Raw genomic sequence first — 40,849 nt, 5'->3', positions numbered from 1 at the left:
ATGTTTTCACCTAAAGTCATCTACGAGGTAATAATATCACCTCTATTTAGGTGGCCAAAATTAGTGTGCCACTACACCTTGATATGCTGCTGCGACTGAATCACCTAAAGCGAACGCTAATTCACCACGACCCGCTTGCAATAAATTGAGGTTTTCTACTGAGGCTTTAGTTGCTTGAACTGAGGTTTTAGAACCTTCGATTCCTGTGCCGTAGAGTTGCGACAGCGCAACGCCAATAGGGTAATACACACCACTGGTGCCGCCTGTGAGAATGTTGATAAAGGCGGGGGCAGCAGCCATAGCGGCAGCACTGAGTGTGAGAGTCACTGCTGCGCCGACGGCGACAAAACGTTTTTTGATTTTCATTATGAAATATCCTTATTTTTTATAGTGTTATGTAGGGTCTTTCGAGCGGTAAATACCGTAATCAGCTCAATATAACTACATAAAACCTGGAAAAGGTCAATTAGGCTATAGTCGATAGCTGCTACTTTTGTATCACAAAACTGAGATCTGAGACTGTTTTGAGTAAGGTTGTATTGTGAGGTAAAACTTGGTTGGTTCAATGCAGCGGGCAATAAAAAGGGCTAACCTAAGTTAACCCTATTTGTGTTATTAGAGGACAAACCTCCTAATAACAAGACACTATTTAGTGTTATCTAAGAAACCTTTAGTTGCGTTTTTCGCATGTTTTGCTGCTCTTTTCTCTTTAGGAGACATCAGCGGTTGTTTCTTCGATTCTTTACGGTTTTTTTGCTCTTTACTCATATAAAACTCCATGTACTCTTTGGTTATTCATCAGGCTAATCATGTAAGCCGTACTTAATTGAACCTATTCCATGACGTCCTGATTGAAGCGAAATTTTTATCTCGAATTACAACATTTTAAATTACAAATATCTAAAATTATTGATAATTATCTGTGAATTTATTTGCCTCAATGAGCGATTACAGCAAAATAATCTTATCACCGAATTCCGTACCATGATCCATCTATCACTTAGAATAATTAATGCTAATGCTAGCGTTAACCTGTATAAGAAATATGCGAACAAGGACACAGTACCTCTATTTTCGTCATTGTTTGTGGTTTTAGTGGGCCCTAATTGGAGGCTTAACTAAGTACCATATGCCTAACGTCGGCTCGATTTACCTAACATGCCACCTAATATACCGCGCAAAATTTGTTTACCTAATTGGCTTCCAACCGTGCGTGCCGCTTGTTTTGACAAGGTTTCAGCTAACCCTTGACGGCGCTTATTACCAAAAATAAGTTCACTGAACCAACCTTGTTCTTCGGCTTTTTGATCCGTTTGAACATCACTTGCTATGGATGTGGTGTCGCTGGTGGCGTTACCAACTCGCCTTTGGTTAAGGCGTTCGTAGGCCGATTCGCGGTTGATTAACTGATCGTATTTACCTCCAATCGGGCTTTGGGCACGGACTTGTTGTAACTCCTCACTTGTGGCGGGTCCCATGCGGCAACGTGGCGGTGCGATGAGCGCGCGCTCGACCATAGTTGGTACGCCTTTGTCGGCTAACATAGACACTAAGGCTTCGCCTACAGCGAGCTGGGATATGACGTCGCTAACAACCAGTTTGGGGTTAGGCACAAAGGTTTCGGCGGCGGTTTTAACGGCCTTTTGATCCCTTGGCGTGTAAGCTCGCAGGGCATGTTGAATACGATTACCTAATTGTCCGAGAATTTCGCTTGGGACATCATCAGGAAATTGCGAGCAAAAATAAACGCCTACGCCTTTTGAGCGAATTAGGCGCATGATCTGTTCGACGCGTTTTAATAGACTCGGTGGGCAACCCTCAAAGAGTAAATGCGCCTCATCGATAAAAAACACTAGCTTAGGTTTTTCGGGATCGCCGACTTCGGGCAGATTCTCAAATAATTCTGAGAGTAGCCATAGTAAAAAACTTGAATATAAACGGGGAGTTAAAATCAGTTTGTTCGCTGCTAATAAATTGATAATGCCGCGCCCTTGTAAATTAGTGCGCATTAAATCTTCAAGCTGTAACGCGGGTTCACCAAAAAAGTCTTTGCCACCATCGCGCTCTAATCCTAGTACCGAGCGTTGAATTGCTGCGAGGGATTGGGCGCTGATTAAACCATATTTGGCGGAGATTTCTTTGCGTTCCTCGGCAACTAAGGCCAACATGGCCCGCAGATCATCTAAGTCGAGCAGCAATAATCCTTGGTCGTCCGCTAGTTGAAAGACTATGTCTAAAATACCGCTCTGGGTGTCATTCAATTCTAAAATTCGGCCGAGTAAGGTTGGGCCCATTTCGCTGATGGTGGTACGTAGTGGGTGGCCTTGAACGCCCGCTAAATCCCATAACACTACAGGATTGGCTTCGTTGTGATAATCCTCAATGCCAATTTGAGTTGCCCTTTGTAATAGCTTTTCACTTGGAGTGCCGGCCATAGCTAGACCCGAGATATCGCCTTTAACGTCTGTGATAAAAACTGGCACGCCTTGGCGTGAAAAACCTTCGGCAATACTCATCAGCGACACGGTTTTGCCTGTCCCTGTGGCACCGGCAATTAACCCATGGCGATTGGCATACTTAAGATTTAAGTGAACCTGTTGTTCACCTTTTCCTATTAATAGCGTATTCAAAGGCATTCCTTAATGTTAACGGTAGGGCTTATATTGGAATCGTTGCAGCATCCTTATTTTAGCCACTGTGTATTTAATCCACTTTAGTGTCGTCGTTCATGCGTATAAAAATTCATCATTGAGTGTTGGCCTTAGCGTAATTTATGTCAACATGGGGCCTGAATAAGCTTGATATCACTTAGCAAAAATGTGTGATTGGCAATATGGGCGTTACCTATGAATGAGGTGTGTTATTTGGGTCATTCACTGAGGCGTGCTTGATGGTGAAATTCCCTTTGATTATGCTGCTCTTGTTCTTTACTGTGCTGACATCTGCCTGCACCGAATGAGTCAATCTTATGAGCCTATGCGAGATAAACAGCGCTGTGTTGCTGAGGCGGATAAAAGCCGTTATCAGTATGCAAAAGTAAAAGCAGTAGAAGAAAATCAACGGCTGAAAATGGCCAAAGAACAAGCCACTCAAAAATCGTTAATGTAGAAAGGATATCTATGAAAGGTGCGGGCGGAACACAGGGCGGGACGGGACAATTTTTTATGGGTCTTGCCATGATGTGTGGCGGATTTTATTTATTGTTCAATGCAATACAGGTGAGCTCTAGTTTTGGACTGGGCTATGGCTTATATCGAGTGAATGCCTTTGGGCAAGGCATGTCGATTACCACAGGCATGGTGATGCTACCGTTTATTATCGGCATTGTGATGGTGTTTTTTGACGCTAAGAGTAAGTTAGCTTGGCTGTTGAGTTTAGGTTCGCTTACGGCCTTGGTTGTAGGGGTTATCAGCTCGATTCAATTCCACTTTAAATCCATGTCGGCCTTTGAACTTATCGTGATCCTCGTTTTGGCCTTTGGTGGTTTAGGGTTGTTTTTACGCTCACTAAAAGACGCGCCCACAAGCGATACACAAGCGAAATAATCACTAGACACTTAATCACTAGACTCTTAACCGCTAGGCGCTAGAGTGCAAATACGAAATCAGAGTTGTGCATCTAAGCGACTTTAATAGCGGTTTAATGAAAGTTTTAACTACAGAGTGAAGGAATGAGATGCGCTGGCGTGACACTGACAGAAGCTCCAATATCGAAGACAGACGCGGCCAGCAAATGGCATCTGCGGGTGTGCCGAGTGCCTTGTTACTCAGGTTCTTGCCCTTTTTGCTGAGAACTAAACTTGGTCGCGTGGTGTTGCTCATCGGCGGCATTTATATTGCTTTTCAGTATTTTACCGGTGGTCTTTCACTCGACCCGAATACTCAAACTCATCTTAGCCAATCCCAATCTAGCTCAACGACCGTGGTACAGGATGAAAATGCCCAGTTTGTGGCGGCCATTTTAGGCACCACAGAAACCGTTTGGGGCCAGTTACTCAAGGGGCAATATCGAGAGCCTAAGTTAGTGCTTTATCGCAATATGACCTCCACTGGCTGCGGTATGGGACAGGCGCAGTCTGGGCCTTTCTACTGCCCCGCCGATAGCAAGGTGTATATCGATCTTAGCTTTCTTGATGAGCTTAAAACCTTAGGCGCGCCCGGTGATTTTGCCTTTGCCTATGTGATTGCCCACGAAGTAGGCCACCATGTGCAAAACCTGCTGGGCACGAGCACTAAGGTGCGCCAAGCCCAACAATCTGGCAGTAAAGTGCAGGCGAATCAATTGAGTGTCGCGCTTGAATTACAGGCGGATTGCTACGCTGGTATTTGGGGGCATTATGTCAATCAACAACTTAACTTACTTGAAGCGGGCGATTTAGCGGAAGGTATTGCCGCCGCCAGTGCTGTGGGTGACGATCGTCTGCAAAAGATGGCGGGTCGCGCCGTACAGCCCGATGCTTTTACCCACGGCAGTTCGGCGCAGCGGGTGAAATGGTTTAAGACAGGGTTTGATTCGGGTAATCTCGCCAGTTGTAATACCTTTGCGGCGAAGTGATTTTGTTTGATATCTCAAATGCATACCGAATATAAGTGCAAGGATAATTGAGTGGCCTTTAACGACACCTTTAGATTGAGCAGCCACGCGGTTATCACTAATGCGCAGGGACAAGTGCTGTTGCTTAAAGCCAATTATGGTAATTTTGCTTGGGGTTTGCCCGGTGGCGCACTCGAGCCTGGTGAAACGATTCACGAGGCCTTGGTGCGCGAATGCCAAGAGGAATTGGGGTTAAGTGTGTGGGTTAACTATTTGAGCGGCGTGTATTATCACAGCGCCTATCAATCCCAAGCCTTTATCTTTCGTTGTGAATTGCGACTGCCTGATGGGCCTGAGGTGGCAAAAAATGGGGCAGAAGGTGAGCCATTGCCGATCCAATTAAGTCACGAACATTCAGAGTTTGCCTTCCACGATATTGACACCCTTAGCGCGGTTCAGCAGCAAAGAATTAAAGATTGCCTCAATTTCAACGGGATTGTCATGAGCGCAAAGTTTTAATGCTTTGCCAGTAAACCGCCAGCCGTTAATCGGCTTGAGTTTGCGCGAGTAAGGTTTCTAAGCAGTGTTCCTTGATCCCGTAATAGGCTTTAATGTCAGCTATTTGCGCGAGGATTGCGGCGCTGTCTTTCTGATTGTGTTGTGGCTTTTTAACGGCCAAAATCATCTTATTTTTATTGGTATGTTCTAGGCTGATAAATTCAAACACCTTAGTCGCATAACCATTGGCTTCCAAAAATAGTGCACGTAATGAATCCGTTACCATTTCAGCCTGTTGGCCCATGTGCACCCCATATTGCAGCATAGGTTTGAACAACTCTGGGCTGTGCATCTGCGGGCGAATTTGTTTATGGCAGCAAGGCGAACACATGATGATGTCGGCATTGGCGCGAATGCCATAATGAATCGCATAGTCAGTGGCGATATCGCAGGCGTGCAGCGCGATCATCACATCGGTTTGCTTAGGCGCGTGGGTTCTCACATCGCCGCAGACAAACGACAATCCTTGATGATCCAGCGTTGCTGCCGTTTCATTACATAAATCGGCCAAGGCTTGGCGTAATTCCACCCCAGTCACCTGAGCATCATTGTGAAGGCTGTGGCGCAGATAGTCATGGATTGCAAAGGTGAGATAGCCTTTGCCAGACCCAAAATCGACCACATTGATCGGTTGGTCATTCTTGTGGGGTGATGCTTCGAGTGCTTGGCTGAAAACCTCAATAAATTTATTGATTTGCTTCCATTTACGCGACATCGCAGGGATAAGATTATGTTGGCTGTCCGTCACACCTAGCTTGGTCAGGAAAGGCCGTTCGATATCCACAAAACGCTTTTTCTCACGGTCATGTTCTAACGGTGCCGCGACGGCTTGTTTAACGTTATGTGTGCTGATTTGGACTTTGCCTTTTTTGCTGATCTCAAGCTGAACTTCCGCCTGCGCCATGGCTAAGTGGGCGCTCTTAAAATCGCTACCGAGTAACAGTTTTATGCTGGCTAACCCTTCGTCATAACTCAGGTTTTTAGTGATGTGATTCGTCTGGTGTTGATACACAAACGACAGCATAGGTTCATTCTGCAAACTGATCGGCCGAATCGTAATGCGCTGCAGGCTTTTATCTGCACCTCGGTACTTACTCAACAATAGTTTGATCAGACTATTCTTCGCCAAGCTGTCAGCCAAAAGCTGGTAAAAATCATCAAAAGAATTAAGCGCTGAATGGGACATTATTGTTTCCGAAAAAGTAACCAAGAAAAACAGGGTGAGTATTCTAACCGCGATCCGCCGCTACCTAAAGTTATTCTCATCGAGAAGGAGGGTTCAGTTTCGATGCATTACTATCTATTTCAGGTAGTCGTGTTAAGCACAGCCACTCCTGTTACAGTCCCAACTCTTGTTTGAATTATTTAATCAAAGTCAAAGTCGTGGGGCTTCACCCCACACCCGACCAAGGAGGACTGCTCGTCCTATCCTCCTTGGATGCTCCATGACGCCCCCAACGGAGTTGAAAGCCCCTTGTGCTCATTGCCAAATTTGCTATCGCTTCCGAAGGATGCGTCCCTGCACCTGCGAAAGCTAGCTCGCCATCCATGGCGAGACTCACGCAATTTGTCTATTCGCCCTGCGGCAACTCCGAGGGTATGGCGTATTCTTTTGATTTTTGAGTTGTCTGTTTGTCATTAAAAGCATTAAAAAGTTGTGAGTGTCCTGTTTCACCCTTCAATAAACTTTCATAAGCACGAAATTCACCGATTTTCATTCGCGCTTGCCCCGCAAAATTTAACAATGGGTTTCTTGATAAACTAAGTATTGAACGTGATGCGATAGCGGTGATAACTTACTGCCATATATTAAATAATTATACCCTTAAGGCTCAAGCTCAAGCGTATTTCTATTTGGGTTTAACGAGAAGTTAGGGTAAAGCGCTGTTAGCCCTCTTGGAGGAACATGAGCACTCTCCTAGTTTACATTGATCAGAATATTATCGGGCTGCAGCAGCAAGGCTTAATTGAGCTATCTAAGAGAGATGACATTATTTGGGTTTACTCAAAAGAGCATTTCGCAGAAATGAGACGTTCCGATCATCCAGAAAAATATTTAGACATACTTAATGATATTGGCGCTAAATTCTTGGATCTTATTCTGGATGAAAACTGGAAAATTACAGGTGAAGCAAAGTTGTTCGAGCTGGGAACTCCACACCAGTATTACGAAAACTATATTGAGGCAATGGGAGACGTTCATTTTGACGAATCAATTTTTGACCCATTCCAAGTATGGGTTAACGGTGGAGGAGATGAAGGTCCACTTAGAGATTTATCTGCTAATGTTGCAAAGCAAATTCACCAACTAATGGCTGGATTGCCCTTCGATACTAGCGAAATTACTGAAAAGGCAGAATCTATAAAACCCAAATTCGACTCAATCATTGATGAAATGATTTCGATTGGGAATGATATTCAAAAAACAAGATCAGCTTTTGGTGATGAGAAAGGTACTATTGGTTCCATTTCAGGTAAAAAACAAATAGAGAAAATCTGGGAACTAATATCTCCCGCAATGGGTGAAGCAAATATTAGCTGCGATCAATTTTTTGGTTTTGATTCTATTGATAAGCAAGGTTATGAATCGTGGCCGATGTACCTTGGAATAGTTGGATGTAACGCTGTGCTGGATATATTGGGATTTCAAGCTGAAAAGAAATGTAGGAAAATTAGCAAAATTCACAATGTTAAGAGCGATGCTGGTCACATAGGGATGGGAGCATATTGCTCAGCGATTCTATCTGAGGATAAGCGTTTAATTAGACGAGCAAAAGCTATATATGAATATAAAAATATAGGTACGGCGGCAATATTAGTCGAACGAATAACTAACAAGTCACAGCAGCCAAATGCTGACGTGTCGGAGGATTGAATTTTTATCGATTGTCTAATGGACGTTGCTCCCAATTTTAATTCACTTTAGTTCGAAAAAAGACTGACGACTGCAAAGACCGGACAGGCATCTTTTTCACTGTAGCTACAGTGTCGGCTATTTTTTGAATCCAAGCTTCAATAGATATGTCTGTTGAGATTGCCGCCCAGTCTTGTTATCGCAATCCGCTTTGATTCAGTTATAAAAGCGGGAATAAAGATAAGGGGGGCCACTTTTCGCCTTCTATCTTTGCTGACTAGCAGAGTTACGCAAAGGTTAATAGGATTAAGCACTGTCATGGAAGTGACCGTTGACGGCATGGATGCCGTCGTCGAGCCTATAGGGATATATTCACGGCGAGTCACTGAAATGACATTGTTTAATCCTTATTGAAGGTGATGAAGAACCTTGCTTTGCATCTAAAAGGTTTAATAAGCCATCTATTCCTAAATTTTCATTATCTAGCAAAGTGTTAGTCAGCCAAGCTACTCATATCTGCGTAAGCGAGATTAGGCATTGCGGCACTCTTGCAAGCCAGTGCAATGCAAGATACAGCAACATATCATTCGTCTTGTGGATCAAACGCGCAGGCTGGTTTTCTTCTGTTATAATGCCCCCTCGATTTTTTGGAGGCGAGAATGGACGTATCTTCTTTACTAGACGGCCTGAATGACAAGCAGCGCGAGGCTGTCGCGGCACCGCAATCTAGCATGTTAGTGTTGGCGGGCGCGGGCAGTGGTAAAACTCGGGTGTTGACCCACCGCATTGCGTGGCTGATGCAGGTTGAACAGCAGAGTCCTTACTCGATTCTTGCGGTGACATTTACCAATAAAGCTGCGGCCGAGATGCGCGAGCGAGTTGAAAAAGTCGCTGGCACCAATATGGGCCGCATGTGGATTGGCACTTTCCACGGTTTGGCGCATCGTTTGTTACGCACTCACTTCCAAGATGCGGGTTTACCGCAAAGCTTCCAAATCCTCGATTCTGACGATCAAGTACGCTTGATCAAACGTATTCTAAAAAGCCTTAATTTGGATGAGAAACAATATCCTCCACGCCAAGCTCAGGGTTATATCAATGGTAAAAAAGACCAAGGATTACGCCCTAAACATATCGATGCGGGCGGTTTTCCGCTTGAGCAAAATCTGTTAAAAATCTATCAGGTTTATCAAGAGTCTTGCGACCGCGCTGGTTTAGTCGATTTTGCCGAAATCCTATTACGTGCCCATGAGTTATGGCTCAATAAACCGCACTTATTGGCCCATTATCAAGACAGATTCAAGCATATTTTGGTGGACGAGTTCCAAGATACCAACGCGATCCAATATGCGTGGATCCGCGTGCTTGCCGGTCAAACTGCCAATGTGATGATAGTGGGTGATGACGACCAATCGATTTACGGCTGGCGTGGTGCTCAGGTTGAAAACCTACATAGATTCTTAAAAGATTTCCCGAGTGCGACCACGATTCGCCTCGAGCAAAACTATCGTTCTAAGGGCAATATTCTTAAAGCGTCCAACGCCTTAATCGCCAATAACCCAGAACGTATGGGCAAAGAGTTGTGGACGGATGAAGCCGATGGAGATCCGATTTCGCTCTATTGCGCCTTTAATGAAATGGACGAGGCGCGCTTTATCGTCGGTCGAATTAATGATTGGCACGAAAAGGGCGGCAACCTCAGTGATTGTGCGATTTTATATCGTTCTAACGCTCAATCGCGGGTATTGGAAGAAGCCTTGTTACACAAAGGCTTAGCTTATCGCATCTACGGCGGTTTACGCTTCTTCGAACGCCAAGAAATTAAAGATGCTATGGGTTACCTGCGGCTGATTAATAACAAAGACGACGATGCGGCGTTCGAGCGTGTGGTGAATACGCCGCCCCGTGGTATTGGCGATCGCACTTTGGATATTTTGCGCTCCACGGCGCGCCAGCATGAGTTAACCTTGTGGCAGGCGAGTGTGCGTTTGCTCGACGAGAAAGTGCTCGCGGGTCGCGCAGCAAATTCTGTGCGTGGTTTCATGGACTTAATCATGACGATGCGTGAAGACACTCAAGATATGGTGCTGTATCGCATGGCCGATACAGTGATCCAAGCGTCGGGCCTTAAGGCAATGTATGAAGCCGAAAAGGGTGAAAAAGCCCACGCTAGAATCGAAAACTTAGAAGAACTCGTCACGGCGGCGCGTACTTTTGAGCTACCAGAAGAGCTGGAGGACATGGGCGAACTTAACGGTTTCCTATCCCACGCGGCGCTCGAAGCGGGCGAGGGCCAAGCCGATGCCTTTACCGATGCGGTGCAGCTAATGACGCTGCATTCTGCCAAAGGGTTAGAGTTCACTATGGTGTTTATGGCGGGTGTCGAAGAAGGGATTTTCCCGAGTAAAATGGCGCTCGAAGAGGGCGATAGACTCGATGAAGAACGCCGTCTCTGCTATGTGGGCATGACCCGCGCCATGGAAAAACTCTACATAACCTATGCGGAATCGCGGCGCATTTATGGCCGCGAAGATTACGCTCGGCCGTCGCGTTTTATCAAAGAGATCCCGCCGCAATATGTGGATGAAATCCGTCTTAAGGCGCAGGTTTCAACGCCGATGGCGAATAATCGTTTCAGCGCACAAAAATCGGCTGCCACAAACGATACGGGCTTTAACGTCGGCCAACGAGTCAATCACCCTAAATTTGGTGAAGGTAAAGTGACCAACTTTGAGGGCAGCGGTGCCCAAGGGCGAGTACAAGTGAGCTTTACTGACTTTGGCAGCAAGTGGTTAGTGGTGGCTTACGCTCGGTTAGAGGCGCTTTAATGCCAGCCCTGAACGCGATAAATGTCAGCTTTTTATGACACGATTTCAGGGCGTAAATTCGCATCGGGAGAAGCATGGGTATATGATGCTAATCCAGAAACCGAGTGGAAACTTGAGGGTATTGGGAGTACCTAGTTAATGAATTTAAAGCAGAAGTGGGATGTGTATTCCCGTCTTACTCGAATCGACCGTCCCATAGGTACGCTATTGTTGATGTGGCCATGCTTGATGGCGTTGATGTTAGCGGCGGGTGGTATGCCCGATCTTAAGGTATTGATCATCTTTATTATTGGCGTGGTGATCATGCGTGCCTGTGGCTGCATTATTAACGACTATGCCGATCGCGATCTCGACTCTTTTGTGGAACGTACTAAATCTCGGCCGCTGGCCAGTGGTGAAATCAGCACTAAAGAAGCCTTGATACTGTTCGTCGTTTTAGGTTTGTCTGCTTTTGGTTTAGTCTTATTACTCAATGGATTAGTGGTTAAATTATCCGTTGTTGGTATTATCCTCACGATCATTTATCCCTTCACTAAACGCATCACCAATATGCCGCAGATGTTTCTAGGCGTGGTGTGGAGTTGGTCTATCCCTATGGCTTACGCCGCGCAGACGGGTGAAGTACCTATCGAGGCTTGGTGGTTATTTGCGGCCAATTGGTTTTGGACTGTCGCCTACGATACCATGTATGCCATGGTCGATAGGGATGATGATTTAAAGGTGGGCATTAAATCCACTGCAATTTTGTTCGGTAAATATGACCGCCAAATCATAGGTTTATTTCAGCTTGCTGCGCTGGCTTGTTTTATCGCCGCCGGTTGGAGCGCCGATCGTGGTTTACTCTATGGCCTAGGTTTACTGACTTTTGTCGGCTTTAGTACTTACCAGCAAATGCTGATCTTTGACCGCGAACGAGCCCCTTGTTTTAAAGCGTTTCTCAATAACAATTGGGCTGGACTCGCATTATTTGTTGGGCTGGGCGCCGATTATTTAGTTTAGTGAGCATTATTTTTGCTGTGGTAGATCCTGATGGATCATCCACTGATTCTGTGGCGCTAATATTTGTTCTAAATCAATCTGGTGGATGTTGTCTTGGGAGATGACCTTGATAACTGGGCTCACTCTGTGGGGATAAGGCGCACCTTCGAGTGCGCGTATTGCGAGATCGATGGCAATCCGAGCCTGCAATACTGGTGAGTCGCTGACCGTCGCGAGTAACTGTTTTTTCTGCACTAATTCTATGGTCTGTGCATTCGAGTAGAACGCGATGACCTTTCCCGTTTTATTCCTACGCCCGTCTAAATAGCGCGCCGCGAAAGTGGCGGCAACTGCATTGGCGATCACATAATCTACACTTTGTTTAGTAAGCACTTTTCGCACTAAATCAGCTTGAATAAATAACTCCGTAGTACCAAACCCTCCTTCAATTGTGTCGAACTCTTGTTTGGTTGCCGCCCGCCTAAATCCTTGTTCCGCCGCCATAACCCAAGAGGCGTCCTTAGGACCTGGAAACCAAGCAACTTTAAGTTTCGCAGGCGCTTTATCGACAGGGTCTCGTTGCTGCGATGCAATATACTCAATCGCCGCCGCAGACATATCTTCAAAGCTGACTAAGGAGCGACTCGTGAGTTTGTCGGTCGCGATACCATTCACTAAATCAATAACAGGAATGCCCGCAGCAGAGAGTTGTTCGATATCCGCAATCAGTCCATCTGCCGTATTGGCAGCAATAATATAGGCTTGAGCTTTGAGGGCTTGGCAATCATAGAGTTGTTGTTTTTGTTGCTCAATATTGTCATATCCTCCAGCATCATAAATGCCGAGAGTTACACCTTGGCGCTCGGCTTCCTGCGATAACCCAAAGGCGACACCCCACCAATATTGGTCTTTACCATGGGGAAGTAAGGCGCAGATCCGCCATGCTTTATTGGCTTGAGTGAGTGGTGTGTATGCCGTTTTTTTGCCGTCAGCAATCACATCGGCGGGATACCAAGTTGCCTGCACTGCAAAGGCGAAACTATAGAGGATTAAGGTGAGGCAAATCCTGAGAGAGTAAGCGAAGAATGCAGTAAAGTGCATAGTATCATCATGTTAAGTTAACAATAGATTAAGCATAGATGAATGATCCATAGTTGCTAAGTCGATGCTAAATAAAGCTGATTTATTCTTAATAACCAGTGCCATGAAGTGTTATGGCACTTTTATGATGGGCTGCAGAGTGGTTGAAATTGTAGGGGGCGTATTACATTAGCAGGCTTTACGCTTTGACTTGTTCACTGAATGCTTAAGTTTACATTTCACGCTTCAGGCTTAATTGCTACTGCTGGTTTTCGCCATAGTGCTTAGTCTATAGTCATTGGCTAATAGTGGTTTTTTATGATCAATTTCATGCTTAGGTAACAAGGAATCGTTATGTTTATTCCGTCAGGATTTGCACGGGTTAGCCCGTATATGATGATCGCTGATGCCGATAGTTTAGTGGTTTTTTTACAGCAAGCCTTTGATGCTAAAGCGCTACATATTTCCCGTCGGGCTGATGGCAAAATAGCTAATGCACAGATGCAAATCGGCGACTGTTTATTTATGTTGAGTGAGGCGAGTGAAGCTTTTCCGCCTATGCCCGCATCCTATTATTTATATGTGGAAAATGCCGATAAAACGGTGGCTCAGGCACTCTTCGCTGCGGGTGAATTAGTGATGGAAGTGGCGAATATGCCCTATGGCGATCGCCAAGGTGGAGTGCGGGATCCCGTGGGCAATCTGTGGTGGATCTCCCAGCGTTTAACCGCGGGGCCATATCAGGATTGAGCATCAAGTGATAACAAGTCAAAGGAGGTGATGTATGCCGTGCCAGTTAACCCGATTATTTGGAATCGAATTACCGATTATTCAAGCGCCGATGGCGGGTGTTCAGGGCAGTGCCTTAGCTATAGCTGTGTCGCAAGCGGGGGCGTTGGGATCTTTGCCCTGCGCCATGTTATCCCTCGAAGCCTTAGATACCGCCTTGACACATATTCGCACCCAGACGGCTAAGCCCATCAATGTAAACTTCTTTTGTCATTATGAACCTGAACCGCAAGCAGCGAAACAAGCCGCATGGCTTAATCAACTCGCGCCTTATTTTTCTGAGTTGGGTGTCAATCCTGATAGCCAAACCGTGGGGGCACAACGCGCGCCATATACCAGCACCCAGGCTGCAGTGTTAGCTAAATTTAAACCTGAGGTGGTGAGTTTTCATTTTGGCTTACCGAATGAAGATTTGTTGCTGGAGATAAAGTCTTGGGGTTCAAAAATCATTTCGACAGCGACAACTGTAGAAGAAGCACTATGGCTAGAAGCGCGTGGTGCGGATGCCATTATTGCGCAGGGTTTAGAGGCCGGAGGTCACAGGGGGCATTTTTTATCCGATGATTTAACCGAGCAGTTAGGCACTTTTAGTCTATTGCCGCAAATCATTGCCGCCGTTGATATTCCTGTTATTGCAGCGGGTGGCATAGTCGATGCAAAGACAGTGCGCGCTGCTATGGCGATGGGCGCTTCGGCGGTGCAAGTGGGGACGGCATACTTACTCTGTCCCGAATGCACCACCAGTGATATTCACCGTGCCGCCCTGCAAAGTGAGGCCGCGCAGCATACGGCTCTGACTAACTTATTCACCGGTCGACCCGCCCGTGGAATTATGAATCGTTTTATGGCAGAACTTGGCCCCATCAATAATGCCGCCCCTGATTTTCCGCTCGCCTCAAGTGCCGTCGCAGTATTGCGAAGTGCCGCTGAACAACAAGGATTTGGTGATTTTAGCCCACTTTGGTGTGGCCAAAATGCAACAGGCTGTCAGGCGATTCCCGCCGCAGAGCTGACGAGGCAATTGGCGTTAGGTTTGATGGTCTAAGATATTGTTGGATAGGTTATTAATACTCATTGTTATGCTCATCAAGGCTTACATTTAATATGGCTAAATTAGTGGCTTGTTAGTTTATACTCGTCGTTTAAGGTTGGTTGTTGGTGAGACTACCGCTTCTTTGAAATTATGTTTTTTCTGTACAAATGGCTGCAAATCACTAGCCCTATAGTCGTGGGTGCGAGTGATCTATAGATTTAAGGAAAACAATATGTTGTTACGTAAAATCATTGTTATGTGCCTTGCCGTTATGAGTTTTGCTACGTTTGCGGGCAATAAAACCTATCAAGATATCGCACTTAAAACCTATCCAGAGCAGCAGCAAGTGACTTTAGCCAGTGTTGCGGGTGACAAGCCGATATACCTAAAGTTTTGGGCAACCTGGTGCCAACCTTGTATGGAGCAAATGCCGCATTTTGAAACCCTGCAGAAGAAATATCAGGACAAGATTAATATCGTCGCGGTGAACATCAATATTAATGAAGAGGAGCCTAAGATTGCTGACGTTATCGCGCGTTTCGGGCTCACTATGCCCGTGTGGTTGGATAATGAAGGCGAGCTGGGTGTGGCTTTAGGTTTGGTCGGTACACCCTATAGTGTATTAATCAATCGTGCTGGTGATGTGGTTTACACTAGCCATGAGTCTGATGCCAATTTAGATAAATTTATCGATATGTTGGCGAATGGCCAAGAGTTGACTGCGCAGACAACGGAGGCACCCAGTGCCGAACAAACAGCTAAGTTACTGAAATCTTGGGAACAAGGTGAGCATTTACTTTTTTTCACCGCAACATGGTGTGATTGGTATTTGGCTGATAGCCGCCCAGAAATGTCTAAAGAGTGTATTGCCGTTCAAAAAGGTTTAAATAATCTCGCGCAAAAAGTGCCTAATAAATCGTGGCACGGTGTGGTCAATCACTTGTGGACAGACAATAAAGCGCTCGAAGATTTTAAGCAGCTTTATCAAACTCAAGTCGATTTTAGTATCGATGAATTAGGTGTGTTATTTAATCATTTTAAAATCCGCAATATTCCTACTTTACTGTGGGTTAAGGATGGTAAAGTTATTCAGCGTATTTCCGATTTTAGCCAGCCAGAGAAAGTAGTTGAGCAGCTTTCGGCTCAATAAGCTCATTCCAAATGTTAGGCCTTTGATAGATATCTAAAGGCCTTTTGTCTTCAAAGATTGAATAGATACACAGCTCAATATTCGGTGTTAAAGTCATTGCCCATGGGAAGCACTGCGCAATAAACTGATTCGTAGAACGAGTTGGTTAAGCGTTAACCTTGTCTGGTAATGCAGAGTGTTTTCCATTTTATCGTTGAATTTTATTGTGGGGGGTTTTAGCACTATGACGCCGATTTTCAGTAATGCCGCTATTGGCCGTAGTTTGTTGGTTTTGCTCTTGTGTGCTGGCGTATTCTTTTTTATCGATTTTTTAGTGCCCGCCTTAGCTGCATTGATTGTGTGTTTTTCAAGTTGGCCTCTCTATCAAAAACTATTGGCAAAATGCGGTGGTCGCTCGGCGTTGGCGGCAACCATTGCCCTGTGTTGTATTGTGCTCGGGCTGATTATTCCGCTGGTGTTTGTATTTTCCTATGCGTTACAAGAGATTAGAACTTGGGTTGATTGGTTGGTGTTCACTAACCAACATGGTTCGCCCGTGCCCTTGTGGATCAAAGACTTGCCTTGGATGGGCGAATGGTTAACCCTGCAATGGCAGCAGTTTATTGGTGAACCCCATGAATTAGGCCAAATTATCAGTGCCATTAGTGGCCAGAATTTGAGTGGCATTTCCCGTTGGGTGCTGCAATTGGGTTGGAATACTTTAGGGTTGTTGTTGACCTTACTTTTTATGCTGATCACTTTGTTTTTCCTCTATAAAGATGGTCCGCAAGTGGCTAAACAGTTGGATATCGTGGGTGAGCGAGTGCTGCCTGCTCGCTGGCATAGTTTTTCCCGTGTGGTGCCTGCAACAGTCAGTTCTACCGTGATAGGTATGACGCTTATCGCAATTGGTGAGGGCATAGTGCTGGGGATTGCCTATTGGATTGCGGGAGTACCTTCGGCCGTGGCTTTTGGGGTGTTAACCGCCTTTATGGCCTTGGTTCCTGGCGGCGCGCCAACCATGTTTACCTTGATTTCACTCTACCTTGTCGGCACTGGCGATATGACGGCGGGGGTCGGCTTGTTTCTTTGGGGCAGCATAGAGTTGTTTATTGTCGATAAAACCTTAAGGCCTAATCTTGTCGGTGGGCCGATTAAATTGCCTTTCTTACCGACTTTTTTCGGTTTGATCGGCGGCGTAAAAACCATGGGTTTTGTCGGTTTGTTTGTTGGTCCAGTATTGATGGCCCTGCTGGTGGCTATTTGGCGTGAGTGGTTAAGGGAAGAGCCCGAAACGATAATGGGTAAACAGGAGGATAAATAGTCGCTAAAGCTTCATTTCTCTAAGGTATTTTTGCGCTCATCGGTGTAAAACCACCAAGGTTTAGGATCTTCACCTGCCATAAAACGGGTGATGGAGATAAACACATCGAGCATACAGGGGTCGTGTCTCTGGCCCGTTTTGTCGCACAGCGTTTGATACAGCTCGTAGGGGTTTCTATCTAACAACTGCTCAGGCTTATCTATGCCAAGCAAACGTAAATCCGCCGCACAGGCTTTGCCAATATTGGGTAAATCAGTCAATTGCTTAACCTCGGCACGCACGACTTTTGCTGGATTCATTTTTATCTCTTGGGGTGTAGTCATACTTGATAGATTAGTCTATTGGCCCACAGTTAACCGCGTTAACCTGTTAAGATATTTCGCCTTCCTTGGCAAAATTGGTGTAGCACTTCTAACGCTTTATTAAGGTTACAGTTTTTCTATATCAACATTTAAGCTATTAAGATGTTCAAGCAAAGCTGGATTGACATTATTATCCACTTTTCCGCCTAAGTACTTACCAAAGAAACGTTCAGTCGCAATTATCGAGGCGAGCTTGTTGGCACGTTTGATAAATCCATGACCTTCATCTTTGGCGAGTAAGTATTCAACGGGTAACGATTTTTGGTACATTTTTTTCGCAATATTATCTGATTCAACTTGAGTCACTCGCGGATCATTCGCTCCTTGGATAAGCATCAGCGGTGCTTTTATGTTATCGACAAAATTAATTGGGGAGCGGTTCTCCATATCTTGTTTTTGTTCAGGAATTAACGGGTCTCCCACTGATTCAAACCATTGACCTAAATAGGGGCGCCAGTAATCGGGGAAAGACGCCATTAGCGTGACTAAGCTTGACGGCCCCACATAGGCGATCACGGCTTGGTAAAGATCTGGGGTAAAAGTCGCGCCGGATAAAGCCGCATAACCACCGTAAGATGCGCCAAAGATCCCCAAGCGATTTTTATCCGCAATCCCTTGTTCGACCAAGTAATTTGCACCATCAGTCAGGTCATCTTGCATACTGCCAGTGCCCCAATTGTTATTGCCTAAGTTGAGGAAGTGTTTGCCAAATCCTGTCGATGCGCGAAAGTTTGGCTGTAACACGGCATAACCACGATTTGCATAGAACTGAGCAATCGCATGGAAGTAACCCGAGTCTAGCGCCCAGTAGTCCCGAGCCCAAGGGCCGCCATGGGGCAGAATGATGGTGGGTAAATTGCGCTGGTTTCCCTTTGGTAATGTCAAATAAGCCTGAATTTTTACACCATCCCTTGCGGTATAGACTAGGGATTGTCTGGGTGATAGCAGTTCTGCTTGTATGCTTGGAGGAATATCCGCGAGTAAGTGGATATCACCATTAATGGCATTGTATTGGTAATCTAAGCTCGATGCCCTATCGCTCGCGACGTTGATCTGCCAGAGATTATTTTTCTCGTTACGTTCGGTAATGGTTATTTCAACATCTTGATTAAAATGCCTATTGATCACATCCCAGTGCTTAGCAAACTCAGTATCAAGTGGATAGGTTCTTAAGCGACCGCCGTAATAGGAAATGGCTAAAGGTTCACCAGCATCGTTAAACAATACCTGATAAACATCCGCTTCATCCTTAGGATCTTTATGTAAGGTTTCATATTTTCCCGTCATAAGATCAACTTTGAGCAGTTGTTGTTTATCCCGCTCACCGATGTTGGCACTGATATAGGCGAGTTTTTTCGCATCGTTTACTTTTAAGATATCAATGCTTTCACCCTTAGCTGTGTGGATTATTTTACGCCAAGTGCCATCAATGAGTGCGTAGAGGCTATAGCTGTTATCTAGATTAGTGCTACTGCCAATAACGGGATGCCCTTGTTTATTAAACTTCATTTGCACCAAGTTTAAGTTGTTTTCAAAAATAGGCGTTAGCTTGCCATCATGGGTGTTGAGCCAATAGATATCCATCCGACTCGATTCATCGTGGTTCGCCATCACAACCAGCTGCTCAGGGTTATCCTTGGGCTGTTCCATGACGCTGTATTTCACCTTGTCATTGTGCGTCAGTTGCTGCTCTTTTGGCTCTATTTTGCCTTGGGAAGTTTCAAAGCTGAGTTTAAAAATTTGGGTGTTTTCATTTCCCCCTTTATCTTTCATAAAAAAGAGTTCGTTACTGTTGGATGACCATTCAAATTCTTTAATAGGTTCAATGGACTGCGTTAAGAGTGTCGCACTTGCAAGATCGCTTTTATCCGCCATTACATAAATATTGCTCGCACCTTGGTATTCCTTTGTGAAGGCTAACCATTTACCGTCGGCGGACATTTTTAAATGGTGAATATTTTGCTCATTGAAAAAATCTTCGATGGGAATGAGCGGCACTTGGGCTTGCTGGCTGTTAAGCCTATCCGTATTGGCTTTTTGCTCAGTGGTTGAGGCTGAACAGCTTGCGAGTAGCATAGCGGCAATAGCAGCACTGCATAACTGGCTTGTGAAGGAGGATAATCGCATTGTTGTAACCTCGAGTTGTTAGAAGTGACATCATGTTAATACGAAAATTAATTATCGTAAAACAATAAAATTATATTTCTTTGCAATATATTTTACCGAACGAGTATACTAGCCAAGGTTAAAGAGCACTGGGATTGGATTAAATTTAGGATTGAGTGATGAATAAAAACATAGAAAAGTTAATAAAAATCAGTGCATTTTTACGGTGGGTGATTTTGTTGGCCGCTACGATTGTGGTGGTGTATCTGGGTTATAGCTACTTAGTCCATGATGAGATACGTTTTGGATCGAATAATGGATTGTTCCAAGCGCTATGGGTATCGCCTGATGCGAGTCAAACCCTGTTGCTGTTAATGTTAAGTCCATTGTTTATCACGTTTTTACTGGGGGTTTATTGGCTGCAAAAATTATTAGCCTACTATCAAGACGGCTTGTTTTTTAGCGACGAAAGTATGCATTGTTATCTGTGGTTGGTTTGGCTTAAGGTTGCCGCCTTAGTGATAGAGATACTGCAAACCTTAGGCGTAGGTTACTATCACAAGTCGCTTTTTGAGGATACTCGTATCGACTTGGCGCTCGATTTTGGCAATATCACCACGATTTTATTGATGTTGCTGATTGTTTATTTGCTTAAAGCTGCCCGAGATTTTGAGGCAGAAAACAAAGAGTTTGTGTAATTTTGGACATTATCGTTAATTTAGACGTCATGATGGCGATACGGAAGGTGAGTTCTAAGGAGCTTGCCAAAGCGGTTGGCATTACCGAAGCGAATTTATCCCTGCTAAAACGCGGCAAGGTGAAAGGCGTGCGTTTTGAAACACTGGCGAGTATTTGTGAGTACCTGTCGTGCCAGCCTGGGGATATTTTAGAATATCGTAAGAGTGATACATTGGACTGAGTTCTGCCGTTTTAGCCTTGTTCAACACATCCTAGGACGCACTTAGTTAAGTGCTATCCTAGGCCTGCCGTGGTTAGGCTTTAACCAGTGTAGTCAGATCCGCTGGGCGGTAGTAAACCGATTTTAGTACCTTACCTTGGCGAACCACTTTACCTGCCATTTCAACATCTTTAGCGCATTTGGCTATGATGAAATCACCTTGCTGACTACCGACAATTTCAACACCTTGCTTGGCATAGAAGGCAATGGTCTCGGCCAGTTCTTGCTCGTTACGGCACACTTTACTCATATTGCTCGAGTGGACTTCATCCCAGCAGCTAATAAAGTCGATTTCACGGTTTTGAGCCACACAAAGCAATAAGTCAATCAGGTAACTGATTTCGAGTCTGTCGGTCATGGCTTGTGCGCCTAAATGCACTAAACGCCCCATTAACACATACACAGAATCGACGATGGCATCGGCTTGCTCGATACGGCTATCTGCTTCGGCTAGTTCAGTTAACTCTTCAATAATCAATGAAGTATGTAAGGTATCGGCCTTGTCATCTAAAGAATCAATATCATTAACGGGCAAGTCGAAGGTGCTACGAAACTCACTGATATCACGATATAAGTGGTCATAAATAGGTTGAGTTAAGCGGGTGAGTTTCATCTGATTTGCCTTGAAATAAAGAATTTGGCGGCAATTTTAAAGAAATGCGTCGCAGAATACAAAGATGGGGTAGAGATAAAAATACCCGCAGCCAAATAGGCGGCAGCGGGTTTCGGTAAATTTTGGCGGATGACCGAACGGAGAAATATATTGTGAGTCTGTGTTACTTGGTGATTATTGGCCGTATTTTGCAATCAGTTGATCAAGATAAGGGCCAACGTCTTTATCAGTCCAATCGAGATATCCCCGCACAAAACCGACAAGATTACCTTTAGCATCAAAAATATAACTGGCGGGTACGACATTCGCGGGAATGATTTGTTCTATGTTTTGCTCCGGGTCAAGCCAAGTGGCATAGCCGCTAAAGCCATGTTGGTTAAGAAAAGGGCGTACATCTTTAGATTCTTCATCGATAGAGATTGGAATGATGGCGATATTCTTCCCTTGATACTGCTGCTTAAGCTTGTGGAGTTCTGGAATTTCCCTTAAACAGGGGGCGCACCAGGTTGCCCAAAGATTAACTAAAACCAATTTGCCTTGGTGCTGTTTTAGGGTTTGGGTTTGTCCTGATTCATCAATAAAGGGAACTTCTGGTACGCCGCGTGCGTGCTGCATTTCTATAAAACCAGTCATCACAAGGGGCTTAGGGAGGGGCTCTCCTGTACTGTAGAGTTTATTGTCTAGTGAGTGGGCTGAGCTGCTATTAGAAAACAGACCCAAACACACGAGTAGAACAAAGGGAAAATAGTGTAATTTCATCTGGTTATCCTTTACTTTTAAATAGTCGTTTGTGTTTTTCTACGGGTTACCAATGCGAGACACAACCCAACACCAAGCACTAATAACAGCAGTGGCCCAAACCAAAGTGCGAAGGTGGAGGCTTTAAATTCAGGTTGATAACGGATTTTTTGACCATAGCGTTGCACCATAAAATCGATAATCTCATCTTGGTTTTGCCCCTGTTCCAGCATCGAGAATATTTGTGCTTTGAGCTCGTGGGCGATTGGCGCCTGTGATTCAAATAGGCTTTGATTCGTCGCCATAGGGCAACGCAGGACTTTACTGATATCTATTGCCTGTTGCTGGTAGGAAAGGCTTGATATGGGCTGAGCTTGCGCAACGGATAAGCATGGGATCCCTATCCCACATAAGGTGATAGGGAGCAGTAAGACTAAAAAGCGCAATATTGGATTCATTAGGCAAGTGTCTCCTGTGGTTTGTGATGGGATAGGTTACCTAAGGTTGTTAAATCAGCTTGGTAGCTAAAATGGCGAGTAGGCCAAGCGGCAATCGCCCCACCTAGCATCATTAATAGCGCACCAAGCCAGATCCAACTCGCAAGGGGTTTATAGCTGATACGGATAAGGTATTCGCTGTCACTTAATTGCAGCCCCATAGACACATAAATATCCCGCCAGAATCCATGATCGATACCCGCGTGGGACATTTCCATCCCATTGCTTTTAAAGGTTTGCCGTTGCGGCCTAACGTAACCGAGGATCACTTCATCATTCGCACCATCGCGGATACTTATATTGGCTTGGATTGCCGTAAAGCTGTTGGTTTCAACATTCTCTGTGCTTTCATACACTAAGACATAACTCGCCAAAGGCTTACCTTGGCCAGGGCCCATTCTGAGGAGGGCTTCCTGTTCAAAAAAGGAGACGGATGTTGCACCAATAATAGTGATAGCCACTCCAAAGTGGGCGAATAGCATGGCTATAAACCCTTGTTTTGATGATTTAACGGGAGGATTTAAGCCGTGCTCGCTGTGGTTTTGGGTTAATTGCCGGGCATATATTCGTCTACCTAATCCCGAGGCCGCCAATATCGTGAGCAATAAACACACCAGCAACCAAAGTGCTGCGGCAGTGCCAAGGAGTAAAAATAAGCTACTGCCCGAGGCGGCTTGTAAGCTTACCCAGCCTACGACGGCTAATATCACTAGGCTAGGAATGAGCAGGAAAGTAATACGAGTCTTTGAGGCATTTTGCCATTGCACTATTTGCCATTGCACTATTTGCCATTGCGCTATTTGCCATTGCACTAAGGGCGCAATGCCCATTAACAGGACAAGCAAGAAAGTGAGGGGGACAAATATAGCGTTGAAATAAGGGGCACCCACTGAAAGTGTACCTAAATCGAGTAGCTCATAGATCAAAGGGTAAAATGTACCGAGTAATACGGAAAACGCTGCTACGACTAAGATAACGATCCCGAGCAGTAACAGCGTTTCCTTACTGAAAGGCGCGAAAGCCACATCCTGTTTTAAATGGTGGGCTTTGAGTGCAAAAATGAGTAACGCAGCCCCAACAAAAATCACTAATAAGCAGAGGATTGACATGCCACGGGTCGGATCGGCGGCAAAGGCATGTACCGATTGCACTATGCCGGAACGCACCAAAAAGCTGCCGAGTAAGCTGAGTGAGAATGCCAATAAGCACAGCAGTAAAGTCGTGAGTTTAAAGCCATGAGTACGTTGAGTGAGAATGAGGGAATGCACTAATGCTGTTGCCACAAGCCAAGGAATAAAGGAGGCATTTTCTACCGGATCCCAAAACCACCAACCACCCCAACCCAGTTCGTTATAGGCCCACCAAGATCCAAAGGCATTGCCGCCCGTTAGAAACACCCACGCTAATAATACCCAAGGTCGTAAATAGTTAATTTGACGAGTATTAAAACTACCACCGAGCAGTGATGCTAACGCTGCGGCAAAGCAAACAGTGAGCCCGACATAACCCAAAAACAGCATAGGTGGATGCAGTATTAAGCCAATGTCCTGCAATATGGGGTTAAGGTCGCGCCCTTCAATCGGAATGTTAGGTAGTAAGCGGGCAAAGGGATTAGAGGTAAAGAGTAAAAATAAGTTAAAACCAAGGATCACTAATGCCAAAATAGCCAACAGTCTCGCAAAATACAGGGCGTCTTGGTATTTATCGCTGGCATTATCTTGAGTGCAATCCGCCATCTTTATGCGATAACTGATGATCGCGCCCCAAAGGGCAATCGCAAATATCCAAAACAGCATTGACCCTTCGTGGCTGCCCCAAACGGCGGCCACTTTATAACCCAATGCTAATTGGCTATTAGAGTGGTTTGCGACATAAACAACAGAAAAATCATCAGTCATAAAGCAATAAATTAAGCAAAGAAGTGAAACAAATACTGAGGTAAATATGGCTCTAAAGAGTATCGGGCTTAATCCCACTAGATAGGCATTATTCTGCTTAACACCGATTAAGGTCAGTGCTGCAGAAAATAATGCCAATACGCTACTGATGATCAGTAATATATGTCCAATTTCTGGAAGCATAGTTGTCATTTATTATGCCTTAGAATAATGTGGTCTCGGTAATATAGTTTTTTACAGTTGGCTATTTTACCCGTGTGGTTTTTATATGCTGATTTTTATTCAATTCGCTCAGAAACTTGAGTTGTTTTCTTGTGATTTTAAATTTACATATAAGACCTTATTGGAAAAGTCAGTTTAATCACAAGGTTTAATCACTGTTGACTTTAAGATTAGTCGAGTTTTGCATTTGATAATGTGATCTTATCCGTTATTAATTCATTCCTTTTTACGCTTGATGTTTTTTGAAAAGTAAAATGCATTTTTAGTTTTTTTTATAACTGAAATGTTCTTTTTAACTTCTAAAAAATAAATGACGTTAATTTTGTAAGTTATTGTATTTAAATTGTTTTAATTGATTTTATTCATCTTGATTTATCAGCGGGAATTTAGTGTGCTCTAGCTCTGATTTTTAATGGTTTTTTGCCTCCACCATGCTGTAACTGGTCAATTGTTTATGTCGTTCAGTGAGCAGTTAGGTTCAGTGGAAAATATAAAACTAATGATAATTAGGAGTAAATGATGAAACGATGGAAATCCAAAATAGCACTCAGCGTGCTGTTTTGTTTAGGTACTATCGTCAGTGTGGCCGGAATAGCATCCGATGCTAAACCGGGCGAGGTAAAGCCTGGCTATGGTAATAAACAACAGAGTGCGGAAGCTCAGGGAATTATGGCTAATCCCGATCTAACACTAGAGTCCCGTGGTGTAAGAACACTGCAGGATTATATTGTTCAGGAAAAAGAGTTGTTTGATTTTCTTTTTGAAAATCATCCGGTATTTAAATATGCCGAGCAAGGTCGTTTAAAAGGAACCTATAAGGTCAGTGACCGTGGTGAAGAATACTTACACGGTGGTGATAGCCAAAAATATAGCCAACATCAAGAGGGCAATCGCCCTATGGCATTGCAATATCGCCTCGGTGCCAAGTCGATTTTGGATTTCCCAAATAAGTTTGTTGGTCCTGAAAAATGTGGTGAGTGCCACGGTCCACAATATGAAAAGTGGAAACGTTCACGCCATTCAAAAACCTTACGTTTTCCGGGGAGTCATCCCGAAGTCGATAACGATTTAAACAAAACCATGTATGGCACTAAGGATACTTCTATCCTGCCAGACGGCATTACCCCTGATGCAATTTATGCGACGGTGGGAACACCAAGAACCAAATACGGCTTTATCGATAGCTACTTAGTACGCGGTACTTTCCATGTGAAAGACGGTTTACTCAAAGATGGTACTGGCACTATGGTCGCCGGTGGTAACCAATTCTCCCGTGGTTGGGCTGAATGGTTAACCCCTGAAATGGCGAAGAAAATTCAGAAAGTTATTCCTGAATTTCCAACTAAAATGGAAGATTTTGGCGCGAGTGGTTCACACCAGTGGGGTATGAGCTCCTATGGTGCTAAATACGAGAAGGAATTCTTATTCCAACCTGCGAGTTCCTATTGCGAGATGTGCCATACCTTTAAGTTTGATTTTAAAACTAAAGATGAGTTTTTTGCCGCCCTTGGTAATCCTAAAGAGCTCCAAAAACATACAGTGTCACTCGGTATTACCTGTGAAGAGTGTCATGGCGCAGGTGGTCATTTAGACGGCGGTATCGGTGGTGGTATGCCTTCTAACTGTGAGCGTTGTCACCAGCGTTTTAACTTCGTAGAAGAACTTGCGCAAACCCCGCAGGGTAAAGAAAAACTGGAATATGCCTTTAACGTGAAGATGAAATCTTCGTGCCCATCTTGTGGTACAGAAGGTTCGCAAATGTTTGCCTCATCTCATTACGATAAGGGTATGCGTTGTTCTACCTGTCATGATCCACACGAAGTGACTGATGGTGATTGGAAATCCGGTATTACTAAACCCAAACTCATCAAAGAATGTACCGATTGCCATACAGCACAGGCTGAAATTGCGAGTAATACCAAGACCCACAGTAAACAAACTTGTCAAAGCTGTCATATGCCAAACATGGGTAGTTGTGAAAACTTCACCGCGATCCAGTTCCCTGATATGGCCGGTTTCGACAACGTTCGTAAGTCGCACATGTGGAAAATCGATGTCGATCCATTGCGTAAGACGCTTAACCCACCTGAAGGTAAGTCTCGCGACTCATCCACTAAGGGCTGGACTGTGGCGAAGGACGAAAATGGCCATAACTACCTCGATCTGATGTGGACCTGTGCTCGTACTTCCGCTTCTGATCACGATGTAGTGGATAACAAAGGTTGCCATAGCCAATTCCAATCTAAGTTGGGTGAGGGTCTGCACTTTAAAGATCAACAGCAAATCTACGGCAAAGTTCAGAAGTGGCAAAAACCAGTGAAAGAAACCTATGCCAAAGTAGAAAAAGCCCTTATTAGCATCGATAAGTCGCCCAATATGGCGAAGTTATCGGTAGAAGATAAGACGCAAGTGCTGTTGTTGACTGATAAAGCTCAAGATGTCCTCAAACTGATTAAAGCCGATGGTTCATGGGGTGTTCATGGTGCGCGTTACTCACAAAAACGCTTAGATGCCGCCTTGACCTATGTGACCCAAGCCCAAGCCATTATTGATGGTAATGCGCTGAGTGCGAAGAAAATATAGTTTAACTTGAGTCCTAGTTATCCCCGACACCTTTGGGTGTCGGGGAATATGAGAGTCTAATTATGCATAACATGCTTCGTCAAAGTGTAAGCCGAATATTGATGGTGTTGGCCTTAGGCGTGACTGCGATGCCAGTCATCGCCGGTGGTGGCTCAGAAATGTCTGAAGTGCCCTATAACGAAATCCAATTAAATCCCATTTCGATGATGGAAGCGGAAACCTTAGTCGGCAAGCAAGGCGTTTATTTTTTCGACGTAAATACACTGGAGATATGGGCAGAAGGTTTTATCCCCGGAGCGGTTTTTTTCAATGTTCAGAATTGGAGAGAGTTACTTCCAAAGAATAAAGATGCAGTCATGGTGTTTTACTGCGCTAACCGCCTTTGCACCAGCAGCAATATGGCGGCGAGAGAAACCATGAAGCTAGGTTACACAGGTGTGCGTCATATGGCCGATGGTATTTATGGCTGGCGTATGTCGGGTCGAGTAACAGAAAAACCTTAGTAACACACAGGACCGATGTTTTATCGGTTTGGTTTGCAGGGCCAAAAGGCGAAACCCACAGGGTTAACATTGTAGAGAACATAAAATGAAAACACGTATGCCAACTTCTTTTATCCCCAAAAGCATCACAGTGGCGACCTGCGCCGCATTATTTGTTTCGGTAGCCTGTTTTGCCGCCACAAGTCTGAAAACCGATGCAGATAAAACCTCCTACAGCATTGGCGCTTCTATTGGTAATTACATTTCTGGTCAAGTTTACAACCAAGTTGAATTGGGTTCAGAGGTGAATGTCGACTTAGTCGTGCAAGGTTTTGTGGATGCGCTTAAAGATAAACAGCAATTAACCGACGAAGAAGTGCTGACCTACCTGAACCAAAGAGCAGAACAACTCAATGCCGCAAGAACTGTCGTTGCTGAAAAACAAATGGCAGAAACTAAAAAGGCAAGTGCGGCATATCTTGCTGAAAATCAAAAAAAGTCTGGCGTTAAAGTCACCGCATCTGGTCTTCAATACGAAGTCTTAACCCAAGGTAAAGGCCATAAACCCAATCCAGAAGATGTGGTCACAGTGGAATATGTTGGCACTCTTATCGATGGGACTGAGTTTGAAAATACGGTTGGACGTAAAGAGCCCACTCGCTTTGCATTAATGTCGGTGATCCCCGCTTGGGAAGAGGGATTAAAGTTGATGCCTGTGGGGTCTAAATACCGTTTTGTGGTACCAGCAAGCCTTGCTTATGGCACTGAAGCTGTAGGTATTATCCCTCCTGAGTCAGCACTTATCTTTGAAATTGAACTGAAAAATATTGAGAAACCCAGCGAAATGAAAGAGATGAAAAATAAAAAGATGATGCCTGCACACGGTTAATCTGGCTCCTAAAACGAGTTGTTTGGAGAGTGAAATGGAGACTGGAATGGTGAGCTTAGGACTAGGCATTGGCATCAGTTTACTGTTGTTTGTTGCTTACATTTACTGGCATCACATGCGTCTAAACCTAGTCATGGGAATCGCACAGTTGCCAAACATGTCGAGCAAGGTGCCCTTTGCGATGGGAATCGTCCTAGTGCTGCTTACCCTTGCTATCTACAGTCAAACAGGCCGTTTTAGAGATTGGGATCAAGGTCGGATTGATGAAAATATTGATTATTTAGTCGCGGCCGAGATCACCAAAGCCAGTCGTTGGGCTCAGAGTGAGCCGCAAAACACCTTGGCACTTATGTCATTAGCTCAGGCTTACAATGCGGGAGGTTTGTACTCAGATGCGGTGCTGACCTTGGATAAATTACTCGAAATAGGGGGAGAAGATGCCGAAGTGTTAGGGGCAAAAGCTAACGCGCTTTATTACCGCGAGCTTCGGCAAATGACACCTGAAACCCAACAGGTGATTACCAAAGCATTAGCACTCTCTCCCTTTGAGCCTCAAACCCATATGTTACTCGCGGCAGATGCTTACTTGCATGCTCGTAACCAAGAGGCCATTGACCATTGGCAGCTTTTGCTCAAAAACAATGCGGACAGTATCAACCGTGAAGCAATCGATAATGCGATTGCAAAAGCACAAAGCAAAATGAATGAAAGATGAAACCCGTTTCTATCAACCCTCGCCGTAAAGATCTGTCCCTGCAAGGAATCTGGCGAGGCGTTGATATTTTAATAAAAGGATAAATAGGATGAAGAAATACTATGCATTGTTGCTGTTAGTGCCCTTGCTATTTGGCTGTAATAAAAGCGAGGCCACAGACCATGTTCATAAAGCCGAGATGATTCACGAGCATGACCGTTGCCATTTATGCGGCATGGTGATCACTAAATATCCCGGACCTAAAGGGCAAGTACACCTCAAGGCTGAGAAAACGGTACCTAAGTTTTGTTCTAGCCGCGATATGTTTAACTTTGCATTACAGCCTGAAAATAAAAGACAAATTGATTACATGATGGTGCATGACGCGGGCACGACTGATTGGGTGCAGCCAGACGATGGCGCCTTTATTGATGCTCAAAATGCCTTCTATGTTTACGGTACGACTAAGAAAGCTGTGATGGGACCTGCCGTTGCCCCTTTTAGCACTAAAGCCGCCGCCGAAGCCTTTGCTAAGGAATACGGTGGCCGAGTGCTGAGATTTGATGACATCACCCTAGAACTGCTCGCGGGTGATAAATAAGGTTGTGATGATGAAGCTGCGTCTCGTCCTTATCTGGCTGCTGTGCTTTGCCTCTTTCGGTACTTGGGCTGCACTCATTCGGGTAACAGATACAGATTCACTCACCCTTGCCCTTAACAAAGCTCAAGCAGGTGACACCTTAGTGCTAGCCACTGGGGTGTATGAAGGCTCCTTTAAGGTGACGCAATCCATTTCGCTAAAGGGGGAAATAGGCGCGACATTAGATGCACTGCGCCAAGGCAGTGCGTTGGTCATTGAGGCGCCTCAGGTGAGTATTGAGGGGCTCAATATCCGCCACTGGGGACGGGATCTGTATTACCGTGATGCCGCCATTTTACTCAAAAAAGGGGCGGATAATGTGCTGATTAAGGGAAACCGCTTGGTGGGTGATGGTTTTGGTATTTATGGCGAACAGCTAAACTCGCCCACCATCACGAACAATAGTATTAGTGGTAACGGCGCCATTCATGTGCTTGATCGGGGTGATGGCATTTATCTTAAGCATGTTAATTCGCCACAAATTGACCGAAATCAGCTCATTTTTGTCCGTGATGGTGTGTATTTAGAGTCCGTTACCCACAGCCGCATTTATGAAAATCAATTCACTAAGCTGCAATATGGTATTCACTACATGTATACCCAAGCCGACGAAGCGTGGCAAAACCAAGCGATTGCCGTCGATGGCGGTTATGCCCTAATGAATTCAACCCATATTTACCTGCACCACAACCGTGTGACTCAGGCGCGGGACTTTGGCATTTTGCTCAACATTACTGAGGCATCCCATGTGCAAGCCAATGTTGCGAGTCAAATCCATAACCCTAAGGGCACTGTGGAGCTTGGCAATGAGGGGAAAGGTATTTTTATTTACGCTGCTCAACATAACCGTATTCAAGATAACGAGTTTAGCCACAGCGATACCGGGATCAGTATGGCCATGGGCGGAGAGGAAAATCGCCTTTGGCATAATCGTATTATGGCCAATCAAACCCAAGTCAAATATGTCGGTGAAAGCCAACTTGAATGGAGTTATCTGGGGCAGGGGAATTACTGGTCGGAATATCAAGGTTGGGATCTGAATGGCGATGGATTCGGGGATATTGTCCATAGGCCGAATGACAGTTTAGATAAACTGTTTTGGCTTTATCCTGAAGCCAAACTGTTGATGGAAAGCCCCGTTGTGTTGTTACTGCGTTGGGTGGAACGCCAATTTAAGCCCCAAGTGACGAGCGGTATAAGTGATAGTTTTCCCCTAATGCAAAGTGGCGCGCATGTACTGATTGATGGAGGTTCGCGATGAATCATCAAACTTTGACCTGCTCAGCGAATAAGCCTGTAGTGAATGCTGATGTGGTTGTTAAAGCGACAAATATCAGTAAATGCTATGGCAAGTTTAAGGCACTGGATGATGTGAGTTTTGAGGTGTTAGCGGGTCAAGTGATCGCACTCCTTGGGCATAATGGTGCGGGTAAATCTACGTTACTCAAGCTTATTTTGGGATTACTTACCCCCACAAGTGGCCTGCTCCAAGTTCAAGGTCATAGTGTCGGAAGTATGAATGCCAGACAGAGTTTGTCCTTAGGCTATTTGCCTGAAAATGTGAGTTTTTATGACAATATGACCGCCAATGAGCTGCTGCGATATTTCGCTAAGCTTAAGGGCGTTGCCTTGCCTAAAGTACATGAATTACTTGCTGAATTTGGTTTAGAGGCCGCTAAAGATAAGCGTTTGAGTACTTTTTCTAAGGGGATGCGGCAACGTCTTGGGCTCGCGCAGGCGATATTGGCTGAGCCTAAGGTACTGTTACTCGATGAACCGACAGTTGGCTTAGATCCCTTGGCATCGGCTTTCCTGTATCAAAAAATCGCTCAGCTCAGGGCGCAGGGCTGCGCCATTATTATCAGTACCCATGAGTTGGGATTAGTGCAAGATCAGATGGATCGCGCTTTGATCTTAGGTCGAGGACGAATGTTAGCTTCGGGAAGCTTAACCTCCCTGAGGGCGGCGACTCAGTTGCCAAATCATATCTTGTTGCATTTTCTATCTAATACTCAAAGGCAAGCATTGCTCGCGGATCCCATTTTAGCGGCATGTGTTAAGGCAAATGCGGGGCAGGGACTCACACTAGCCGTGCCACAGGAGCAAAAGTCAGCCGTGTTAAATCACTTATTACAAAAAGTGCCCGCGGGGGATTTTTCTATTGAACCTCCTAGTTTGCAGAGTGTATTTCATCATTACATGGAAAGTCTTTGCCCCCTTCAGTCGCCAACAATGCCTACAAAGACTATTAACATAACAGATATAAATCAGGCGATTAATTTGGAATCAGTCCTATGAACCGTTCTGAGGTTTTGCACCATCGTTTAAGTGCCCTGAGCATAGTGAGCACCATAGCCGCCAAAGAGTTTAAGGATAATGTACGTAATCGTTGGTTATGGATGATGGCGGGAATCTTGTTGCTGCTGTCTCTGTGTGTGAGTTTTATGGGCAGCGCTGTGTCCGGCAACTTAGTGGTATTTGAGCCTGCCCAGATCCTCTCTGGGTTAGTCACTTTATCGGTATTTATGCTCCCTTTAGGTGCGATTTTATTGAGTTATGACAGCTTTGTTGGTGAAAAAGAATCCGGCACTCTGTTGTTACTGCTGACCTATCCATTAGCACGTTGGCATCTCGTGTGCGGCAAGTTTTTAGGCCATGCCTGCGTGATGACCATTGCCTGCATTTTGGGCTTTGGTTTAACAGGATTGATACTGATATCACTGGGCGATACTCAGGCCCAGTTATCCATAGCTATCGGGTTTATCCATTTGATTATGAGCAGTATTTTACTGTCATTAGTGTTCGTGCTCTTGGGTTATTGGGTTAGCTTGTGTGTGCGAGAAAAAGCCAAGGCACTGGGGATATTACTCATTTTATGGTTTGTGCTTGTGCTGGTTTATGATCTGATTTTACTCAGTGCAGTGGTTGGAATGAGTGAGATGTTTAATCGTACTGTATTCAATCTACTGATTTTGTTGAACCCTACTGATCTGTTCCGTGCTTTAAATTTACTCGCGACTCCCTCGGATACACTCGCGGCTAAAAGTAGTCTCACTCTGCTTGCTCAAACTGGGCTGGGCTTACCCTTAATGTATGGTTTGCTGGGTGGCTGGATTGGTGCATTACTTTTGTGTTGTTCTTGGATCTTTAAATACCAAGAAATCTAGTTTAGCGACCTCTGTATTAGTCTAACTTTGTACTTATTAAACAATGACTAAACTGAGTATAGAGTCACACTCTTATATGTTGTTAAAAGGTAAAATAAACCATCTTGACTTGGTGATTGCATATCATCGTTTTCTTGGAAAGAAACAATGTCACATGATGATTGCATGTTGTTAGTGTAATCAAACTTTATCAGTATTGGCTGATCTTTCAGGCGTTTAACATGCATAAAATCACATCTTATTTAATGTTAGATGAACAGGCTAAGGAATTAGTCGATCATGTGAATGGGACAACCATCAGCCTGACTTTTTCCGAAACGGCCTTATTAGTGCTGTTGTTATCATCCACGAATGCCATTTTTACTAAGGAAGAATTGCTGCAGGTCGGCTGGCCTGAAAGGGTGGTTGCTCCTACCTCTTTAACGCAATGCATCAGTACCTTACGTAAAAAGCTCGAACCCTATACCGAAGTGCAGCTTAAAACCGTGGCACGCCGCGGTTATCAATTGCATATCTCTGAACAATCCCATGTAAAGATGCTGGCGATCAATGATGCGAATGCAATTCGTGATGCCTTAGTGGGGGTGTCGGTTTGGACTAAAGTTGCTGGTATTGCCCTTTTGTGCGCTATCTTGACAATCGTTTGGTATGTGAGCGACCACCATGCGGTGGTTAAACAGGTGGCTAAATGGCATGCCGATAAATATATCAGCCTCAATATTGGTGGCACGCTGGGGACGGCGCGAACCTTCTATATTGGTGATGAGGATCGTTTACATCCTTCATGGTGGCAAAAACATTTAGCGCCAGAGGGAAATCACATCAATAACCTTAATTACTTCAGTGCATTTACCTCAACGGATGGCAAAAATTATTCGATGGCGATTTGCCCTGAGCTGGACGCCGATGCCTGCAGTGGTCACGGCATCATCAATATCACGGCGATAGATGCAAAACCCGCAGGATTAAATATGGCGGAGTTTATTCCGCTGAGCCAAATAATGGAGCAGCGCATTCGCTATAACCGTATCGTCCTCCCTGCGGATGATAAAGGAATGGGCGAGTTACTTGAGCATAATTACCATGCGGATATTTATTTTCCCGTCGCGGGCGAACTCCTAGTTCGTAACGATCTCAGTATGTCTCTGGTCTATGAAGGGCAAAATAAGGGCAAGTTTTATTCGACCTCCTGTATTACAGATCAAGATTGTTTAACGACGCCGATTAAATACACTATCCGCGGTGAGTTTGAGCAGTACCAGACCACAATTGATGACCTTAAAGTCGATGTTTTTCACGTTAAAGTGTTACAAAAAGAACTGACAAAACCGGATGAAGTCAGCCATTCTGCTATGCAGTTCTACCGTGAAATTCGTAAGCATGATATCCGTGATGAAGATTTATTTTATTATCGTGTTTATCAAAATGAGCACACGGCAGTATGGATCATTCCTCAGATGGGACAAGTACTTGCGTGGACTCAGTACACTCAGATCAAATTATAAAGTAGTCGTTAGCCAAACTTGATTAAGCCGACATAGCGTCGGCTTTTTTGTGCCTGCAGTTGAGCGCGGTCGTGATGATGCTAAGCTGCGAGTTTGAGCGTCTGGTTCAAATTGTTTGCATTAACTTTCTATCATAAAAATTGGCTTTGTTTTACTTCTTCATTCAGTGCCAGTTACACTGCCAAACTTAGCAATCACACTATAAATACAATAATAAAAAAGAGAGGAGTCATTCATGTCGGACCGTCTTATTCCCGTGCTGTTACTGTCAACTTCAGTATTGGCTGGGCTCACTGCTTGCAGTGATAACACCACAGAAAACACAGTAAAAACCAGCGAAAACGCGCTAAAAAGTCAAGACGTTGCGGCTCAAATGCCGATTGGCATTAATGTCGCGGCTATGACGCCAACGGTAAAACCAGGGGATGATTTTTATACCTACGCCAATGGCGAATGGATGAAAACGACGATGATCCCAGCCGATCGCTCCAGCACTGGCGCTTTCCTCGTTGCTTTTGAAGCGACCGAAAAGCATAAAACCAGTTTGATTGCCGATCTGGTGAAAGCGCAACATGCGGCGGGTAGCGACGAAGCGCGTATCGCCGATTTCTACAAGGCTTACACAGATACCGCCGCTATTGATGCCGCAGGAATGAAGCCTGCCGAGGCGGATATTGCCCGTTATGAGGCCATTGCGAGCAAGCAGGATTTATCTGCGGCATTAGGTGGAAATCTGCGCGCCGATGTCGATCCTCTCAACGCGACTGACTTTTATACCGAAAACCTATTTGGGATCTTCGTCACCCAAGGTTTATCAACGCCGGGCGAAGTCTTACCTTACTTTTTACAGGGCGGTTTAGGCTTACCTGAGCGCGAATATTACCTGTCTGCCGATCCTAAAATGGTCGACATTCGCACCGCTTACCGCGCTTACATTGAAACCTTGCTTAAAGATGCGGGTGTGAGCGATGCCGCTGTCCGTGCCGATCGTATTTTCGCCCTTGAAAACAAGATTGCTGCAGCCCACGCCAGCCGTGAAGCAAGCGAAGATTTTACTCAGTCTTCGGGTGTATGGAGCCGTGCTGACTTTGATGCCAAAGCACCGGGCATCGATTGGACTGCCTTTCTAGCGGCGGCGCAACTGGGCAATCAGCCTAAATTTGCGGCCTACCATGCAACGGCGATTACGGGACTTTCTGCGCTTGTGGCCTCTGAGCCTTTAGAAGCATGGAAAGATTGGCTCGTGTTTCACCATATCAATAGCCATGCTGATGTGTTGCCATCGGCTATCGACAATGCTTCGTTTGCCTTTAATGGCACTAAGCTTTCTGGCACGCCAGAGCAGCGTAGCCGCGATAAACGTGCCTTAGCGGCACTCGACCAATATTTAGGTGATGCCGTAGGCCATGCCTATGCCGAGCAATATTTCCCCGCTTCGGCCAAAGCAGAAGTCAGCACTATGGTGGATAACATAGTGGCCGCCTTCGGTCAGCGAGTGGAAAAACTCGATTGGATGGACCCTTCAACCAAGAAAGAAGCCCTAGCAAAAGTGGCAACTATGGCGGTGGGCGTGGGTTATCCCGACAAATGGCGCAATTACGACAGCTATGCAGTGACTGCGACCAATGCCTACGCCAATGCCATCAATGGTGAAAAAGTAGAGTACAGCCATCAGCTAGCCAAGATTGGCAAACCAATGGATAAAGGCGAGTGGTGGATGACGCCGCAAGTGGTGAATGCGGTGAACTTGCCAGTGCAGAATGCGCTTAACTTCCCTGCGGGTATTTTGCAACCGCCATTCTTTGATGCTAAGGCCGATGCGGCCTACAACTATGGCGCGATTGGCGCTGTGATTGGTCATGAAATCAGCCATAGTTTTGATAACAATGGTGCGGCCTTTGACTCGACTGGGGCTATGCGTAACTGGTGGACGCCCGCTGACTTTGCTCAATTTGATAAGCAAGGCGATGCGTTAGCGCAGCAGTTTGATGCTTATGCGCCTTTCCCTGATTTACACGTGAATGGCAAGTTGACCTTAGGTGAAAATATTGCCGATGTAGCAGGTTTAGCCGCCGCTTATGATGCTTACCACGCCTCGCTTAAAGGCAAAGATGCGCCTGTGATTGGAGGCTTTACGGGTGATCAACGCTTCTTTATCGGCTTTGCGCAAACATGGGCCACTAAGATGCGTGACGAAGCCCTGCGTGCTCGGGTGGCAACCGATGGCCATGCACCCGGCATGTACCGCGCGCTGACAGTGCGTAACTTAGATGCTTGGTATACTGCATTCGATGTTAAGCCTGGCGACAAGCTGTATTTAGCCCCTGAAGATCGCGTTAAGATCTGGTAAGTTTACTGGGTTGATTTGAAAGGAAGGGGAACGCTAGCGTTCCCCTTTTTTATTAACGATTTTGCAGTCGGTTGTAATCCAGCCACCCACTTTCTATCGGGTGATTGTCGAAAAAGATCTGATTGAGTTCGTCACTAAAGGCCCAAAACTTCGGATCAGTACGGCGTACACCCACCATATCTAACAGTGCCTCATAGTCTTTTTCAGTTTGCATTTTCTCAACTGTCGCCACGACGTTAGGCAAGTCTTGTTCTTTCACTCGCCAAAATGCCTCAGGATAACTGCCCAATAAGCCATGCACTAAAGTGACGTCATCTTTAGCGGGTTCGCGGTTACTCGCCTCATTAAATAGACTCGAAATATTCCGATGGGCGCTATTGCGAACTAAGGTAAATATCTCAGCTTTACCCGCTTTTTCAGGTTCCACCATGATCATGGTTAGTTCTGGTAACAGGGTCGCTTGTGTGCCTTTTAATCGATCTAATGTGTGTAAAAGTGCTTTGCTATGTATTTTCAAGCTGCTGTTTTCTATGTGATATCGATTGGGTTGAACTTTAGCAACCTTCTGTCCGAGTTTTTGATACAGTTCGCCCTTTAGATCGTCACTAAAGTAGAGTACGCCCGTAGGCTGATGAAAGGTGTTGATATCCCCTGCGATAAAGGCCGTGAGTTGAGTTCCAGCCCCTTGATACCAATCACTCAACTGCTTGCGCCTTTCCTCCTGTGGCAACAGGGTCAGGAAATTCGATTCCCCCTCCATACGTAAAAAATCCATGTATAAGCGAGTTAATAGCTGGTGGCCGTAGTTACCATAAACATCGAAACCCGCGACCAATAAATAGTGGATACGCTCCAGCAAGGCATAATCGATAATCCAAGCCGTTTTGGGCGGTTCGCCTACTAAGCCTTTGACCACAGTGGCATTGTCGAAGTGACGAAATACTGTCAGGCTGGCATTATCATTGGTGTCGTCGCCATCCCAGAGTCCGTCTATGGTGAGGTGCTGGCCGTTTTTGAATTTCTCGTTCAAGAATTGATTACGCGCCCGCATATATTTGCCTTGCTTGGCGGCATATTTCACCCAAGTTACTGCGAGTGCAGTGCTTTCTTCCTCTGCAGGCATACGTAGATTTTCAAGTTGGGAATGGTAAAAGGCGCTAAAGTCAGTGTCGTCCATATAATCTGGAGTCACAAAGTACACCCAGAATCTATCGTTAATGACATTGAGCGCCACCTGACCACGGCACACTGGGCCTTTGATAAAGCCCATAATGGTATCTTGGGCGCGGGTCAGCATAAATCGATAGCGCGCACTGGCAGGAATTTGAATAAAAGCTTCAAAGGGATTGGCCGCAACGCTCGGCTTGTAGCTCGGCAGTTGAGTGACTGAGTAATCCGCATCGATAAACCATTGTTGCCAGTTATCCAGCAAGCCGGTATTCAAAGCGTAGGGGATATGGGTTTTATCGACTATGGTTGCCCGATAAGGCCGAAAGCGGTAATAGACTCGCTCCACCTTAGGATCGTCGAAGGGACGACGGGAGGCGATAATATCCAGCGCTTGCCCCGGCGGCGTCCGAGAACGCACTAACTCGAAGAATAAAGGCTGGGTGTTCGGCTGATTCAAAGACTCAAAATATAAATGGAAGGCAAACAAATGCTCGTAGATGTAGCGTGCACTTAATTGGCTTTTTAAACTGTCGCCGTTTAAAAACTTCTCCCAGAGGGTTATTTCTGCAATAAATTCAGGTGTAAGCGCTTGTGCAAACGGCAGTGGCGCACCTTGCTCGAGCCAGTGCATCAACACTTGATGTTCATTCGCATTCAGTGCTGGCAAGCCATAAGGCATACCTGCAAGGGGCTGGCTTTGCTCGTATTTGTCCATTTCCTCTAGGCTGGCGCATTGCTGTACCCTATCTAGGCTGAAATCAAAACGCTTATCTAAAATCTTGTCTTCGGGCAGGGGATGCATTTGCTTAAGCGTGAGCATTCTGGCTAATACCGAGGCTTGGGTATTGGCTTCTGGGGTTTGATCGCGCTCGTTTAGCATGGGGTAAAATCCGCGTTGACGCCAAGCTTCTGGGGTAAAGGCATCGACAAATAAGCGATTAGGTGTGGCAGCGACTAAGCGTGTGCCTTGGTAAACCTTTTCCTTACTCGCCCCACGCTCTATACCTTCGCTCGAGGTCATTTTTAACTGACAGGGGGCATCGTAACAGGCATGACATACCACGCAGCGGCTATTGAGAATAGGCTCAACTTGTGTGTGCACAAACTCGGCTTGTTGAATAAATTGGTCGTTAAGCTGTGCATTTTCGACGCGTTTTTGCGGTGAGCTAGTGCCAAACAGGGCATTGAAATCGATTTGCGCTACGCTGGCACAACCTGTCGCTAACAGCACTGCGACCAACAACAACCTCTTCCATCCCCCTTTTATCGCGTCCATTCACCGCTCCTTCATTTGCCACATGCTATTTAGCAGAGTTAGGCTTTTTAGCCCACTGATAAGTATCACTTTAGCAGAAGAGTGTGTTGGATTTGAAATTTGCAGCCAGATGTTGTTCAAGGAGCTGACTTAAGTTGCCCTACAGACTTTTGGTAGCTGCCTCGAAACTTGGGTAAGATAGCGGCTATAAAAGCGTACCTGTGATGGCTGTATTAATTGCACCAGTATTGTTGTGGCAATAACAAAAGGATGAAGTATGACTGCTGATAACCGCTATTTTTACGAACCGAGCAAAGGCCATGGCCTTGCACACGATCCTTTAAATGCGATTGTGGGGCCTCGACCGATCGGCTGGATTTCATCGCGGAATACTCAGGGGCAACGCAATCTCGCACCTTATAGCTTTTTCAATTGTTTCAACTACAAACCGCCCATCATTGGCTTTGCCAGCACAGGCTGGAAAGACAGTGTCGCCAATATTGTCGAGACAGGGGAGTTTGTGTGGAACCTCACCACTCGCGGCTTAGCTGAGAAAATGAATCAAACCTCCGCCATGCTGCCACGCGGTCAAGATGAGTTTAGCTTTGCCGGACTCACGGCTAAAGCTGGCACCATTGTTAAGGCAGACTTAGTGGCTGAAAGCCCAGTGAACTTCGAATGCAAATTGTCCCAATGTATTCAACTCACCGCCGCCAATGGCGACAAGATTGATACTTGGTTAGTGTTAGGTGAAGTGGTGGCCGTGCATATTGCTAAGCATTTACTCAATGCCGAGGGGATTTATCAAACTGCCCTTGCCGAGCCCGTATTACGTGCCGGCGGCCCATCGGCTTATTATGGGATCTCCGAAGGTCTGCGTTTCGATCTACATAGACCACAAGTGTAGGGGGTTGCTCAGGTGCCGCAGGGCTGTGGGTTTTCAAACTTCGTTTGATTTTTTGGCATTAGTTTAACTTTTAACCTTTTAAATCCAAATCTAAGTCAAAGTCGTGGGGCTTCACCCCACACCCGACCAAGGAGGACTGCTCGTCCTATCCTCCTTGGATTCTCCATGACGCCCCTAGCGAAGTTACATGCATTGGTTACCTGTCTCATACTCCAATAAAAATTGCCTAACGGCTCAGATGGGACATCCCTGTCCCCCCGAGCCTGCGCCATCATCCATGATGTCGCCACGGCATTTTTATCTGCGTATTTCGACAACTTCACAGGGGAAGGTGAACTTCTGATGCTGAGGTGTTCGTTGTGAATTTCAAAAGATTTTTTGCTTGTACTATCATTTTCCTATGCAACCAATTGCAGCGCGAACTATTAACCCCGCAGTACACCACCGATTAGGGGAGTCTGCCTGTGATTAGATGTTGAAAGGCATCAGGTATTTTCTGTTAGATCTTCTTGCCCCATCCAATCAAGGGGGGATGCCAACTCGACAAAGTCTTTATATTCATCCATATCGATCTCTTTAAACTGATTTCTAATATAGAGAAACTTAGCCCACAGAAGCGCTGAGGTTTGGATGTAGTGGCACACTAATTTTGGCCACCTAAATAGAGGTGATATTATTACCTCGTAGATGACTTTAGGTGAAAACAT

37 protein-coding genes and 1 pseudogene are annotated in these 40,849 nt (G+C 45.3%); 24 read left to right on the top strand and 14 right to left on the bottom strand.

The genetic code is table 11. The features are described from left to right. Positions 1 to 75: 75 nt before the first annotated feature. The 3 genes and pseudogenes from HGO26_RS21900 to HGO26_RS21895 form a co-directional block, all read right to left on the bottom strand. Positions 76 to 366: pseudogene (locus tag HGO26_RS21900) on the bottom strand (TAXI family TRAP transporter solute-binding subunit); the annotation flags it as partial. Between the two features lie 279 nt (positions 367 to 645). Beyond that, positions 646 to 768, bottom strand: a complete 123-nt coding sequence (locus HGO26_RS22500) for a hypothetical protein (RefSeq protein WP_105250371.1) — start codon at positions 766 to 768, stop codon at positions 646 to 648. 365 nt (positions 769 to 1,133) lie between these two features. Continuing rightward, positions 1,134 to 2,630, bottom strand: coding sequence for a helicase HerA-like domain-containing protein (locus HGO26_RS21895; RefSeq protein ID WP_168827759.1), 1,497 nt, complete (start codon positions 2,628 to 2,630; stop codon positions 1,134 to 1,136). Between the two features lie 253 nt (positions 2,631 to 2,883). Between HGO26_RS21895 and HGO26_RS21890 the strand changes: the two genes are divergently transcribed. The 4 genes from HGO26_RS21890 to HGO26_RS21875 all read left to right on the top strand — a co-directional run bounded on the left by HGO26_RS21890 (position 2,884) and on the right by HGO26_RS21875 (position 5,052). Further along, positions 2,884 to 3,108 (top strand): hypothetical protein, encoded by a 225-nt coding sequence (locus HGO26_RS21890; RefSeq protein ID WP_247651605.1) that lies wholly within the window; start codon positions 2,884 to 2,886, stop codon positions 3,106 to 3,108. An 11-nt stretch (positions 3,109 to 3,119) separates the two neighbouring features. Further along, a complete protein-coding gene (locus HGO26_RS21885) occupies positions 3,120 to 3,545 on the top strand; it encodes a hypothetical protein (RefSeq protein WP_107949438.1) in 426 nt (141 codons plus the stop codon). Positions 3,546 to 3,675: 130 nt separating this feature from the next. After that, entirely contained in the window at positions 3,676 to 4,554 is an 879-nt protein-coding gene (ypfJ, locus tag HGO26_RS21880) for a KPN_02809 family neutral zinc metallopeptidase (RefSeq protein WP_168827758.1), read from the top strand. 51 nt (positions 4,555 to 4,605) lie between these two features. Further along, a complete protein-coding gene (locus HGO26_RS21875) occupies positions 4,606 to 5,052 on the top strand; it encodes an NUDIX domain-containing protein (protein ID WP_168827757.1) in 447 nt (148 codons plus the stop codon). A 25-nt stretch (positions 5,053 to 5,077) separates the two neighbouring features. On the opposite strand, the gene HGO26_RS21870 is transcribed toward HGO26_RS21875, so the two are convergent. Together HGO26_RS21870 and HGO26_RS21865 are read right to left on the bottom strand one after the other, a co-directional pair. Next, the gene (locus tag HGO26_RS21870) at positions 5,078 to 6,277 is read right to left on the bottom strand and encodes a class I SAM-dependent methyltransferase (protein WP_168827756.1); all 1,200 of its coding nucleotides are present in this window, start codon (positions 6,275 to 6,277) and stop codon (positions 5,078 to 5,080) included. A 385-nt stretch (positions 6,278 to 6,662) separates the two neighbouring features. Next, entirely contained in the window at positions 6,663 to 6,809 is a 147-nt protein-coding gene (locus HGO26_RS21865) for a hypothetical protein (RefSeq protein WP_168827755.1), read from the bottom strand. Positions 6,810 to 6,997: 188 nt separating this feature from the next. Here HGO26_RS21865 and HGO26_RS21860 point away from each other — a divergent pair, with 188 nt between their 5' ends. From HGO26_RS21860 to ubiA, 3 genes are all read left to right on the top strand, one after another. Continuing rightward, positions 6,998 to 7,966, top strand: coding sequence for a hypothetical protein (locus HGO26_RS21860; protein WP_168827754.1), 969 nt, complete (start codon positions 6,998 to 7,000; stop codon positions 7,964 to 7,966). A gap of 638 nt (positions 7,967 to 8,604) precedes the next feature. Then, a complete protein-coding gene (uvrD, locus tag HGO26_RS21855) occupies positions 8,605 to 10,773 on the top strand; it encodes a DNA helicase II (RefSeq protein WP_168827753.1) in 2,169 nt (722 codons plus the stop codon). Between the two features lie 138 nt (positions 10,774 to 10,911). After that, entirely contained in the window at positions 10,912 to 11,772 is an 861-nt protein-coding gene (gene ubiA / locus HGO26_RS21850) for a 4-hydroxybenzoate octaprenyltransferase (protein ID WP_168827752.1), read from the top strand. A 6-nt stretch (positions 11,773 to 11,778) separates the two neighbouring features. Here the strand turns inward: ubiA and torT are convergent, their stop codons facing one another. Further along, positions 11,779 to 12,852 (bottom strand): TMAO reductase system periplasmic protein TorT, encoded by a 1,074-nt coding sequence (gene torT / locus HGO26_RS21845; protein WP_168827751.1) that lies wholly within the window; start codon positions 12,850 to 12,852, stop codon positions 11,779 to 11,781. Positions 12,853 to 13,185: 333 nt separating this feature from the next. Here torT and HGO26_RS21840 point away from each other — a divergent pair, with 333 nt between their 5' ends. The 4 genes from HGO26_RS21840 to HGO26_RS21825 all read left to right on the top strand — a co-directional run bounded on the left by HGO26_RS21840 (position 13,186) and on the right by HGO26_RS21825 (position 17,106). Beyond that, positions 13,186 to 13,581, top strand: a complete 396-nt coding sequence (locus HGO26_RS21840; protein WP_168827750.1) for a VOC family protein — start codon at positions 13,186 to 13,188, stop codon at positions 13,579 to 13,581. A 34-nt stretch (positions 13,582 to 13,615) separates the two neighbouring features. After that, positions 13,616 to 14,665 (top strand): NAD(P)H-dependent flavin oxidoreductase, encoded by a 1,050-nt coding sequence (locus HGO26_RS21835; protein ID WP_168827749.1) that lies wholly within the window; start codon positions 13,616 to 13,618, stop codon positions 14,663 to 14,665. 220 nt (positions 14,666 to 14,885) lie between these two features. Beyond that, complete coding sequence (locus tag HGO26_RS21830; RefSeq protein ID WP_168827748.1) at positions 14,886 to 15,803, top strand: TlpA family protein disulfide reductase; 918 nt, start codon at positions 14,886 to 14,888, stop codon at positions 15,801 to 15,803. Between the two features lie 223 nt (positions 15,804 to 16,026). Continuing rightward, a complete protein-coding gene (locus HGO26_RS21825) occupies positions 16,027 to 17,106 on the top strand; it encodes an AI-2E family transporter (protein ID WP_168827747.1) in 1,080 nt (359 codons plus the stop codon). Between the two features lie 11 nt (positions 17,107 to 17,117). Here the strand turns inward: HGO26_RS21825 and HGO26_RS21820 are convergent, their stop codons facing one another. Together HGO26_RS21820 and HGO26_RS21815 are read right to left on the bottom strand one after the other, a co-directional pair. After that, positions 17,118 to 17,405: a helix-hairpin-helix domain-containing protein gene (locus HGO26_RS21820; protein WP_168827746.1), complete on the bottom strand. Its 288-nt coding sequence runs from the start codon at positions 17,403 to 17,405 to the stop codon at positions 17,118 to 17,120. A 129-nt stretch (positions 17,406 to 17,534) separates the two neighbouring features. Next, positions 17,535 to 19,595, bottom strand: a complete 2,061-nt coding sequence (locus tag HGO26_RS21815) for a S9 family peptidase (protein ID WP_168827745.1) — start codon at positions 19,593 to 19,595, stop codon at positions 17,535 to 17,537. A gap of 158 nt (positions 19,596 to 19,753) precedes the next feature. Here HGO26_RS21815 and HGO26_RS21810 point away from each other — a divergent pair, with 158 nt between their 5' ends. Together HGO26_RS21810 and HGO26_RS21805 are read left to right on the top strand one after the other, a co-directional pair. Further along, positions 19,754 to 20,272 (top strand): DUF2975 domain-containing protein, encoded by a 519-nt coding sequence (locus tag HGO26_RS21810; RefSeq protein WP_168827744.1) that lies wholly within the window; start codon positions 19,754 to 19,756, stop codon positions 20,270 to 20,272. A 2-nt stretch (positions 20,273 to 20,274) separates the two neighbouring features. Then, positions 20,275 to 20,493, top strand: a complete 219-nt coding sequence (locus HGO26_RS21805) for a helix-turn-helix domain-containing protein (RefSeq protein WP_168827743.1) — start codon at positions 20,275 to 20,277, stop codon at positions 20,491 to 20,493. A 73-nt stretch (positions 20,494 to 20,566) separates the two neighbouring features. Here the strand turns inward: HGO26_RS21805 and HGO26_RS21800 are convergent, their stop codons facing one another. The 4 genes from HGO26_RS21800 to HGO26_RS21785 form a co-directional block, all read right to left on the bottom strand. Continuing rightward, on the bottom strand, positions 20,567 to 21,145 hold the full coding sequence (locus HGO26_RS21800; RefSeq protein ID WP_168827742.1) for a nucleoside triphosphate pyrophosphohydrolase family protein: 579 nt from the start codon (positions 21,143 to 21,145) through the stop codon (positions 20,567 to 20,569). Between the two features lie 174 nt (positions 21,146 to 21,319). After that, positions 21,320 to 21,904 (bottom strand): TlpA family protein disulfide reductase, encoded by a 585-nt coding sequence (locus HGO26_RS21795; protein ID WP_168827741.1) that lies wholly within the window; start codon positions 21,902 to 21,904, stop codon positions 21,320 to 21,322. Between the two features lie 17 nt (positions 21,905 to 21,921). Beyond that, entirely contained in the window at positions 21,922 to 22,341 is a 420-nt protein-coding gene (locus tag HGO26_RS21790; protein WP_028761784.1) for a cytochrome c-type biogenesis protein, read from the bottom strand. Further along, positions 22,341 to 24,470: a heme lyase CcmF/NrfE family subunit gene (locus tag HGO26_RS21785; protein ID WP_168827740.1), complete on the bottom strand. Its 2,130-nt coding sequence runs from the start codon at positions 24,468 to 24,470 to the stop codon at positions 22,341 to 22,343. The genes HGO26_RS21790 and HGO26_RS21785 overlap by 1 nt, the downstream gene beginning before the upstream one ends. A 549-nt stretch (positions 24,471 to 25,019) precedes the next feature. On the opposite strand from HGO26_RS21785, the gene sirA reads away from it, so the two are divergent. The 10 genes from sirA to HGO26_RS21735 all read left to right on the top strand — a co-directional run bounded on the left by sirA (position 25,020) and on the right by HGO26_RS21735 (position 36,810). Next, positions 25,020 to 27,083 carry a dissimilatory sulfite reductase SirA gene (sirA, locus tag HGO26_RS21780; RefSeq protein ID WP_105250351.1) on the top strand — a complete coding sequence of 688 codons (2,064 nt, stop codon included), beginning with the start codon at positions 25,020 to 25,022 and terminating at the stop codon, positions 27,081 to 27,083. Between the two features lie 62 nt (positions 27,084 to 27,145). Next, a complete protein-coding gene (locus HGO26_RS21775) occupies positions 27,146 to 27,586 on the top strand; it encodes a rhodanese-like domain-containing protein (RefSeq protein ID WP_028761786.1) in 441 nt (146 codons plus the stop codon). A gap of 85 nt (positions 27,587 to 27,671) precedes the next feature. Next, complete coding sequence (locus tag HGO26_RS21770) at positions 27,672 to 28,454, top strand: FKBP-type peptidyl-prolyl cis-trans isomerase (RefSeq protein ID WP_168827739.1); 783 nt, start codon at positions 27,672 to 27,674, stop codon at positions 28,452 to 28,454. A 34-nt stretch (positions 28,455 to 28,488) separates the two neighbouring features. Next, positions 28,489 to 29,169: a tetratricopeptide repeat protein gene (locus HGO26_RS21765; RefSeq protein ID WP_211085994.1), complete on the top strand. Its 681-nt coding sequence runs from the start codon at positions 28,489 to 28,491 to the stop codon at positions 29,167 to 29,169. 88 nt (positions 29,170 to 29,257) lie between these two features. Beyond that, on the top strand, positions 29,258 to 29,749 hold the full coding sequence (locus tag HGO26_RS21760) for a nitrous oxide reductase accessory protein NosL (RefSeq protein WP_168827738.1): 492 nt from the start codon (positions 29,258 to 29,260) through the stop codon (positions 29,747 to 29,749). 10 nt (positions 29,750 to 29,759) lie between these two features. After that, on the top strand, positions 29,760 to 31,049 hold the full coding sequence (nosD, locus tag HGO26_RS21755; RefSeq protein ID WP_168827737.1) for a nitrous oxide reductase family maturation protein NosD: 1,290 nt from the start codon (positions 29,760 to 29,762) through the stop codon (positions 31,047 to 31,049). Beyond that, a complete protein-coding gene (locus HGO26_RS21750) occupies positions 31,046 to 32,086 on the top strand; it encodes an ABC transporter ATP-binding protein (RefSeq protein ID WP_168827736.1) in 1,041 nt (346 codons plus the stop codon). Before nosD ends, HGO26_RS21750 begins: the two co-directional genes overlap by 4 nt. Further along, complete coding sequence (locus HGO26_RS21745; protein ID WP_168827735.1) at positions 32,083 to 32,955, top strand: ABC transporter permease; 873 nt, start codon at positions 32,083 to 32,085, stop codon at positions 32,953 to 32,955. Before HGO26_RS21750 ends, HGO26_RS21745 begins: the two co-directional genes overlap by 4 nt. Positions 32,956 to 33,176: 221 nt before the next feature. After that, on the top strand, positions 33,177 to 34,460 hold the full coding sequence (locus tag HGO26_RS21740; RefSeq protein ID WP_168827734.1) for a winged helix-turn-helix domain-containing protein: 1,284 nt from the start codon (positions 33,177 to 33,179) through the stop codon (positions 34,458 to 34,460). A 235-nt stretch (positions 34,461 to 34,695) separates the two neighbouring features. Then, positions 34,696 to 36,810, top strand: a complete 2,115-nt coding sequence (locus HGO26_RS21735) for a M13 family metallopeptidase (RefSeq protein ID WP_168827733.1) — start codon at positions 34,696 to 34,698, stop codon at positions 36,808 to 36,810. 52 nt (positions 36,811 to 36,862) lie between these two features. Here the strand turns inward: HGO26_RS21735 and HGO26_RS21730 are convergent, their stop codons facing one another. Then, positions 36,863 to 39,256 carry a fatty acid cis/trans isomerase gene (locus HGO26_RS21730; protein ID WP_168827732.1) on the bottom strand — a complete coding sequence of 798 codons (2,394 nt, stop codon included), beginning with the start codon at positions 39,254 to 39,256 and terminating at the stop codon, positions 36,863 to 36,865. 256 nt (positions 39,257 to 39,512) lie between these two features. Between HGO26_RS21730 and HGO26_RS21725 the strand changes: the two genes are divergently transcribed. Then, a complete protein-coding gene (locus tag HGO26_RS21725) occupies positions 39,513 to 40,142 on the top strand; it encodes a flavin reductase family protein (protein ID WP_168827731.1) in 630 nt (209 codons plus the stop codon). Positions 40,143 to 40,627: 485 nt separating this feature from the next. On the opposite strand, the gene HGO26_RS22320 is transcribed toward HGO26_RS21725, so the two are convergent. After that, positions 40,628 to 40,849 (bottom strand): hypothetical protein (locus HGO26_RS22320; RefSeq protein ID WP_211085996.1); only part of this gene is annotated, 222 nt, incomplete at its 5' end.

The organism is Shewanella oncorhynchi (assembly GCF_012584455.1).
GTDB lineage: Bacteria > Pseudomonadota > Gammaproteobacteria > Enterobacterales > Shewanellaceae > Shewanella > Shewanella oncorhynchi.
The sequence above is the reverse complement of the archived record's forward strand: the minus strand, read 5'-3'. Positions and strand labels throughout refer to the sequence as shown.

What these genes read in the sequence shown, in the direction of transcription:
- HGO26_RS21830 (WP_168827748.1), top strand. Translation starts at nt 14,886, where the DNA reads ATGTTGTTACGTAAAATCATTGTTATGTGCCTTGCCGTTATGAGTTTT.
- HGO26_RS21815 (WP_168827745.1), bottom strand. Translation starts at nt 19,595, where the DNA reads ATGCGATTATCCTCCTTCACAAGCCAGTTATGCAGTGCTGCTATTGCC.
- HGO26_RS21765 (WP_211085994.1), top strand. Translation starts at nt 28,489, where the DNA reads ATGGAGACTGGAATGGTGAGCTTAGGACTAGGCATTGGCATCAGTTTA.
- HGO26_RS21750 (WP_168827736.1), top strand. Translation starts at nt 31,046, where the DNA reads ATGAATCATCAAACTTTGACCTGCTCAGCGAATAAGCCTGTAGTGAAT.
- sirA (WP_105250351.1), top strand. Translation starts at nt 25,020, where the DNA reads ATGAAACGATGGAAATCCAAAATAGCACTCAGCGTGCTGTTTTGTTTA.
- HGO26_RS21820 (WP_168827746.1), bottom strand. Translation starts at nt 17,405, where the DNA reads ATGAATCCAGCAAAAGTCGTGCGTGCCGAGGTTAAGCAATTGACTGAT.
- ypfJ (WP_168827758.1), top strand. Translation starts at nt 3,676, where the DNA reads ATGCGCTGGCGTGACACTGACAGAAGCTCCAATATCGAAGACAGACGC.
- HGO26_RS21790 (WP_028761784.1), bottom strand. Translation starts at nt 22,341, where the DNA reads ATGAATCCAATATTGCGCTTTTTAGTCTTACTGCTCCCTATCACCTTA.
- HGO26_RS21835 (WP_168827749.1), top strand. Translation starts at nt 13,616, where the DNA reads ATGCCGTGCCAGTTAACCCGATTATTTGGAATCGAATTACCGATTATT.
- HGO26_RS21865 (WP_168827755.1), bottom strand. Translation starts at nt 6,809, where the DNA reads ATGAAAATCGGTGAATTTCGTGCTTATGAAAGTTTATTGAAGGGTGAA.
- HGO26_RS21730 (WP_168827732.1), bottom strand. Translation starts at nt 39,256, where the DNA reads ATGGACGCGATAAAAGGGGGATGGAAGAGGTTGTTGTTGGTCGCAGTG.
- HGO26_RS21770 (WP_168827739.1), top strand. Translation starts at nt 27,672, where the DNA reads ATGAAAACACGTATGCCAACTTCTTTTATCCCCAAAAGCATCACAGTG.
- HGO26_RS21775 (WP_028761786.1), top strand. Translation starts at nt 27,146, where the DNA reads ATGCATAACATGCTTCGTCAAAGTGTAAGCCGAATATTGATGGTGTTG.
- HGO26_RS21870 (WP_168827756.1), bottom strand. Translation starts at nt 6,277, where the DNA reads ATGTCCCATTCAGCGCTTAATTCTTTTGATGATTTTTACCAGCTTTTG.
- HGO26_RS22500 (WP_105250371.1), bottom strand. Translation starts at nt 768, where the DNA reads ATGAGTAAAGAGCAAAAAAACCGTAAAGAATCGAAGAAACAACCGCTG.
- HGO26_RS21800 (WP_168827742.1), bottom strand. Translation starts at nt 21,145, where the DNA reads ATGAAACTCACCCGCTTAACTCAACCTATTTATGACCACTTATATCGT.
- HGO26_RS21810 (WP_168827744.1), top strand. Translation starts at nt 19,754, where the DNA reads ATGAATAAAAACATAGAAAAGTTAATAAAAATCAGTGCATTTTTACGG.
- HGO26_RS21860 (WP_168827754.1), top strand. Translation starts at nt 6,998, where the DNA reads ATGAGCACTCTCCTAGTTTACATTGATCAGAATATTATCGGGCTGCAG.
- HGO26_RS21725 (WP_168827731.1), top strand. Translation starts at nt 39,513, where the DNA reads ATGACTGCTGATAACCGCTATTTTTACGAACCGAGCAAAGGCCATGGC.
- ubiA (WP_168827752.1), top strand. Translation starts at nt 10,912, where the DNA reads ATGAATTTAAAGCAGAAGTGGGATGTGTATTCCCGTCTTACTCGAATC.
- HGO26_RS21885 (WP_107949438.1), top strand. Translation starts at nt 3,120, where the DNA reads ATGAAAGGTGCGGGCGGAACACAGGGCGGGACGGGACAATTTTTTATG.
- nosD (WP_168827737.1), top strand. Translation starts at nt 29,760, where the DNA reads ATGAAGCTGCGTCTCGTCCTTATCTGGCTGCTGTGCTTTGCCTCTTTC.
- HGO26_RS21740 (WP_168827734.1), top strand. Translation starts at nt 33,177, where the DNA reads ATGCATAAAATCACATCTTATTTAATGTTAGATGAACAGGCTAAGGAA.
- uvrD (WP_168827753.1), top strand. Translation starts at nt 8,605, where the DNA reads ATGGACGTATCTTCTTTACTAGACGGCCTGAATGACAAGCAGCGCGAG.
- HGO26_RS21785 (WP_168827740.1), bottom strand. Translation starts at nt 24,470, where the DNA reads ATGACAACTATGCTTCCAGAAATTGGACATATATTACTGATCATCAGT.
- HGO26_RS21745 (WP_168827735.1), top strand. Translation starts at nt 32,083, where the DNA reads ATGAACCGTTCTGAGGTTTTGCACCATCGTTTAAGTGCCCTGAGCATA.
- HGO26_RS21760 (WP_168827738.1), top strand. Translation starts at nt 29,258, where the DNA reads ATGAAGAAATACTATGCATTGTTGCTGTTAGTGCCCTTGCTATTTGGC.
- HGO26_RS21735 (WP_168827733.1), top strand. Translation starts at nt 34,696, where the DNA reads ATGTCGGACCGTCTTATTCCCGTGCTGTTACTGTCAACTTCAGTATTG.
- torT (WP_168827751.1), bottom strand. Translation starts at nt 12,852, where the DNA reads ATGCACTTTACTGCATTCTTCGCTTACTCTCTCAGGATTTGCCTCACC.
- HGO26_RS21795 (WP_168827741.1), bottom strand. Translation starts at nt 21,904, where the DNA reads ATGAAATTACACTATTTTCCCTTTGTTCTACTCGTGTGTTTGGGTCTG.
- HGO26_RS21825 (WP_168827747.1), top strand. Translation starts at nt 16,027, where the DNA reads ATGACGCCGATTTTCAGTAATGCCGCTATTGGCCGTAGTTTGTTGGTT.
- HGO26_RS21840 (WP_168827750.1), top strand. Translation starts at nt 13,186, where the DNA reads ATGTTTATTCCGTCAGGATTTGCACGGGTTAGCCCGTATATGATGATC.